Below are 57671 nucleotides of genomic sequence, written 5' to 3'. Positions count from 1 at the left end.
CAGGCGTCAGGATGGGGATCATGATGGGTCCTATGATACCCGGACTGAATGATCATGAAATGCAGAGGATTATGAAGGCTGCATCAGATGCGGGAGCGGTATTTACCGCTTACACCTTTATCCGGCTGAATGGTGCCATAAAACTATTGTTTCATGATTGGCTGTATAAAAACTTCCCGGACAGAGCAGATAAGGTATGGCACGCCATCGAGGATGGTCACGACGGAAAAGTAAATGATACGAGATGGGGCCTGCGTATGCGGGGATCCGGACCGGTAGCGCAGTTGGTTGCTCAGCAGTATGAGAAATATGGGAAATTGTATCATATGAATATGGAAAAAGTTCCGCTTCGCACGGATCTTTTCCGACGGCCAACGGAGCAGGGGAAACTATTTTAATAGCTCCGTAAAAAGACCAAGGCAGACAGGCTTTTCTCTGTTTAAATGAATATCAATTTTGGCAGCGGACGACACATCTGGCAAAAAATTAAATATGAATTTGCAGGATCACTAACGTTGCAGGATATGCGCAAAAATGGAAGATGTGGACTACAGAAAACAAATATTTTTTTACAACATATATTTTTCCGGAAATTATCAGAACGAGCGGCGACAGACAAATTCAATCGGAAAATCGCTGCATTGTTTTATCAAAAACACTCAAACAATTTTATTGTGTAAAAAACGAGCAATTTATTTTTTTCAAATATGTGATTTCACCAGCCAAATGCGTTCATTATGAATCACTTTAAGATAATTTTGCGTTAAATTTACAGCCAACTAATTCATGCAGACATGAGAAAATTGCTATTATCACTAACAGCAGCATTATTGCTATTTTTCACATCCTTTGCACAAACCGTCACTGTTACCGGAAAGGTTACAGATGATAACGGAAATCCAATTCCATCCGCTTCAGTGACAGTTAAAGGTGCCACCAGTGGGGTGAGCACAGATGCTCAGGGAAATTTTTCTATTTCAGTTGCAAAAGGTGCAACACTCATCATTTCCGCAATCGGATACGACGATGCATCTGTTGTTGCCAACAGCACAACGGTAGAGGTTAAATTGTCCATTGGCACACGTAACCTTTCGGAAGTAGTTGTTACCGGTTATGGTGGTACACAGATTAAGAAAGATGTTACGGGGAATATTGCCCGTGTTAAGGGAAAAGACATTGAGTACATGCCAACTCCGACAGTTGACCAGGCACTCCAGGGTAAAGCCGCTGGTGTATTTGTAAACAGTATGAGTGGTAAGCTTGGCCAGGCAGTAACGGTCAGGGTCAGGGGTAACTCATCCATCAGCGCCAGCAGTCAGCCGCTGTTCGTTGTCGATGGAATTCCCATCACCAGTGGAGACCTCAGTTCCTACGGAGGTGCCACCAACACCCTTGCGGATATCAATCCAAATGATATCGAGTCTATCGAAATTCTGAAAGATGCATCTGCAGGTGCCATCTTCGGTTCACGCGCGGCAAACGGTGTCGTTCTTATCACGACCAAAAGGGGTAAAGCTGGTAAAACAAATGTTTCTGTAAACTTCCAGACGGGTTGGTCAGAAGCAACACGTCGTGTGGACATGCTGAACTCAGACCAGTATGCAGAAATGATTCTGGAAGGTGCCTTATATAACGATACACAGGATGGAATAGATCCGACAGATCCTGATAGCTGGACTACCTACGTAAAAGAATCTGTATTGGATTATTACAGCTATGGCCAATGGGCACAGAATCCAAGTAAAACTTATAACTGGCAGGATCAGTTCTTCCAGAAAGGGCCATATAACCAGGCCGATGTCCAGTTCCGCGGGGGTAATGATCGCACCAGATTTTACGGATCATTCCAGCACCTTGATCAGAAAGGAATTATAGTCGGAAACAGCCTCATTCGTACAACAGGTCGTCTGAACCTTGACCAGAAAATCAACAACTGGTTAGATCTCGGAATGTCAATGAGTTTATCGCGCACTTACAATCGCAGGCTGCCTGGGGATAATGCATTCTCCAGCCCAATGCAGTCCGCAGCATTGATGCCGATGTCACCTTTCATTGATCCGAACACCGGTCTCGATGCAGGAACTCCCCCCGGCGATCCTGGTCTTCCACTGTATTATAACCCGATGCTTTCTGTTAAGTACGCGAAATTCTCTCAGGAGATCTATCGTACACTTGGCAATGCGTATGCAAGAGCAAAAATAATGAAAGGCCTCACATTCAATAGTGAATTTGGCCTGGACTATCTGAGCCAGAATGAAGAAGGTTACTGGCAGTCACAGACTGTTCGTAACAATAGTTCTGCAACAAATGGTGATGGTCAGAATACCGGAACTTTTGTTACCAACTTCAACCTGAACAATTACCTGAACTATAATAAGGTATTTGGTAAACACAATATCGATGCGGTATTGGGTATGCAATACCAGGAGTCATCAAGCAAATACAATTCTGTAAGCGGTATGGAATATCCTTCCAACTCCTATCAGAAAATTGCAAGTGCTGCTGATGTGTATGCCGGTACATCTACTCAAACAGATTTCCGCTTCCTTTCTTATTTCCTTCGCGCAAACTACACTTTCAACGAAAGATACCTGTTGTCTGCCAGTGCGCGTATTGATCAGTCATCCCGCTTTGGTAAGAACTCAAGAACAGGTACTTTCCCAGCGGTGTCTGCGGGTTGGATCCTGACAAATGAGGATTTCCTCTCTGATACAAAATTCCTCAGTTTCCTGAAACTCAGGGCGAGCTATGGAATCGTCGGTAACGCAGAAATCGGAAACTTCCCGCAGATGGGCTTGTTCTCCGGTGATGCTGGTTATGCAGGTGTGAGCGGACAACGTCCATCTCAGCTCGCGAATCCCGATCTGCAATGGGAAACAACCAAGCAGATGGACTTTGGTATCGATTTCGGATTTTTCAATAACCGGTTGACAGGTGAAATCGACTATTATGAAAAGAAAACTGATGGTCTCTTGCTGAACGTAAATGTTCCTGCAACATCAGGTTTCCAGACAATCACAAAGAACGTTGGTAAGTTGAGCAATAAAGGATGGGAATTCGTATTGAACTCTCAGAATTTTGTTGGTCAGTTCAAATGGTCAACCAACCTCAACCTGGCATTCAATAAAGGACGTGTAGATAATATACTTGGCCAGGTAATCACAGGTGGCGTAAGCGGCATGAATCGTGTAATGGAAGGAGAAGCAGTGGGTGTTTTCTTCGCTCCGGAATATGCTGGCGTTGATCCACAAAATGGTGATGCATTGTTTTACAAAAACATCAAAGGCACCAATGGTGAGCTTGATCGTACTACCACAAATAATTACAACGAGGCACAGCGTGTGGTAATCGGCGATCCAAACCCGGATGCTATATGGGGCTTTACCAACAACTTCTCATACAAAGGATTTGATCTTTCTGTATTCTTCAATGGTGTTTGGGGAAATCAAATCAATATCTATGGTATGGGTCGTTACTCTTCAGCAAACATGTTGTATGAAGATAACAACACAGCTGACCAGCTGGCACGCTGGCAGAAACCTGGTGATATTACAAATGTTCCACAGGTCCGTCTGTATACCATCAATGGTTCACAGGCGAGCAGCCGTTACATGGTTAAAGGTGATTATGCACGTTTAAGAACATTGACACTCGGATACAATTTCACTCCGAAAATTGTCAAAACATTGAGAATGGAAAAACTGCGTGTATATGTTTCTGCATATAATCTGCTGACCATTACACAATATCCTTACTGGGATCCGGAAGTAAACGCGGATGACTTTGATTCGAACATTGCGAAAGGCAATGATTTCTATACTGCTCCGCAGCCGAGAACTTTCTTATTCGGTATTAACGTTACTTTCTAATTCTAAAAATTGAAAAAGAAAATGAAACTGTTCAATAAAATAAATTTCGGAATTACTACTATTTCGGCAGCAGTGATCCTGATGACTGGAAGTTGCAGCAAAAGGCTGGACATCTATCCTTACCAGAGCATTGGTTCAGATGTTGCATTGCTTACCGAGAGTGATGTAAACGCAACTCTTATCGGATGCTACGACGGTATTCAGAGCACCAGCGTTTATGGCGGCGATCTGCAATTATTCAATGCACTTACAGGCAACAAAGATGATATCAACTTCACGGGTACATTTGCTCCATTGAATGATGCCTATAACGCAGCAATGTCATCAAACAACACCTATGCTGCTTCTACCTGGGCGGGCGTTTATAATGCTATCAACCGTTGCAATTATGTTTTGTCTGCGCTGGACAAAGTCACATCTTCACCGGAAAACAGGGACCGTGTTGAAGGAGAAGCCACTTTCCTTCGTGCTTCTATGCTTTTCGACCTGGTAAAGTTGTACGCAAAGTTTTATGGAGATGGAGATTATGCGTCAAACCCTGGCGTTCCCATTATTACCACTCCAACAACAGAAATCACTGAGGCTAACTATGTAAGCCGTAACTCTGTCAAAGAAGTGTATGATTTTGTAATTGCAGAACTGACAAAAGCGCAAAACCTGCTGCCTGAAGACAATTCCCGCTATGCAACAAAATTCACTGCTGCAGCAATGCTATCACGTGTTTACATGGTACTCGGTAATTATACAGCAGCAAGAGAAGCCGCCAATTTTGTAATTGAAAACAGCGGAAAGTCTCTCGAAACAGATTTCGAAGACCTTTGGTTTACAGAAATCAATGGCGGAGGCACCACACCTGAGGAATATATTTTCTTCGTCAAGATTACTACCCAGGATGGTATAAATGACATGAACACCTTCTTTGGAAGAACAATCTCTGCTATCCCTGGTACTTCAGGTCGTAGTGATTGCAAAATCAAAGACGCTCACAGGGCTAAATACGAAGCCGGTGATGTCCGTGGTGCTTTCTTCCAGTTATCCGGAGGAAACTACTACACTAAAAAACATCTCGACACTTACGGTGATGTACTTGTCATCCGCCTTGCTGAAATGTACCTGACCCGCGCAGAAGCAAACGTCAGGCTTGGTGAATCAGTAGGTGCCACTCCTAAGGAAGATGTCAACCTCATCAGGGAAAGAGCAGGTCTTGATCCATTAGATGTTGTTGACCTCCCTGCTGTTTTAAAAGAACGCTACCTGGAGTTCGCTTTCGAAGGACAGGCATTGTCTGAATCAAAACGTTTGAAACAGCCTGTATCAGGCCTTGCATGGAATTCTCCAAAACTGATCTGGCCGATCCCGCAACGTGAAACAGATGTAAATAAAAACCTCGTGCAGAACGAAGGTTACTAAGACATATCTAACTTTTTATAAAAAACTGCTTCCATTGTGAAGCAGTTTTTTTTATCTCAGAGCAAATGGATTTGTGAAATTCAAACCGTGAGTAATACCAGGTATGTCGAAACTGTGAATGATAAAGATTCCTGATTCTGCAAAAAATTATTAAACCGATGAGCATTGAGTATGGTTTCTATCGGGTAACATAGTTGTAAATAGCAAGGGAGACATCTGCAATAAGGGCGGATGCTTTTTCTTCATTCGCAATTCCAGAGGTAAGGATCACTACAACATACTTTTTGCCATCGGGAAGAAATACGATCCCGGAATCGTGACATACTTTTGTAATCGACCCCGATTTTGTTGCCGTCTTTACATCCTTTGGAAGCTTACCGGGTATTCGATCCGTAAAATGTTGCTGCATTAATGTGACGATCATAGAATCGCACGTAGTTTTGTTAACAATAGTACCGTTAGCCAGGTGTGTGAAAATCGTCATCAGGTCCTTTGCATTGGTACGATTATTCAATCCCAGCTCAAATGCTTTGCTGTCCTCTACTCCCCTTCGCACCTGTATCTGATCAGCTCCGATGGAACGCATGGTCGAAATGATATTTTTCGGATCTGCTTCTTCGATTAAGATATTTGTAGCGAGATTACTGCTCATGGTAATCATACGAAAGATAAGATCCTTCACTTTCATTTTTTCACCAACATGCAGGTACAGATCATGTTCGCTGTCCTGCATGGAATCGAGGCGATACTCACTCCCATCAACTATACTTTTAAAATTGTTCTTTATTACTATCGTACTATCCATTGAATAATTTCCTTCAGCAGCTCGTTTGTACAGCTCAATCATCACCGGAGTTTTCATCGTGCTGGCTGCATGAAAACTATCTTCTGCATTGATCATCAATTCTTCTCCGTTCGAAAGATTTCGGAAGGCAACAGCGTATTTCGCTTCCGGGAAAGCTTTCATTTTTTCGCGAATCTGTTCTTCCAGTTGGGTAGTGCTGGTCGCCACTTTTTTATCTGAGTTACAGGAGGTGACTAAAAATAATGAAATGAAAACTGCTGCGAACCCGAAGCAAAAGCGCATACAAATAGAATTTTAATATTAAGAGAAGCGTCTGAATGGCAGCGGGATGAAAGTAAGGAAAATCTGGTTTGGATTGGAAGCCTTCGGCTTGGGTTTTAACAGCCGGGACGCCGAGGTCGCGGAGGAATACACGCTGAGTTACGCGGAGATAATATGACAGACAGGAATTGGTAGACTTAGAAAAATTTGAGTTAGAGCCCGTTCACTACTCGTCGCAACCCATCTTTAAGACGTAGAACATTGAAGTTAATAAGCAAGCCGAGTTTAAAGTTTCCAAATTTTAAATAGGAAAGTGTCTGCGCAACGTGTTTATCAATTAAGCAATCAACGGATTTGATCTCAAGAATTATTTTTCTATTAATGGGAAAATCCGCCCGGTATCCGCATTCAAGCTTTATTTCATCAAATACTATCGGAATAGGTATTTCCTTCTCAACATAAAGTCCCGCTTTTATTAATCTGTGCTTTAAACATTCCTTATAAGCGCTTTCCAGGAAACCCGGGCCCAACTTATTGTGTACGTAGATTGCTTCGCTGATAATAATTGGGATGAGATCATTTTCATGAAAATCATTCTTTGAACTTGCAATCACTTCTCCGTTATTCAATTCCCAAATTTCATGTAAGCTAAAGTTGAAAACAAGTGTACATCAACGGCAATGATGTAGAAAATCCTCAACCCCAGACGTGAAATTCACGGTTAAAAATAATAGCGATTTAAAGCGATGACGTTAGCAGGTCTTTCTAAAGTTTCAAAAGGGAAATAGTATTTATTAAGGTCCGGTTGTAAAGAAATTGCATTAAATTAATTCGTTTCTTCCTTCGAAAAAATCTGTTCTTTCGAAATTCAGAAAGCCGGACCCGACTCGATACAATTTCCTCCGCGCTACTCCGCGGGCAGTTTCTCCGCGACCCCTGCGTGCTGGCTGTTCCTCATAGCCGAAGGCCAGCTTGAAACAAAACCCACTTAGAAACTACTCACCAATTTCACCCTCACCCCCGTCTCAGAAGACTTCCTCGCCGCTTCAATTACTTCAAGTACATGTAATGCATGTTCCACCTGGATCTTCGGTGTCTGATTATTGATGATTGCCTCTCCCACTACTCTCGCTCCTTCCTGCCATTCATAACCCTTTGCATCAGTCTCGAAGAGCTTACCCGGTTCGCTCCAGGAAGTTTCAAGAAACACTCCTTTGGGTTCCCAATCATAACCAATGAGCCGCATGTTTCCTGCATCACCAAAAATCTGAATGGTATGTAGTGTTTGCCCTGCGGCATCATGACCATGAGGATCAAAATAGTTGAAGCCGCACATGACATGCGAAATAACATTGTTATCATGTTGCATAAGTATATGTGCATTGTCTTCCGCTTCAACTTTTATTTTCCCTTTATCATCAACCGTTCTTTCCGGGTTAACAATATTGGTCATTGCCATCACGGTTCTTGCGGGACCTAGTAAGCCCGTCAGCGTGGACATATTATACACACCGAGGTCTGGCATACTGCCACCACCTTTTTCATAAAAAAAAGCGCTCCAGGTAGGGCCTGTGTGACCGTATTGTCCGTGAGCTGATGCGAGTCTTCCAAGTTTACCATCTTTTATCGCCTGCTTCATGAATGCATACTGAGGACTGTTTACAACCGCAGGTGCTCCCCAGAGTTTAAGATTCTTACTTTTTGCGAGATCCAAAAGCGCTTTGCCTTCACCGTAAGTATTGGCGAGTGGCTTTTCACTCCAGACATGCCGTCCGGCATTCAAGGCCATCCTGTTCAGATCACCATGAACCTGCATATCAGTAAGGGTAACCATTAAATCAAACGGAATACCCTTGAGCAGATCCTGGATATTCGGATAAATATTTCTAACCTGGAATTCTTTTGCCTGTTTTTCTGCTCTGTCAAATTTGATATCGCATAGCGAAACTACTTCGATTAGCTTTGAGCTCTTCAACTGCGGAAGATACCGGTTACTTACACTGCCACATCCGATCACGGCTACACGAAGTTTTTGCTGTGGCATCTGCATTGCCAATGATTCCAGTGAAGCGGTCATTAAAGCAGCTGCGGCAAGAGTGGATTGCTGGAGAAATTGCAAGCGTGTTGACATGAGTGGAAGTTGAAAGTTAAAAGTTAGTTCACAGTAGTTGTCGGTTGTCACGAACAGCTAGTTGTTCGTTGTTCGTTGTTCGTTGATCGTTGTTCGTTGTTCGTTGTTCGTTGTTCGTTGTTCGTAGTTCGTAGTTCGTAGTTCGTAGTTCGTAGTTCGTAGTTCGTAGTTCGTAGTTCGTAGTTCGTAGTTCGTAGTTCGTAGTTCGTAGTTCGTAGAGACGCGATGCATCGCGTCTCTACGAACTACGAACGTCCGGTATACGGTTTTCCATTTTCAGGCCTGGCGGCAGGCAGGTTTCATCCCTCCGCAATTCTGTATTCCGTATTCTCAGATATTGGTATCTACCTATTGATCGTAAATCCCAGCTTCTTCAGTCCGGCCTGTATTTCCGCGCAGCTCATAAACAAATCCCACAATAGGCCGCTGCGATAATTTTCCATCATGACAACAATGGGGCCCTGATCAATTGCAAGATATCGCTGAGGATACCAGTTTTCGGCCTGGCTGAAGGCATCATAAAAACCATAAGCACCCCACACCTTATCCTTCATGTCTCTGTACCAGTTCATCATGGCAGCCTGGGATTGTTCGGGTGTATAGGGCATGGACGACAATGCAGCCGTTGGTGATATCACACAATAGTCGCTGCGATCACTGGGTTCATGTGCAGCATATCCTTTCACAGAATAACTCGCTGTAAGACCCCAATTGTTTGGTCCGTATCCTGCACATTTTTTTGGATTTTTTACACACCATTCATAATTAATCAACGATTGATTCCTGTTTTCCTTCCAGTAGTCGGCATACTTATCTTTTAACGCACGTGGATCGAGTCCGAGCCATGAATAATGCGCCCAGAACAGTGGTCCGCCATTTGGAGCGGGCCCCTGGTGCAACAACTGCAACTCGTGACCCATCACCTCTCTTTTGTGCATAATCCTGCCATTATCGGCCCATCCCTGATGATAGACTTCTGCCGGAACACCATGCGTAGGCGAAGAAGCGGCCAGCACATACATGATCAGGCATTCGTTATACCCACGCACTGCAAAATTTTTCTTCCATTCGTATTTCGGACTCCAGTGCCAGTACAACACATTCTGTCCGCCGCGACGATACCAATTAAAATCAACTTCCCGCCACAGTTTATCCATCCGGGCAGCGAGTGCTTTTTCAGCAGCATTGCCATCAGCAAAATATTGTCTCACACAAAGAAGAGATGTTATCAGGAAAGAACTTTCAACCAGGTCACCTCCATCATCATCATAACCAAAAGGTTTCACTTTACCTGTTTCCCCATGCAGCCAATGCGGCCAGGCACCATGAAACCGATCTGCTTTTTCGAGGTAGTCAGCAATATGTTTAAGGCGTTTGAAGCCCTCTTCCCTTGTAATATAACCACGATGGATACCCGAAAGTATAGCCATTATGCCAAATCCGCTTCCTCCAATCGTCACCACCGACTGATCTTTTTCAGGATAATCCCCATCCATGTGTACACGTTCGCGCGCCAGACCACTCACCGGTTCTGCGCCTTCCCAGAAATAGCGGAAAGTCTGCCGCTGAACAGAGTCAAAAACAGCTTCAACGTCAGCAGGCAGTTTTACGTCTGTTTTCTTTTTTGCTGAAGATTTCTTTTGTGCCAGCATGCTTAACGGCAGAACACAAAACAAAAAAAGAATAAGTCTCATATGGGAATTGTTGATTTGTCGGTTTACAAATTCGGACTGGTGAATCCCAGTTTTACAAGTCCTGTTTTAATTTCCGGTGCACTCATCATCAGATTCCAGATCAATCCGCTTCGATAGTTTTCAATCATTATAACTATTGGTCCCTGATCGATCGCAAGATGCGAATCTGCAAACCATGGTTTGTCAAGACTGAATGCATCCACGAAACCATAATCCTTCCAGAGTTTGTCGCCCAGTTTATAATAGAAAAACTGAAGCGCGGCCATTGATTGTTGTGGTGTATATGGAAAAGATGATAACGCAGCTGTAGGAGCAATTACACCAATATCATTCGTTGGTGAATGAGCGGAGTATCCATTGAAATTATCGCTTGCTGTAAGTCCCCAGCAGGAATCACTGTATCCATAAAACTGCCTGGGATTTTCGGCACAGTAGTCATGATTAATTAAGGTATGTGCCTGAACCTGTTCATCATATTCTGCATAACCATCTTTTAACTGATTTGGATTGATGGCAAGGAAAGAATAATGCGCAAGAAACAGAGGCCCACCGTAAGCAGGTCCAAGCGGAAGCGTTCTTCCATAAAACGAATTTCCGTTTTTCATCGCGCCATTCCTGGCCCAGCCTTCCGTATATACAGTTGCAGGAATGGTGTGAGTATTCGAAGCAGCAGCGAGTACATAAGTGATAAGACATTCGTTCCATCCCTGGATTTTCATGTTCATCGCCCAGCCTTTATCCGGGCTCCAGTGCCAGTACAACACCTGCTGACCTTCACGACGGAACCAATCCCAGTCCACTCCATTCCATATTGCATTGATATCCGCACGCAGTTTATTTTCAGTTGTATTATTCTGATTGAAATATTGCCTGGCGGTTAATAGTCCTGCAACCAAATAAGATGTTTCAACAAGATCAGCACCGTTATCATCAGCACTGAAAGGAATTGTTTTGCCCGTATTTCCGTTCAGCCAGTGAGGATATGCGCCATGAAATCTCTCTGCTTTCGTTGATAGAAATTCTGTTATTTTCTGAATGCGAACCAATCCTTCATCTCTTGAAATAAAATTGCGATGAATACCTACAATGATCGCCATGATTCCCATGCCCGATCCGCCACTGGTAACAAGATCACCAGAGCTGTTGCGTTCCCGCGCAAGCCCGCTCGCAGGATGACCAAAATCATAGAAATATTTGAAGTTATTTTTTTGAACAAGATCCAGAAGTGCATCGTCCGAAATTCTTGGAAATTTATCGGACGAGTCGATAGCTGTTTTTAAAATAACGGAAACGGCTGTACGAAGAGAACCGTTTTTTGCAGATTTCAGTGTGGTCGAAGCAGTGACCGTGTACTGAGATAGCGGATTCAGATCAGTTGAAGGTATAATCTGAACAGTGCTATCATTGTTTAAAAACTGAATCGAATAGTTTACGATCGGTCCTGCAGCAGATTTAATCGTGATGGATGAAGCGGTACTTGTTTTTTCCAGGGGCACATCAAAACTCAACCTGACGATTGGCCTTTTATTGATTCCCTTGTATTCAAATCCATTAAAACTTCCATTCACCCGAAGCGCCGTAAAATTAAATGACGCAGGTGGATCCGGTGGAGGGTTCGGATCAGAACCCGATTTTCCACAACCCGAAAAAAATACCATCAATAAAAAAGCGGTTAAGCATCTCAGGGAGGCCACCAAAATCAATTTAGAATTAGTATAGCTTTTTGTCAATTCCATCAGGTCTCGTCAATACAGGTAACGCAGTAAAATTAACCCATAGTTGTGCGTCCCTGGTTGTTGTGAATTGTTAATAATGAAAAGGGGCTACCCTTTCGGATAACCCCTGTAACCAACTGCATAACCTACTTTCCTCGGCCTTCCAGTTTCACCAATGCTGAAACATCTGATGCTGAAAGAGCGGTATTATAAATTCTAACTTCGTCAAGTGCGCCGGTAAGATAACTCGCCCAGGGCTGTTTGCCTGTTGCGCTGGTCAATGAAGGAGTAGTTTGAAACTGTACTGTACCAAAAACCATCGGGCCAATTTCTTTGAAAGAAATATCTCCGAAACCGGCTGCAGTACTGGATGCTGAGGGTGATCCGTTCACATAAAAATTGAACGTTGAACTTCCTGCATCATAAGTCAGAGCCAGGTTGGTCCAGTTGTCGAATACTGCTGGAATTCCATCTTTTGCAACCCATGTATCTGTAGTACCATTTCTTACATGAGCCCGGAACTTTGCAGCATCCTGGGTACTTCCGTTTTCAAAGAACATATCAATATTTCCCCAGAATTCCGTTTTGTGAGAAATATTTACAAGCCCTACGATACCCGCGGTATTCACAGGGCTATTCACCCAATACGTAATCGTAAAACTTTTCATATCCGCGATGGCTGCAGTGGGGTTGAATGTAACGTATGCATCAAGTGCACCCTGCATTGCCTGTCCTTTGAACCCGTTGGTAAATGAAGTACCAACGTTTGTTCCTGCGGTGTTGGAAACTTTGTCTGCATAATCTCCATCGAATGGAAACCATCCAACGAGATTATTCGGTGCAATTTCATCCGAGCTGGTATATCCCCCAATACTGAGTGGCGGCTGATAACTCTTCGGATCAAACTCTTTATAACAACCGGTAACCATCAGGCTAACGACCAGGGCTACCGCAAGTATTCTGTTTATCTTTTTCATGAGCTGATTCGTTTATTTTGATTAGTAACCTGGGTTTTGCGTAAGTGTACCGGCACTCAGATCAATTTCATTCTGCGGGATTGGCCAATGTTCATTTTTACCCTCTTTGAAACCTTTAGGACCAAAGATGGCTAGACCACGTCCCTGGCGGATCACATCGAAGAAACGATCAAATTCCATTGCCAGTTCCACTTGTCTTTCGTGCCAGATCGCAGTACGCAATTGAGCCTGGTCGGTGGTTGTAACATCAGGAAGAACTCCTGCGTTTCCACCACGTGCACGAGAGCGAACTTTATTTAATGAAGTAAGCGCCTGCTGAGTCTGACCGAGTTCATTTGCTGCTTCAGCATTCATCAGCAACACTTCAGCAAAACGAATTACACGTATATTCTGTGCAGCACCTTCTGAACATTCGCCTGGATACTGCGAGAATGGTACATATGACTTCTGGTTATACATGGGGTTATCACCAGTTGCAGGAATCACATCACCATCAGGCGTGGTTTCTCCGCGGAAAATAATAGTAGCGTTCATACGCGGGTCACCGGCTTCATATGCATCAACTAATGTCTGCGTAGGAACATTGAACCCCCAGCCACCACCAACAGAAGCGCGTACGCCCTGTACCTGTGAATATTGTGAATTGGAGAAATCACAATCACCAGGTTTGTATGCAGCCTGTATTTCGAAAACAGATTCGATATTGTTTTCGTTGGCGATGCGGAACTGTGTGTAGTAGTTCGGAAACAGGTCATATCCCAAACCTATTACCTGGTTCGTCAATGAAAGTACCTGGTCCCATTTTTTGAGATACATTGAAACCTTAGCATGCAGCGCAAGCGCCGCACCTTTTGTAGCATGACCAACTTCTGATGCACCATAGGTTGTTGGCAACACGGCTGCAGCATCCGTCAGATCCTGCTCAATTGCTGCCCACACTTCAGCTTCAGGTGTACGTGGCAGGTTAAACTCCGTTGCATCTTTTGGCACATGCAAACGAAGGGGCACATCACCAAACGCGCGTACAAGGCGGAAGTATCCATAGGCACGGATGAATTTAGCTTCTGCCAGGTAGCGATCTTTCAAAGTTGAATTCATATCGATCGCAGGAACATTATCCAGCACCTGGTTAGCAAGATTGATGAGCGCATACTGTCCGTTCCAGAAATCCTGGATCTGCCCCTCAGTAGAAGAAGCTGTGAAATTGTCGAAATTATTCAGGAAGCTTGCGTCACCGGGACTACTTCCTTTTTCTGTTTCATCACTACCGAGACTTTCGACAGCAATCGGAGCAAATGCTACCTGCTGCCATGCGCGAAGATATCCATACATGGATACAACCGCTTTTGTTGCATCTTCTTCATTCTGCCAGAACTGTTCACCTTTCTCCTGGCCCTGCGGCGGAACTTCGAGAAAACTTTTTGAGCAACCAGCTGCAACAAACATGATCAATGCAGCAGCGGCAGTAACTGTTTTTATCTTAATAAACTGATCAGTTTTCATATCTGATAATGTTTACTGTTTTAGAATGTGAGGTTTACACCAAAATTATAAGTTGCATACAGCGGGTATACGTTTGTATCGATTCCCCGGTCAAGTGCTCCACCGCCGATCTCCGGAGAGAAGCCACGGTATTTGAAGAAAGTGACAGCGTTCTGCGCATTAACATACACACGCAATTGCGTTATACCAGCTTTCTGCAAACCACCAAAAGTGTATCCCAATTGAATATTACGGATGCGGAAATAGCTTCCATCTTCAACATAGAATGAACTCGGTTTGTAGTTATCACCACCACCGATATTTGCTGAAGGATAGGTGTTGGAAGTACCGGCTCCATGCCAGCGGTTATCGTAGAAATCTTTTGAAAAGTTTTCTGTACCATAACGAATACCGAGTAAAGCGTTATAAAGATCAACACCAGCAACACCCTGGAAATCGACAGCCAGGTCGAAGTTTCCATATTGCCAGAAGGTATTGATACCATAGCTGTATTTAGCATTCGGGTTACCGAGGATGATGCGGTCTTTGGCATCAATAATATTATCCTTGTTCTGATCAACAAATCTGAAGTCACCAGGTTTAGCATTTGGCTGTGCAGAGGCTGAAACTTCAGCTGCATCCTGGAACACACTTGCCACCTGGAGTCCATAGAACTGACCGATAGGCTGTCCAACGATTGTTCTTGTAGCCAGCTGACCGCCGGTGGCTGCACCACCACCACCATATACGGGATTTTCTCCTGTAAGGGTTTTGGTTACTTTGTTGTTGTTGATCCCAAGGTTACCACTGATCGTGTATGAGAATTTTTCATTCACTTTATCTCTCCAGCTTAATACCATTTCGAAACCACTGTTCTGTATGGTTGCCTGGTTACCCACAATTCCTGCTCCTGTTGTTCCGACAGAACCGAGAATAGGGATAGCGAAAATCGCGTCGATCGTTTTACGATTATAATAATCGAATTCGAAATTCAATCGCCTGTTCAGTATAGCACCTTCGATACCAATATCAATACCTTCTGCTTTTTCCCAGTTGGTAACCGGTGGAACCAGCGTCGTGATGTTAGCACCAGTCTGAATGGTTGGTCCGAACTGAACAGCGTAGTTAGGACTATTGTTTACCGTCTGAATAGCAAGGTTGGAAGGCACTTTTGCATTACCTACAATACCCCAGCTGGCGCGCAACTTCAAGGTATTGAAGAAATCCTGGTTACGCATGAAGTCTTCATCAGATATGATCCAGCCCACACCTACTGATGGGAAATAACCCCAGAGTTTGTCTGACGAGAATTTGCTCGCACCATCAGCGCGGATAGATGCATTCAAAAGATATTTTCCTTTGTATGCATAATTCACCCTTGCGAAATAAGAAGCAAAATGTTCAAGGTCACCTTCATCAGTAGCAACGCTGGTACCGGAATTACCGAGTCGCAGGAATAAATCGGCTTCAGTATCATAAGGAACGCCTTTAGCACTTCCGGTGAACCTGTAGAACTTCACCTGCTGTGCACTCTGACCGACTAAAGCAGTTATATTATGATCACCAAATGTATTCTTGTAGGTCAAAGTATTTTCCAGAATCCAGTTGCGTGTTTCTGTACGACCCAAAGTAAGAGAACTGATAGTATTGCGTTGCTTCAAAGTAGCAACGTATTCAGGTGTATAGTCACGATACTCAGCCTGTCCGAAATCACCACCCACGCTTGACTTAAATACAAAGTGTTTTGCAAAATTCACTTCTGCAAACAAGCTACCGGTGATGCGATAGTTTTTGGATCTCTTATTGTAGAAATCCATCGTGGCCTGTGGATTGTAGTTGGCACCATCACCCAGGTCGAAGTCTGAAGGGTCACCATAGCTTCCATCTTCATAATATACAGGAACAATCGGTGCAGCTGTGTACAGTTCGCGGAAGATACTGCCAGGGATATCTTTTGATTTGCTCGCTACTCCCGTAATGGTATAACCGATTTTCAATGGATTGAAAATCTGAAAATCATTCTGCAGGCGGGCAGTGAAACGATCATAGTTATTTTCTTTTACAATACCATCCTGGTAAAAATATCCGAGAGAGAGATTGTAGGTTGAACGTTCTGAACCACCACTGACAGATACCTGGTGGTTGGTGATCAATGCATCGCGAAGGATCTGGCCGTACCAGTCAGTACCTGTACCAAACTGAGAAGGATTGAGTGCAGTATTTCCGCGAAGTTCATTGATCAATGTTGCATATTCTGCGCCATTAGACATTTTAACCTGGTTGGTAGGATGCTGGTATCCCACCATTCCATTATAGCTCACAGTTGCTTTTCCGCGACGCCCTTTTTTTGTGGTAATCAACACAACACCATTGGCAGCACGCACACCATAAATTGATTCACTTGATGCATCCTTCAGAATGTTGATGTTCTCAATGTCGCCGGGGTTCAGGAAGCTGATATCATCATACCAAACTCCATCAACCACGTACAAAGGTGTTTGCGAACCGTAAAGCGTACCTACACCACGGATACGTATATCCGGAGATGCACCAGGAGCACCGGAGTTGGTGATCTGGACACCAGCAACTTTACCCTGCAGGGAACTGATTGGGTTTGGTGCCGGTTGCTTTGCAATTTCATCTCCCTTCACCTGCGCAACGGAGCCGGTAACATCAATTTTGCGTTGAGTACCATAACCAACAACAACTACCTGTTGCAGTTCACCTGCAGCGGTGCGAAGACCAACATTAATCGTAGTTCTGTTATTAACAGGTATTTCCTGCGTTTCAAAACCTACATTGGAGATAACCAGGGTTGCATTTTCAGGAGCAGTTATTCTGAAATCGCCGGTTGCATTGGTTTGTGTTGCTGTTGCAGTTCCTTTGATCGTAACTGTCGCACCTGCAACAGGTTCACCGTTGGGATTGGTCACTTTCCCGGTTACTTCAATATCTGCAAGTTCATTCCCGTCAGTTTTAAGAACAACCAGATTGTTTGCCATCAATTGATAGGAAAGGCCTGTATTGGTAAGCATACGACGGATGATGGAAAGCACTTCTTCCTCATTGGCTTCCAAAGAAATCCGTGGTGCTTCGCTTACCAACTGTTCATTATACAAAAACCGGAAGTTGCTTTTCTTTTCAATACTGCTCAAAGCCTTTTTCAATGTAACAGATTCCAGTTTGATACTGATTCTGTTTTGCCCCAAAACTTCAGCCGAAACATGCAGACAGCTGAACAATAATAGGGCGATTGTTAGTTTCATAACCAGGAAGAATTGAAATAAATGAGGGGGTCTTTGTATGACAAGCAGATTTCGTCTTTTTTTCATACTTTGTCTGTTAGAGGTTATAAATAAGGTATACCCGCATTCCGATGCGGGTTTGTACATGCCTGTTTGACCCGGCGGGGGATGTTGCCGCATTCTCCGCCTTCGTTTAATATCTTTCTAGCTGCTGTCTGTCATATTCATATCTAGTCGTTTTAGGTTATTGGGTCTATTTAGTAATCTTTACGGTATTGTTTTTTATTGAATAGCGAAATCCACCAGCCATTACACTCAATGCTTCCAGCGCCTGTTCAAGAGTTTCCGTTTCAAAAATGCCACGGATGCGGATATGTCCCAGCTCTCTTTCTTTGAACTCGATATTCACACCGTACCATCTTTCCATTCTCTGTGTGAGCATTTCAAAGCTTTCATTCTCGAATGCCAGTTTATTATCGACCCAGGCAGTTTCCATTTTTACGCTGCTGTCCCTGCTGCTTGATTTCAGGTGATCGAAAGCGATCATCGGCAGATCCGCTTGTATTGAATTCGTCGCATTCCCCTTCCATTGAAAGGTGTCGGCAGTTTCCTTATTTTCACGCACAGTGATCTTTTCATTGGGAAGAAGGAAGTATTTTTTCTCAGGCTCGTTATTCGGGCGTACCTCTACTTTACCGCGTACAAGACTTGTCTCTGTTTCTCTTTCTTCCGGGTATGATTTCACATTGAACATGGTACCGAGTACCCGGATCTCTACCTGTTTGGTATGAATGATAAATGGAAGATTTTCATTGTGTACGACATCAAAAAAACCCTCACCGATAAGTTCTACATCACGATTGCTGTTGCCAAAGTCCTTGCTGTAACCAAGTGTACTTCCCGAGTTGAGAGTAACATGTGTACCATCCGGAAGAGTCACTATCGAACGTGAACCATTTTTTGTACTGACTTCATTTTTCTCAGCCAGCGGATTTGATGTTAAAGGAGTTCCTGCTGGTGCTTCTTTTTGGTTAAACTGAAGAAAGATTACAGTTGACACAATCAAAACAAATGCTAGGGCAAAACTTATCCAGAACACCCGGTTACTTTTCGAAACCGGGCGTCTATATTCAAATCCGTCACCTACATCTTCAGTATTGCTGAAGGAGATGCCGGCTTTTTCCATTCGTTCAAGATGCCTTGCAAATGCTTCGGCTTCAAGACCAGTCTTTTTTGCAGGGAGATGCCAGAGATCGTTTAGGTTCTGCAATGCATAATGCAGGTCAGGGTTCTGACGAAGCAATGATTCAAGCTCCTTTATTTCTGCGGGGCTTGCTTCTCCGGCCAGTTTTTTCGACGCAAGTTGCCAGATCCTGTTTTCACTCATAAGTACAAGCAATTACCGTATCATGGACACAGGAATCTCACTTTACCCCTATAAAATCTCAAAAAAAAATTCAACGTGCGGAGGAAATGGTGGAATGAATATCGAAACGGATGGCTTCACCGATCCGTGCGAGTGCTGTTGACATTTGATTTTCAACCGTTTTGATGGAGATCTGGAGCAGTTCAGCAACTTCTTTATATCGAAGTCCATCTTCTTTAACCAGTTTAAAAATCAGCTGACACCTTGGAGGCAGTTGTTTAATAGCAAGTTGAATGCGTTTCAGCATCTCTTCCGTGATCAGCAATTGTTCAGGATCGAAATAGACGCTCTGCAACTGAACACGGTAGAAATCAGCCTGGAACTCGGGTTTTTGGGTCTGCCGCAGATAGTTTAGCGCTGTATTTTTTGTACTGACGAACAAATAGAGTCGAAGATTTTTAATTCGCAGCAGTGCAGCTCTTTTTTTCCAGATTTTTATAAAGACGTCAGACACAGCCTCTTCGGACTGAGGTCCCGACTTTAAATATGTAAGCGCGAAATGGTAGAGTGAGGAAAAATAATGTTCGTACAACTCCCGGTAAGCCTGTTGGTCGTTGTGCAAAGCAATGCGCGTGATTAAATGAGACGATTCTGTGCTGTTGTACATGACGTGCAATCGTTCGAAACTACAATTTTACGATAGTTCAGAGTATAATAGACAATTATATTTATCTGTTTGATGCTTTGGCGGTCAAATAGATATTCAAAGCGCAGCGAAGCCGCGGGACGTAGCTGAACACCTCGCAGGTGTAAGACCTGCGAGGTGTTAAACCTGGCAGGTCTTATAAACCTGGGAGGTCTTAGACCTCCCAGGTTCACTTTATCTTGGCAGCCTCTCGAACTTCGGAACCGCTCTGTCCGGTTAATCCATCACCTAGAGCTACGCGATACTTTTGCGCAATACTGTCCAGTTGGCGGACTACATCGGGGAAATGCGCTTTCAGGTCGCGGTCTTCGCCGGGATCAGTGTATAAATTATAAAGAGCAAGGTAGACTGTATCAGAACCGTATTGACCTGGATAACCGTCTTTACCGATCGTCGCAGGCGGTCCGTATGTCTGAGAACGACAGGGAAAATTCAACTTCCAGCCATCTTTACGGATAGCCTTAAGATTGTTTCTCTCATAATAATAAACAAACTCACTTCGTGGACCTTTGCCTGGTTTGCCTTCCATCAGACCGCGGAAACTTAATCCGTCGATTTTTTGCGAAGGTAGTCCCGCTTCACAGATATCCGCAATTGTCGGAAGGATATCCATATTTGTCATCAGGCTGCTCTCGACGGTATTCGATTTTATCTTCCCGGGCCAGGATATAATGAATGGAACTTTCAGCCCCCCATCCCATGCGGTCCCTTTGCCTTCACGCAACCCGCCTGAATTGCCTGCATGATTTCCATAAATCAACCAGGGCCCATTATCACTGGTAAAAATGACAAGGGTGTTTTCTGTCAGTTTGTATTTTTCAAGTGTCTTCATTATTTCGCCTACCGACCAATCGACTTCTTCCATAACATCGCCAAAAAGTCCTGCGCCACTTTTGCCGCGGAATTTTTCCGAAGCGGCAATAGGTACATGAACCATCGAGTGTGCGAAATAAAGAAAAAATGGCCCTGATTTTTTTCTACCAATAAAATCGACAGCTTTCTCTGTATATCTTTTTGTCAAATGTCCCTGATCATCGAGTGTACGAACTATCCCGATGGTTTTATTGCCTGAGATCAACGGTAATGGTGGATAATATGCTTTTCGGTTACTGGTTCCGGTTACATCAGTTCCATCATAATCAACAGGCCACATATCATTCGAGTAAGGTAATCCGAAGAATTCCTGAAAACCATTCTGCAATGGCAGATAGGGCTCTTTGTGGCCCAGATGCCATTTGCCTACCATTCCTGTTGCATAACCTTTTTTCTGAAGTAACTCTGCAATCGTTTCCTCATCAGGATTCAATGCATACTTCGACATATGATCCCATGCCCCGGAAATTCCGAGTCTTGTCGGGTAACAACCAGTCATCAAAGCAGAACGCGAGGCTGTACAAACGGCCTGTGCTGCATAGAAGTTTGTAAAGCGCTTACCCCTTGCCGCAAGTGCATCGATATTCGGGGTTTTATAGGGCCCACCCCCGTAACAGACGGGATCCCCATAACCCATATCGTCCATATTGATGATGATGATATTCGGGGTTGGTTGAACGTAAAACGTTGAACGTTGAACGTAAGACCATGAGGACAAAAAGCATACGCCGAATAGCAAAGCCAACAGACTGTTTCTCATCTTCTGAATTTGAACTTGAATATTGTGACTATTTACGTTCTACGTTTTACGTTTAACGTTTAACGTTTAACGTTACTCCGTAACTTTTACTACCCAAACATAATTGGTTGCTTTCTTTCCTGCTGCTGGAAATTCAATTTCGAAGCCTTCTGCAAGTGATTTCCACTTTAGTTTTGCATTTGATCCAAGTAGCTGCATTTTTGCATTATCGGGCAAATTCATTTTCGTAACCCTAACTTTTGATGTGGGATACCCGAAAAAATAAATGTATTTGTTTTTGCCATCTTTCGATTGGGTGAAACGGATGTCTTTACCTTCTCCGAATACAGAATACATTCGTGTACCATAAATCGCGGAGCTGTTCACCTGCATCCATTTACCAATGTCATTGAGACGCGCATAAGCCGTATCATCCCAGGTGCCATCTGGTGCAGGGCCTACATTCAGCAAAAAATTTCCGCCTTTACTTACGATATCAACCAGCTTCTCTATAAGTTCATTGGATGACTTATAATTATCATTCGGTTTATAACTCCAGCTGGTGGCCATAGTCATACACGTTTCCCAGGGATAAGGCAACCCTTCTTCTGGTATATGTTGTTCAGGTGTAAGATAATTCTGATGCACACCAGGTACTGCCCTGTCCACGACAATAAGACCAGGCTGTTTGGCACGTGCATTTTTCACAAGCAAGGGCATATTGATATCCTGGCTCTCCGGGTTTCTCGCAAAACGGACGCCTTCATATACTTCCAGCAATTGCTCTTTTATTTCTTCTTCCGTTTTCGGACGTACCCAGCCACCATCAAGCCACAAAATGTCGAGCTTGCCGTAATTGGTGGTAAGCTCATCAATCTGTTGATGTGTAAATTCAACAAACTTTTTCCATTGCTCCGGATGTTTTGAAATCGAATAGTTGGGATTGCGATCGGCCGGTGGAAAGCGTTTCCACCAATAATAATCGGTGTTCCAATCCGGTTTAGAAAAATAGGCACCGATCCAGAAACCATTCCGACGGAAAACAGAAAACACTTCATTGGTTATATTGCTTCGGGGTTGTGAAGCATAGGGAAATTCCTTGTTGGTAATTTTATAATCCGTTGTAGCAGTTTCAAACATGCAAAATCCATCGTGGTGTTTTGTGGTGAACACCATGTATTTCATGCCCGCATTTTTTGCAGCAGCGGCCCATTTTTCAGGGCTGAATTTTGTTGGATTAAACGTCGTTGGCAAAGCTTCATACGCTTTCAGATAGGATGCGTAATCAGTTGCTTTCTGTTCCATCCTTGCGCCATCGGCCCAACCAACATCTTCAGGGCAGATACTCCAACTCTCCACAACACCCCATTGACTATACGGCCCCCAATGCATCAGCAAACCAAATTTCAGATCTTTCCATTCTTCCAGTTTTTGCTGAATGGCAGGGTCAGGATCCGGAAAATATTCCTGGTGCTGTGCAGTTGTATTTAACGAAATAAAAAAAATCAGGATAAACAAGCCTTGACGGATTTTCATTGGGAAAATTTTTATGAAGATAATCCGAGTGGAAATTGATCCGCAGCTTTTTTTTGCCAGACTATTGGTTGATATTCCTTAGTAAGAACGCAGGATATCCGTAGGAGTCCTCCTGCAACAGGGAAAATTTTTTCAGTATCCCGGCCATAAAGGTATCCTGCAATCCCGGCGACCCTTCTCCCAACACTTCAGCCGCAAAACTGTAAAATATTTTACCGCGGAAATCCAGCCGTGTATATTCCATCAGGCAACCAAACTCCGGCACATCATTGGCGTTTTTAATTTGAGTCAGCCTTCCATCTTCGTCTGCTTTAACCTGGATGCGTTTTTTCCCGAGCGGAACCCACTGTCGCGAATCATTATAAAGAATGCTTTTGGACTCCGTATCCGTTGAACCAATATTGAAACTCCACTTCTCCCATTCTTCAATATATCCAGCAACATTTTCTGTAACATTGACTGCAGCGGACCTGGACCTGCGCTGCTTTAACTCAATATTTCCTTCACGTAACTTAATGCCGAGATCTTCTTTAAGATTAGTGACAAGATAATAATCTGTTCGTGGTTCTACAGCATCAATGTCAAATCCATGAATAGCAAACCAGTCAACAATTTTCAAATCACAAAAAGTGGCAAACCAACGCATTTCAGAAGAGACATCCATTCCATAAATATCAATAAAAAAAGCCAGCTATTGGTGCTGTTTTCATTTCAGTATATTAATGCAACACTCCTGATTTTACCTGGTATATATTGCGTTCAACATCTTGCAAAACATAGAAATTCTCTTAGGATGCAAATCGCACGCGAACGTCACACATCTGTTTTTGTTTTAAAATCACAAAACAGACTTATCACCCAACAAAACCAATGGGGAAAATAATTTGTGCAATGCAGAATAAAATCAAATATCGGCCCATGCTGCAAGAAGTCCGCCGTTCTTACCATTCAGCGGATCACGTGAAGGCACAGGTACAGCAGCGATATTGTTGTCGGCTCTCGGTCGCTCTTCGGGTTTACCATAATTCATGTCCCAGGTGAGTCCATCAGGATAAGCACCTACAACGCCCAACTCTACACTTCCAAGATTTTTATGTCCCACACCGGCGGGAATGACAATTATATCTCCTGCTGCAATATTTACACGTTGCCCTTTTTCCCCGCCCAGGTGCACCATCGCTTCTCCTGAATAAATTCCCAGTACTTCGTGACTGATACTATGGTAATGATGAAAATCAAAAATGCCGTTTCGCCATGAATTACCCCAATTGTTTTCCTCGAACTTTTTCTGCAACCAGTCTGCACCCTGATCGCCCCTTTCTTTAAACGCTTTTCTATACAGCAACAAAGGGTATCTGCTATTGGGGATCAGGCCATCATCCTTGAAAAACATTTTTTCGGGCATCATCGATCCTTCGGCTGGTTTATGAAATACTAATCCCAAACCGATTAAGGAAAGAAAAGTTTTCCTTTCCATAAAAAAGATTTTTACAAAGATGGGTATTTCAATCACGCAACTGAATTTAATGTTGATACACTACCGCCATAGTCTTTGAACGACCTGGAAAGATCATTCAGATGAACAACCATCCAGCTTCACCTTTCAGTTCACGCAAAGAAAAGTTTGCATCTGCAGGTATAACGATACGTGGTTTAATAAAGAACTCCGCTGCTGTTACCCTGCTGTTAGCGACTCCTGCACCGTAAGCCGTGCCTCGGGGAATGATGAGGGGCTGGCAGAAATAAATTGAACGGTGCCCTTTGAAAACAGGTAAAACCGGACTCCAGGGATCTGCCGCTGCCATTGCAACCCGTACCTTGCAATGCTACCGGAAAAAGGATCAGGAACCTTCCGATCAATGTCACCCTAAGATCAAAATCATGACCATTGCTGATAGAGGTCATTTCAATCCGTCGACAGCAATTGTACTTCTGCAGAAACAATTGCGCAATGAAAAGCATACTCATCTATAGCAGCAAGTATGGCGCAACACGCCAGTATGCCGACTGGATCGGGAAAGCACTTGAAATTCCGATTGTCGATGCTGAAGACGCCATCACCCATGAAATAATCCAGAACGACACATTCATTATCGGATCAAGCGTATATATTGGTCGGTTGAGAATCAGGAAATGGCTAAAGAAAAACCTCGACCTGCTGAAAAATAAACGCATCATCCTCTTTTTAGTTTGCGGAACTCCGGTGGAAGAAAAGGAAAAATGGTCGGAATATATCCGTCAATCTGTTCCTGAAGCCTTAATGCCGAAATGTTCAGTACATGTGCTACCGGGAAGAATGTGGTTTGAGAGAGTAAATGCCTGGGATAGATTTCTGCTCAGGTTAAATGCCAGCGCAACGTCAAATAAAGAAACAAAACGGATGATGTTGAAAGGCTATGATCAGGTTGAAAGAAAAAATATAATGCCGGTACTTGAAGATTTTCACCGTCTCATCATCGCCCCGGAGGAATCAGCCATGAGAAACTATCAGCAATCCAACGGATAAATTAAATCAGTAACTCAGCTTTTTTAGTTTTTCGACGTCATTGATCCTGATTTTTCCATCGACAATTTCAACCAGTTTCTCGTTACGAAAATCACTGAGCGTTCTGATCAGCGACTCAGTTGCTGTACCGACATATTGCGCAATCTCTTCCCTTGAAATATCAATTACAGTATGTGTAATTCCAGAGGATTGGTTTTTCTGATGAAGATCAGCCAGTGCACGCGCAACTCTTTTCCGAAGTGAACTATATGCAAGATTTACAAGTCTGTCCTCCTTCTCTTTCATTCTTCCGCTGATGATCTGGATAAACCGGCCTGCCACCTGGATATCACTGTACACCAGTTTGCGAAAGTCATCCGCGGGGATCTGCAATAATTCAGCTTCTTCCAGCACCGCCGCATTTTCTTCATATTGAGTTTCTGAGATTACTGCATTCATTCCGGCAAATTCACCTGCACCTAATATTTCAGTGATATATTCCTTACCCACCTCATGCGTTTTATAAATCTTCAATTTGCCCTGAAGGATCAGGTACACATATCTTGGTCGTTTCCCTTCTGCATATACCAGCTGCTTCTTCGAATATGTTTCAGCACTGTATTGCTCTGACAAATTTTTTATGAACCCATTATCCTGTGCATCCTTCAGGAAACTGTTGAAACCAGCGGCATCAGTACTGTATGGCCTTTTTAGTACTTCCGATTTTTTTAAACGCATCTCTATCGCATTCAGCAATTCAATATCCTCGAATGGCTTGGTGATATAGTCGTCAGCCCCCATCTCCATTCCTTTCCTGAAATCGCCACGTTCCACTTTTGCTGTAAGGAAAATAAAAGGTGTGTACTGTGTAGATTCATTTTTACGAAGCAAATGAAGAACACCATAGCCATCCAGTCCAGGCATCATGATGTCACAAACGATCAGATCTGGGTTTTCCTTCAGTGCAACTTCTACACCCAATTTCCCGTTTTCGGCTACCAGTGCACGATAACCGCCGAGTTCCAGGATCTCTGCAATATTTTCGCGTATGTCCTGATTGTCTTCAATCACCAGGATTGTTTTCATCTGTTTTATTTTGAAGGGATAAAAAGACTTACAGTCGTTCCTCTATTTAATTCGCTTTTCAAATCCACATCCGCGCCAATCAGGTCTGCATATCTTTTTACAATATGTAGACCGAGGCCGGTTCCCTGTATATTCAATGCATTTGCTCCTCTGAAAAAACTGGAAAACAAATGTTCCTGGTCTTCGGCTCCTATGCCTATGCCATTGTCTTCTACACTGATTTTTGTTATACCTGGTTTTTTCTCACAACCAATCCTGATCAACCCATCTTCATTGGAGAATTTTATGGCATTCGTAACCAAATTGATAATGATGTTTTTCAATAGCTTGGTATCACTCAGAATATTTTCATCTGCGTTGAACTCAAGTTCCAGTTTCTGGCCGGGCTTCAGCAATAATTTCATTTCCTCCATCACTTCTTCCAGCAACTGTTTCAGATTGAAAGGGGTGAGAGTCGAACTGACTTTTCCTTCATCCAGTTTCCCCAGTGAAAGAAAATCTTCGAGTATATCATTCAGGTGGTGTACTGAATTTTTTATTTTAGTGATATGCCTGTTCCTTTTGTCCTGATCCCCTTCCGCGGTATATTTTGACAACAATGCTGCTGAAGATAAAACCGCGCTCAGCGGAGTACGAAACTCATGAGAAGCCATTGAAACAAAACGGCTCTTGATTTCACTAAGTTGTTTTTCCTTTCGCAAGGCTTCATTCAACTCCACCTGCGATTGCTCCAGCTTCTGCAAAGCTTCCCGCAGTATCATGGTTCGTTCTTCCACTTTATTTTCCAGCTCCGCGTTCAGTTTCCTGATCTCCTGGCTCACACGCTCCAATTCAGCCTGCTGACGACGCATGCTGTTTTCGATTTCTTTCCGGGCAGTAATGTCAACAATGAAAGCGATAACAAATATCTCGTCATTTTTTTTATAATGACTAAGACTAACCTCAACCGGAATATTTGATCCATCTTTTTTACGACCATGAAGATCCCTGTTATGCCCCATTGATCTGTTGGATGGATGAATATAGAACCCCTCTCTTAGTTCCCGATGTTTTGTACGTGTCTTATCGGGTATAAGAATTTCTATAGGCTCACCAGTAATCTCATCGGCCTGGTAGCCAAACATCCGTTCTGCTGAAGGATTCACCAGAACAATTTTCCCGGATCTGTCTGTGAGAATAATGCCTTCGGTGGCATTCTCAAATAGTGAATTCAGATGTTCCTGCTCATAAAAATCCGCCATGCTTTCAGTCTGATATTTCAGATAAATATACTATAGCCTTGGGTAGCTTCCGACTGATTTTTTGGACAGCAGGCAGTGGGCAGCAGATATATTAAATGCTCATGCACGACTTTTACAAGTCTTCTATTATTAAATAACTGTCCAATCATTCCCGCAAATAGGTGAATAAATAATAGTGTAATGATGATAATCAGTTCAGTGCCGGATTGGACCTTGAGTTTTGCACAGTTTTCTTTCGGGAATTCAAACCCAATAATGCAAACAGGACTGTGGATATAAGAATCGCTGCGATGACCAATAATATCCATCTTGCTATCCCGTCAATAATTCCGATTAAAAACACGGCAATCAGTACAGCGGCAACTTATCTGGCGGATCCGGATTCTTTATCATTACGCAGGTTTTCAAGTATTATCAATGTCCCAGCAAAGATTTTTCTCTGCTGAGTACTCTTGGAATCAAAATTTCATTTTCCAGGTATATATGCTGACTAAGGTCATTGTCGATAGCATTTATAAGTTGCATGGAAAGCCGGTGGCTCAGGCACGCTCCTGCTACCGGTAAATAATCCGTTGTCAGCTCACGTAATCTTAGGATCGTTTCATTGATCAGCTGGTGATGCTGCAGACTCATTTGTTCCAATGGCTTGCGAAGCGTTTTAACCAGCAGTCTTCCATAATCCCCGTTATTTTCGAATGCATGTTCCACCTGGCACATGTAGGGGAATAACACATCTTCCTCATACGATAGCCTCGGAATGATTTCCTCGTGAAGGTTTTTCAACAACTGTGTAACCTCCTGCATGTGCGGAAATTTTTTTTCGTGGTGTTCTGCAAATTGTCCGACCACCGATACAGCTTCGGGTAATGCTTCCCGGATGAAATGATGATGAACGTTAACGATGTACGCGGTCAGAAAATCGACATGCCAGGTTTCAAATGGAAGGTTGGTCAGTTCCGGGTGTTTACGACTTGCCAGGTCAAGCTCATTTTTTACCTGGTCAATGTTTACGCCGGCAATAAAACAGGCAGCTTCCAGGCTTTTCTTTCCGGCACAACAATACTCAATGCCATATTTCCGGAAAACAGCCGCTGTACGATAATCTCTTTCTACAATATCCGACACAGGTTGTGCGAGTTCTATATTTGCCGATCTGAAAATCATTTGCGCCAATTTTCTTTTGCTGTAAAAGTTCAATTTTCAAACTCGCTTTAAGATGATCATTATCATCGGCTGAAATGAACTTCGTCATACCACCCCGGGCCGGTGCCGGGTAATTTAGCTCCATGCAAGAAAAACTGGCGGGGAAACCTGCGGAAGCACAACAACAATATTGTTTTCATTGTGGCGGGAAATGCCGTGGAACAAGCTTAAAATCAGGTGAAAATGTATTTTGCTGTGAGGGGTGCAGAATGGTATATCGAATTCTTAATGACCATCAACTCTGTGACTATTATGAGCTCAATAACCGGCCCGGACAAACGCAGGTACATGAATTCAGATCAGATAAGTTTGCCTTTCTTGACAACGAGGCAATCAGTTCGGGATTGATCAGTTTCAGGGATGAAAACCATACGCATTTAACTTTTTATATTCCGCAGATCCACTGTAGTTCCTGCCTTTATCTTCTGGAAAAATTATACCGGCTCGATTCATCGGTTATTTCCAGTATCGTGAATTTTGAACGAAGAGAAGTCAGTCTTATATTCAACAGTGAGACCGGTACCGTACGTAAAATGGCAGAACTGCTGAACTCTATCGGGTACGAACCTTATATCAGTCTCAATGACCTCAACGAAAAAAAGCCGGCAGTCAATCGCCAGTTGATTTACCAGCTGGGCGTTGCCGGTTTTTGCTTTGGAAATATCATGCTGATGAGCTTCCCTGAATATTTTGGAATTGAAGCAGGAGAAGAAGGTCTTCAAAACATATTCCGCTGGTTGAATTTTGCACTTGCTTTACCTGTATTGCTGTATTCATCTCAACCTTTTTTTGCATCAACAATAAAAAGTCTGAAGCATAGGTACCTGCATATTGACACGCCGATTGCGCTTGCGATTTTGATTACTTTTATCCGCAGCAGTTATGAGCTTTTTTCAGGTGCTGGCGCCGGATATTTTGATTCGATGACGGGTATCGTCTTTTTCATGCTCGCAGGCCGGATACTTCAGGATAAAACTTACAGGCAGCTGAGTTTTGACAGAGACTATACATCGTATTTTCCGATAGCTGTAACGGTAAAAAAAGCAAAAGGAGAATACGGAATACAGAATACGGAATACAGGAAAACGGAAAATGAAACTGAAAACGAAAAACCGGAAGAGGAATTAGCAGTGCCTTTGCCCGACATAAAAGTTGGAGACACGATCATTATACATAATGAAGAATTGATTCCGGTAGATGGATTACTCACCCGTGGTACGGCGGTGATTGATTACAGTTTTGTTACCGGGGAAAGCATTCCACAGACAAAAAATATTGGCGAACTGGTATATGCCGGGGGCCGGCAAACCGGTGGCAGAATGGAGATTCTGGTCATGAAAGAAGTTGCGCAAAGTTACCTGACCGGGCTGTGGAGCAAAAGTGGCAAAGGTGGATCTGAAATCAAAAGATCTTTTATACATCGCATCAGCAAGTGGTTTACATGGGTGGTATTTGTAATTGCAGCTGCGACCGCAATTTACTGGCAGCTGAATGATCCGTTAAAAACCTGGCCTGCTGTTACTGCTATATTTATTATCGCCTGCCCCTGTGCGTTATTGCTGGCCAATAGTTTCACCAATGGAAATATCCTTCGGATACTTTCAAGAAATGGATTTTTTCTGCGTAATGCACAAACAATAGAAAATATCGCGTCGATCGATCATATTGTTTTTGACAAGACCGGTACTTTAACAGCGACGGGCGGGACCGGGATTACATACGAAGGCATTGCACCTTCTCATCTCAGTATACAAATGATTCGATCGGCAGTCATCAATTCTGTTCACCCGTTGAGTAAAGCCTTGTTTTCTTATTTAGACACAACCCACCCGATTCTCACCCCGGTTTTCTTCCAAGAAACTGCAGGCCATGGCATTGAAGCTGTATTTGGAAACAGCCGGATACTGCTTGGTTCAGCATATTTTGTGTGCGGGAATGGAAATAAAAATGAAAATCAAACGGCGGTTTATTTCAGCCTCAATGGAATTCAGCAGGGTCGCTTTGTTTTCTCCAATCAATACCGGGCAGACCTGGGAAAGCTGATCAGAAACCTTAAATCCAGATACCGCCTTTCCATAGTATCCGGAGATCATAATGCAGAACAATCTGCATTAAAAAGAATTTTTGGAGAAGAAACCAGCATCTATTTTAACCAGCGTCCCACAGACAAGCTTCATTATACTGAAAGACTTCAGAAGCAGGGCGCACGCGTTATGATGATCGGCGATGGCCTGAATGATGCAGGAGCTTTGATGCAAAGCGATTGCGGAATTGCGGTTTCTGAAAGCACCAGCTACTTTACTCCTGCGAGTGATGCTATCCTCAAAGCATCAGCATTTCAAAAACTCGCAACATTTATTCGCATGTGCAGAGCAAACCGCACGATCGTCAGTATCAGCTTTATGGTATCGATTGCATATAATATAGCAGGACTTTTCTTTGCTGTACAGGGAAACCTGTCGCCCCTGATTGCAGCAATACTGATGCCGAGTAGTTCCTTTACTATATTGCTCATCACTTTTGGAAGTACCAATTATTTAGCCGCGCGCCTGCGATTGTAACACCTGATCAGAATCATGTTTCAGGATGATACAGGTTAATCAATCCAAAACCGCCTCCCGATACTTTTATAACAGAATTGCAAACAACACATGAGTGTAATCATAATCCTGTTAATCATCAGTATCTCTATCGCTGCAGTATTCCTCGCAGCATTTCTGTGGAGTGTGAAGACAGGACAATTCGAAGATGATTTTTCACCAGCATCAAGAATATTATTCGATGACAAAACAAAACCAACCAACTGACTACGGACATCCTGTACAGCTCCGTACAGAGCATTTTTACTATGACAACAGTATCGTCCGCGCCTTCGGTATGGCCACTGTTATATTCGGTATAGTTGGTATGCTCGCCGGTTTATGGGCAGCCATTCAGATCTATTATCCGCAGGCCAGTCTTGGTCTGGCACCAACTACTTTCGGAAGAATGAGACCATTACACACCAACGCGATCATCTTCGCATTTGTTGGAAATGCTTCATTCGCCGGAATTTACTATTCACTGCAAAGACTTTGTAAATCAAGATTATTCAGTGATAAACTAAGCTGGATCCATTTCTGGGGCTGGCAGGCCATCATTGCTGCCGCCGCTATTACGCTACTAATGGGTAAAACTACCGGTAAGGAGTATGCGGAACTGGAATGGCCGATCGACATCGCGATCACTTTGGTATGGGTGATATTCGGAATCAATATGTTTGGAACCATTTTTAAGCGCAGGGAAAAACACCTCTACGTTGCCATCTGGTTTTATATCGCTACCTGGGTAACCGTTGCCATGTTGCACATTGTGAACTCTTTTGAAATACCGGTTTCTTTCATGAAAAGCTACAGCTGGTATGCGGGTGTTCAGGATGCACTGGTTCAATGGTGGTATGGTCATAATGCTGTTGCTTTCTTCCTTACAACGCCGGTACTCGGTTTGATGTATTATTATCTGCCTAAAGCTGCAAACCGACCTGTTTACTCCTATCGTTTATCCATAATACATTTCTGGGCGCTGATCTTTATCTATATCTGGGCGGGCCCGCACCATCTGCTCTATACTGCTCTTCCCGATTGGGCACAGTCACTTGGTGTTGTGTTTTCGGTAATGCTGATTGCCCCCAGCTGGGGAGGTATGTTGAACGGATTGTTTACACTTCGCGGCGCATGGGATAAAGTGCGTGAAGATCCGGTTTTGAAATTCATGGTGGTGGCGATCACCTGCTACGGTATGGCCACTTTTGAAGGCCCGTTGCTAAGCCTGAAAAGCGTAAACGCCATCTCGCATTTCAGCGACTGGACGATTGCACATGTACATATCGGTGGATTGGGATGGAACGGATTTATGGCCTTTGCGATTTTGTACTATATGGTTCCCAAAATGTGGGGAACATCACTATACTCAAAAAAGCTTGCGACAAATCACTTCTGGCTGGGTACAATCGGTATTGTCATCTATGCGGTGCCGTTATACTGGGCAGGCTTTGAACAGAGCATCATGTGGAAGTCATTTACCCCGGAAGGGCAATTGAAATTCCAGTTTCTAGATACAGTCAACAGCATCAAACCATTTTATATTCTCAGGAGCATTGGCGGCAGCTTATATCTCGTAGGCGCATTTTTCATGGTGTACAATTTATACAAGACCATGAAGGCAGGAAGTTTTGTTCCAAATGAACCTGCAGAAGCGATGCCTCTCATCAAAATAAAATCTGAGCAAAAAGAGTACTGGCACAGAATCATCGAACGCAAACCAGCTACCCTGCTTGTGCTGAGTCTGATCGTTGTTGCCATTGGCGGATTTATCGAACTGGTACCAACATTCCTGATCAAATCAAACGTACCGACGATCACGAGCGTAAAACCATATACGCCACTTGAACTGCAGGGTCGCGATATCTATATCCGAGAAGGTTGTTATACCTGTCACTCGCAGATGGTCCGACCTTTCCGCGATGAAGTTGCGCGCTATGGCGAGTACTCCAAAGCCGGAGAATTTGTTTATGATCATCCTTTTCAGTGGGGAAGTAAACGCACCGGTCCCGACCTCGCAAGAGAAGGTGGAAAATATCCCGACAGCTGGCATTACAACCATATGTATGATCCGGGAACGATGTCGCCAGGTTCCATCATGCCTGCATATGCCTGGTTGCTCGAAAACAGACTCGATACTGCTTCAACTCCTGCAAAGATCCGCGCTATGCAAAAGCTTGGCGTACCTTACGCAGATGGATATGCGCAGAATGCAAACAGCGACCTGATGCAACAGGCAGATAGCATCACTGCCGGTCTCAAAAAAGACAAGATTAATACTGCCTCAGACAAAGAGATTGTAGCATTGATTGCCTATCTGCAAAGAATAGGACGTGATATCAAAGGCGAACAAAATTCTACTGCGGCTCAGTTGAACAAATAATAGCCAAAATAATAAACCCGTAACGGAAATGAAATTCATTCACTATCTCGAAAAAATAAGCGGCATTGATGTCTATGGAATGATCTCACTGTCCATATTCGTTCTCTTTTTTGTTACCATGCTCACCTGGGTTTTTCGCACGAAGAAGTCCATCTTCAACGAAATCAGTCGCATACCCCTGGATTAGTTCAATCGAAATAACTGACTATGCTTTTAAAAAATATATTTTCAAGAATTTCTGCCAGAATACCGATCAGCGTCATCGCAATGATTATTGTGTTGCCGGCAGTCGCCCAGGAAAAAGCCACCAACCAGGTATTAAAAAATCCTGTGACGATCAGCCTGATTGCAATCATGATTACATTATTGCTGGTGATAGTCTTCCTCGCCAATATCCTGCTCACGTTAGCAAAAGCGAAACTGGCACGTGAAAAGAAAAACAGGAAAGTCAGATCATTGGTGATTCTGAGCATAATGCTGTTATCGTCCGCCGTGGTTTTTGGCCAGGATGAAACCGCAGTGACTGCATCGCCATACATCTACGAAAGGCTCAGCAAAACAGATTTCTTCATCATGATCTCCACCATCTTACTGGAATTGATCATTGCATTGGGAATGGTGTTTAATATCAGGAGAATAGCGAAGGAAGAAAGAGATGCAGAGACAGAAAAAGAAACAAAAACAGCTGACCTGGCGTATGCCGCAACTGCTATCGTTAAAAAAGAATCAGACAATGTTCGTTGGTGGAACCGGATCAACAGGTTTAAACCTATCGAGCAGGAAGCCGATATTGATTTAGGTCATGAGTATGATGGCATTCGTGAACTTGACAACAGGTTACCGCCATGGTGGCTGTATGGCTTCTATCTTACCATTTTTGTGGCCGTGATTTATTTATGGAGATACCATGTGTCCCATTCAGCGCCATCGAGCGAAGAAGAATATCAGATGGCAGTAAAGAAAGCTGATGAGGAAGTAAAACTCTATCTCGCCAAAAAAGGTGAAGATGTAAATGAAAACAATGTAGTGGCGCTGACATCTGCAGATGATCTGTCCGCAGGAAAAGCAATCTATCTGAAATCATGCGCTGTTTGTCATAAAGACAATGGCGGTGGTGAGGTCGGACCGAATCTAACAGACGATTACTGGCTGCATGGCAGTGAAATCAGTAAAATGTTTAAGACCATTCGTTATGGTATAAACGCCATGCCGCAGTGGCAATCGACTTACTCGAACAAACAAATTGCCCAGGTGGCCAGCTATATACAAACATTGCACGGAACGAATCCTCCCGGGGGCAAGGCTCCGCAGGGAGAAATTGACAATGCAATTGCATCTGACAGCACAGCAACTGTTGAAAAATTAAGTGTGAAATGATCTCTTCATCGACACAACATGATGTAAACAAGAGTATACCCAATGTTTCCTTCCGTGACCGGCTCGCTACGGTGGATGCACAGGGAAAACGGAAATGGATTTTCGCGCAGAGGCCGAAGGGGAAATTATATAATATACGTACATGGGTAAGCATAGGATTTTTCATTCTTTTCTTTGCTGTTCCATTTATCCGGATCAATGGAAGGCCGGCACTGCAACTCAATATTCCGGAAGCCAAATTCATCATACTCGGTAAAATTTTCTGGCCGCAGGATTTTTTCATTTTCGGAGTAGCGATGATCACATTTATCGTCTTCATCGTATTGTTTACTTCAGCATTCGGAAGATTGTTTTGCGGCTGGGTTTGTCCGCAAACCATCTTCATGGAGATGCTGTTCCGGAAAATTGAATACTGGATTGAAGGTGATGCTGCAAAACAAAAATTGCTGAAAGCTGCTCCATGGACTTCAGAAAAAATCAGGAAAAAACTGGCCAAACATATTGTTTTCTTTGTGATGGCATTTATCATCGCCAATTTTTTTCTCAGTTACATTATTGGCACTGTCGAATTATGGAAAATAATTACTGAGCCCGTTTCCAGACACCTCGGTGGTTTTAGTTCATTAATAATTTTCTCCGGAATTTTCTATGGTGTGTATGCCTATTTCCGCGAGCAGATCTGTACTGTTATTTGTCCTTACGGTCGTTTACAGAGCGTATTGATGGATCGTAACAGTATGATTGTTGCGTACGACTATAAACGCGGAGAAAAGAGAGCGAAATTCAGAAAACTGCAAAATGATCCTGCTGCCGGAGATTGCATCGATTGTTTTCAATGTGTGAAGGTTTGCCCGACCGGAATTGATATCCGTAATGGCACACAGATGGAGTGTGTAGGCTGTACCGCATGTATCGATGCATGTAATAAAATGATGGAAGCCGTGGGTCGTCCGCTTGACCTTATTCGTTACGCATCTGAAAACGGAATCGCTGAAGGGAAAAAATTACGGTTTACCGGCAGGATGAAATTTTACAGTGTCGTGCTGGTGGCGCTCGCAACCTTGTTGTCAGCATTGTTAGTGACCAGGAAAAATATCGATGGAACAATTGTACGCGCACCGGGAATGTTGTACCAGGAAAAAGGGAAAGACAGTTTATCCAACGTATATATCCTGAATATGGTCAACAAAACCGATCAGGATGTTCCCGTAACTCTTCAACTCGAAGATCTTAACGGAACAATTCTCACCACAGAAGGAGAAAAAATTTCAGTAAACAAAGAGAACCAGGGTCGCAGTACTTTTTTTGTGGTACTTCCCAATGACGAGGTCAGAAAAAGAAAAACACCGATACGGATTGGAGTGTATCACAATAATGAAAAGCTGACTGAAATGAAAACAGTTTTCATGGGTCCTTTCAACAACAACTAAAATTCTAACAATGAACTGGGGATATAAAGTAATGATCGGTTTTATGTTATTCGCTGGCATGATGAGCTTTCTGGTGTATCGTGCATACAAAACCGATTTTCAGCTGGTGGAGAAAGAATATTATAAGAGTGAATTGAAATACCAGCAAATTATAGACGGCAAAAATCGTGTGTACCGGCTTTCTTCATTGCCTCAGATAGTGCAAACAGATGGAACAGTCAATTTACAGTTGCCAGAGGAATTCAAAGGCAATGTTGTCAACGGCACGATCTGGTTTTATTGTCCATATGCTGCAGAAAATGACCAGCGATTGACATTCAAAACGGATGAGCAGGGGAAACAGAATATAAAAGAACAATTCCGGCCCGGTAGTTATATGGTCAAGATATACTGGGAAATCGGCGGCCAGTCATATTATTTCGAAAAACAAATGGATTTATCCTGATGAACGGTGCAGTACTAATAGGTGGTTTTCTGATGGGTATTGCGAGCAGTCTGCATTGCATCGGCATGTGCGGACCGCTGACCTTATTGATACCGGTAACGGGCATGGACGAACGGCGAAAAAAACCTGCATTGTATATTTATCATGCTGGCCGTTTAACTATGTATATGGTATTGGGAATGATTACAGGCATGGCGGGCAGGTTTTTATATCTCGCCGGAATGCAACAATCGCTTTCCATTGCTGCCGGAACTATCCTCGTTATCGTAGCTCTTATCCAGATTTATCCGCGTTTATTTAATCAACAGGTCAATAGTCCTCCTCTTTTCAACAGGGTGCGAAATGTCATTTTTGTATTGCTCAAAAAGCGGGCGACCTTATTCAATCGTTTTTTACTCGGCGCCGCCAATGGTCTTCTGCCCTGCGGAATGGTTTATATCGCGCTCGGCACTACACTGAGTTTTTCGCACATAATATCCTCCGTCAGCTATATGGCAATGTTTGGTGGCGGCACATTACCTGCATTACTATTGTTCAGCTTGGGACCACAGGTTTTGAACCCTCACTGGCGTTATCGCTTACGCCGTGCGCTACCCTTTTTTGTTGTACTCACCGGGCTATTGCTGATTGTGCGCGGCCTGAATCTGGATTACTCTTATCTCAGCCCAGGACTCCCTGCGGGTCTTCGTGACATCATCAGCTGCCGTTAACTGATCACATAAATAAATACCAGCTGATAAAATTATTATGAGCTTTAATCGCGGGGCGGAAGCCGGAAAGAGGATAAATAAAAATGAATGTCCGGATTGGATACTAATTGTTGACAGCGGCAAATACTCCCGGATTTACAAAATATTCATCCTGTTCTAAAAACGCCTGAGATAAAAACTGGTCGGCCCAATACTCTACATTGAAATATTTAACCTGCTGGTATAATCTTTCCATTCGCATTTTTCGTTCATCAGCCCGCATGGTCAGTGCCTGAACCAGTACTTCTTCCAGAGAATGCTGATCATATGGATTGGTAAGCAAGGCGTAAGGGAGTTCAACCGCCGCTCCAGCAAATTCAGATAAAATCAATACTCCTTTTTCAATTGCTGCAACATGCTGAACAGCGACATATTCCTTGGCTACCAGATTCAATCCATCCCGTAAAGGAGTGATCCAGGCAACGTCAGCCGCCCCATAATAAACCAGTATTTCTTCGAAGGGTACTGACCTGAAGAAAACCCGCACAGGCGTCCAGTCCATTTTTGAAAAACGTCCGTTTATCCGCCCGACAGCTGATTCGATTTCCAGCTTTATGGAATCATAAATCTTCATTCCCTCTGCCGGTGGCGTACAGATATTGACCAATTCAACCTTACCATGAAATTCAGGATGATGTTCCAGTAATTGTTCGAAGGCAAGCATTTTTTCAAGAGGACCTTTCACATAATCCAGTCTCTCTGCACTCAGGATCATTTTTTTCCCTGCCAGCATTTTCTTCGTCGCGATGATCTTATCAAAAACGGACTTTTTCTGCATGATCCTGTTTATCTGCCTTGTGTCAATCCCGACGGGTATCGCCCCGAGTTTTACACTGTTCTCACCCACCACAAGCGAATGAGCCATCTCACTGACACCAATAGCCGAACTAAACGTCAGAAAACGGGGAGCGCAACTTTCCCTGACCAGTTTTTTTATCGGGAAAAGACTTCTTACAACATCAACAAAATTCTCAACATATCGTGGTATATGAAAACCAATAAAATCACATTGCAGCAGACTACCGATTATTTCCCTGCGCCAGGGCAGAATATTAAATGTATTCGCGGCCGGAAATGCAGTGTGATGAAAGAAAGCAATTTTGAGATCAGGTCTTTGTTCTTTAAGCATCCCCGGGACCAGCCAAAGATTATAATCGTGAATCCATACCCAGGCATTGGGCTTTGCTTCGCTCGCTGCTTTATCCGCAAAACGCTGGTTGATATCTACGAAATGTTTCCAATGTTCATGATTGAAATGTGCTTTATCTGCAAATCCAAAAATAACAGGCCAGAATGCCTCTTTTGCAAAAACCTTGTAATAAACTGAAATTTCTTCCTGTGTAAGCCCGACCCGTGACGCGATCAGGTTGGGATATTTCTCGCTATCAATATGTATATTCTCAAGTATGTTCTCATTGTCACTTACCTCTTCCCATGCTATCCATAGCCCTCTCCTTCCTGACGAGAAAAAACTTTTAAGTGTAGGTATGATTCCATTCGGACTTACCTGGGGTGTTCTTACCATTTCACCATTCACTTCCTTCATTTCATAAGGGAAGCGATGATACATCATGATCAGCTCTTCTGATATACCTGAATTAGAGATGGAAAAATCAGGACTGACTTTTTTTTTTGCGAACTTGAAGTGTTGAAGTGATTGTTGTATGCCCCCCGCTCCATTGGCACCCGCATAAAAGATATCTTTGATGGACCTCGTACTCCGCACTAAGTCAGCTTCGGCATTTCCGACTACGACGCCTTTAAACCCATGTTTATACAAAGACAAATCATTCATCGTATCACCGGCAACCAACACCTGATCAGAGGTATAACTGAGGAGCTTTGTGAGATTTAATAAGGTAGCTCCTTTATTCACGCCCTTACTTACAAAATCAAGAAACCTGCCAGCCGAATATATGACATCACACCCTAAACTATCAGCTATTTCATTGATTTCAGGGAGTACAGAAGTATCTGACAAAAGAAATGAACAGCGCCGTTGCTGAGGCACTGTTTGAAATTCAAGTCCCTTTATATTTTTTACAGCTTCAAATATTTTAGTTTGTCCCGGCCATTTATCTTCGATTTCTTTCTGCAAAGGTTCTATAGATTCCAACGTATGTCCATTGACAATTGTAGCCCCCACATCAGCGATAATGAAAGCAGGTTTTGGAATGAAAGAATCATTCAGCAACGGAATTACAGATTCGACTCCCCGCCCGGTAACAAAAACCAATCTGATATGATCACTCTCTTTAATTACATTATAAAGGTCATGCCTGTCCGAGTGACTCCCACCTAAAAATGTCCCATCAAGATCTGTAGCTAATAACATTGCAATTTCTTTATTATGAAAAAATAGTACTGTTAAAAATCAGGAACAGTATCCGGGATTTTATACAGGCCTTACAGCCAGTACCTGGATACCCGATTGAGATGAAACCTCATCCGAAATATGCGTTCCTGTCCAGGTCAGTTTTGTTTCAGAAAAAGGACTCACGATCAGCAAATCTGCTTTTATTGTTTGCACATGATCAAGCAATGCCCGGGCCTTATTTGAAGCGATAAATAACTCGCTATTAATTTTCCCGTTGAACCTCACTTTGTAACGACTGACCACTTCGTGCAGCACTTTTTTGGCCTCTGCCACTAAATTCTTTCTTTCAACAATTGAAATGATATTCAGTTCAAAGTTAAATCTATCTCTTAATGCATCGAGCATTTCAATTTTTCTATCGGGAAATACCCGGCCTACAGCAACTACAACAGATCTGATTGGATTACCAGCAGCACCGCTCCTCACAGTGAAAACTGGGATTCCGGTTCCCGATGCTATTCTTGAAGGAACCACCGTGTTTAAAAATGGAAAGATGATATGATTTTTCCTCTTACCAATAATAACAAGATCGATATTGTGCCTGGTCGAAAACTCGACAATTCCATCCTCCACCTTCGTGGTAACGACTACAGCCGTTTCGATACACATGTTTTCAGTAAGCGGAATATGATCGAGAATTTCTTTGAACTTTTGTGAAAGAATTCCTTCAAGAACTTTCTGACGTCGCAGATTCAGACCCGGATAAAAATAATATGCACCAATATCGCCTACGGGTACCTGCAGATGAAAATGTACAAGAAACAAATGCACAGGTTCATTTGCACAAAAATCCAACGCCCTTGTAATTGCTGTATTCGAATTTGTAGTAAAATCGACGGGGATTAATATTTTTCGAAAATTGACTCCCACAATGCAAACCTATACACACCATTTTTCAGATGACCCCGAATTCAATTAGAATGACATTAAAATATTTTTGCAGATCATCAAGAAGTGTTGATACCCGCTAATAACGTTAGAAGCCATTCGCTTCATTCATTCAACTTTAACTTTTCTAATCAGATTATAATTAAGTTCAACCACATCAATTTCAATATCATAAATGCCTTCTTCAACACGAATATTTTTACCATCTCTCTCCAATCTCCCCTCCTGTGCTCCCATTCCTACATTGACTGTCCAGTCTTTATTGAACCTGAATTTCAGTTCACCCTTATTCAGTTTTACACTTTTGATCAGCCATATATTTTTCGCGGAAGGGTCTTCAATCATCTGAATATCTTTATCGCTAAACCAGTCAACCGATGCGGCATCACCAACGATACCCCAATAAGCATCTATTCTCCTTCCTGAATACTTTCTTTCTCTCTGCACAACCTGTATCTTATTGTAACCCCCGCTACTGTCCTTCAGAAATTCAATAGTAGCATCCGCTTCCTCAGCAAAAAATTTATCTGGCGCTTCTGCAAAAACGGCAAGCGGAGGATTTCCCGATACCTGTACCTGTAATCTCTCCTCAGCAACCCCTACATAAAAAATCAATTCAGGTTCGGATGTTTTGTAGGTACCGGTTAATCGCTGCAATTGTGTTTTCGGCAAAATAATTTCCTGAGGCATCCGGATATTTTTTCCATGTACCAGGTCAAGGATACGCATGGTAATCAAATCTGTGTTAGAAGTCTCCGAATTAGCGAGCAAAGTCACAAATATTTTCTCTTCGGGTATCATCAGGAAATTGGTTCTGAATCCAGCTCCTCCTCCACTGTGTGAAACCATTTTTTTTCCATCGTATTGTTGAACGATCCATCCCAGTCCGTAGCCCTGCAATACACTGGTCTGCGCAAGTTCCAGACTTTTGGCACTGATTATTTTTCCTTTGCTTAACGCCTCTGAAAATCGGAACAGATCACCAACTGTAGAATGTATTGCACCGGCAGCATAAGGACCAGGTGGTTCATACACTTCCGAAGGTTGATTTGAATCTGACGTCAGCCTCGCATAGCCGGTAGCTCGATTTGCATCTTTCAGCCATTTGAAATCAAGACCACTGTGTTTCATCCCCGCTGGTTTAAAAATATATTTCTCCAGCGCCTTACCGTAACTAAGACCAGATGTCTTTTCTATTATGAATCCAAGCAACCAGTAACCGCTATTGCTATAGCTCATTTTTGTGCCTGGTGAGAATTCAAGTCTTTTAGTTTTAAGGAAACGAACCATTTCCTCCGCCGATTGGGTTTTCATATCATTTCCATGCGTATAATCATATACACCGGCAGTATGTGAAAGCAACTGATAAATACTGATGCTGGCACCCGAGGGAAAATCCGGATAATACTTACTTAGCTTGTCCTGTATTGATAATTTATTTTCTTCTGCAAGTTTTAAGATCAGAACGCTGGTGAAAATTTTTGTAATGGAATATATTCTGAAAATAGTATTACTGTCATTGAACTGGCGCCGTTCCGCATTCTTCTGACCATATCCTTTCTCCAGCAATACTTTTCCATTTTGAGCTACCAGTACTGAACCATTGAATTTGTCCTGCCTTACATATGCATTCAGCAAACTATCGATTTTGGATACGGCATTTGAGTTTTGGCAAAAGCCTGTACCTGCCAGTCCGAAGACCAGCATACCAATAAACAGTTTTTTCATCTTAAATTATTTTAGAAGATTCTCCAGATCATCGACATAGGCCGCGCCTACAGGAATTTCTGCCTGCCCGATCCAGATTGATTTTTTTGTTAGCTTCCGAATAAACTTTTTTGAAATGATATATGATCTATGAATCCTGACAAAAGCATTTTCCGGGAGTAATGCTTCAGCTTCGTTCATCGTTAACCGTGAGGTTACTTTTTTATTTTCGAGAACAAAATCAATATAATTACCATTTCCTTCCGCATACCGGATTTCATTCAAATCAACACGTACCTGTTCGTAACCGTCTTTTATAAAGATGTAGTCCTCTGGTATCGGAACACCCGACGGATGCTGCTTCAGCTTGAAGTGATCATATGCTTTATTACATGCTTTCAGGAACCTCGACATGGAATATGGCTTCAACAGATAATCAATTGCATTTAACTCAAAGCTTTCGACGGCGTGTTCGCTGTATGCGGTTGTGAAAATGACCATCGGAGACTTCGGCAATGAACGTATCATTTCGATTCCGGTCAGGTCGGGCATGTGGATATCAAGAAAAATAAGATCGATATCATGGATTCGAAGAAAATCCAATGCTTCAAAACCGTTGGTGAAGTAACCTTTTACATCAACAAATACAACTTTTTCAGTAAAAGCGCGAACCACTTCCAGCGCCATCGGTTCATCATCCACTACAATCGCTTTAAGCATAAGATTTTAATATAAATTCAATTTAACGACATATTCATTATCGGTTTTGCTGATATGCAGATTATGTTTACCCGGATACAACAGTTTTAATCTTTCGGTCACATTCTTCAAACCGATTCCTGATATATCTCTTTCGGGATCATTTTCAGATATCTTATGAATGCTGTTGGCAACTTCAAATTCAATTTCGTTACCTGAGCATTGAAGTTGTATACGAATCCAGGATTCAGTCTGCAGACTAATGCCATGCTTAAATGCATTTTCCACAAACGGGATCAGCAACATCGGGGCTATACCTGCCTTGCACTTTACTTCATCCAGGTTGTCATCGATCCGTACAAAAGGCGAGACTGCGGTCCTTAATTTTTGGAGTGCGAGATAATTGCGCAGGTAGTCCAGTTCCTTTTCCATCGAAATAAAATCCCTGGTGTTTTCATGAAGCATGAATCGCATCATATCTCCTAGTCGCTGAATACCCTCTGCCGTCTTATCCGCTTTCTCCATCAGTGATGTTCCATACAATGTGTTCAACGCATTGAAAAGAAAATGCGGATTGATCTGCGCGCGTAAATGTTGCAGGTCTGCGGACGAGCGAGCCAGGGCTGTTTGCATTCCACGCAACTGCATGATCTGATCGCCCCGCTGACGGAACAGAAATAAGGTGAGAGGAACAACAAGGAAGACTATAATCAGCCAATAGATTATTTTCTGAAAAGCATTATTCGATTCTCCGAGAAAAACAAAAGACGGGATGATACAAATGATGCTGGCGATAAAAATCCTGAGCCAGACTTTCCGATCCGAGAATGAAAAATCAGGCGCCTTTGGAAACAGCCCGAATGTCAGGTAAATATAAATTGCAAGAATGGGCGTCACATAGGCAATATAAATCCTGAAACTGTAATTCGACGGATTTATCAACACGAGAACGACGAAATACAAAAGCATCAGAGCAGTGATATTGTTTACAACCATTATCCTGAACTCTCTCCCATTTTCTTTCCGGATGATCAGCCAGGAGATAAACTCACGGATACAGATTATCAATGAAACTATCGAAACAAAAACAAGCGCCCGGCCCGTGCCTGTAAAAATATTGGCTAATGGTTCATCATTATATCCAAATAAAGCCAGTATCCCAAAACCGGCATAATTGTATTTCCATGGCTGAGCGTAGAATCCCAAAGTGTTAATACCAAGTGCAAGTAGAAATGAAAGAGTACAAATGGATGCGATCAGTTTAACGGTGGCGCGGGAAAAAACTGTCGCAATATCCGTAAAACGTATGCGCCTTATCAATGGCATAATCAGAAAAACAATGGCGAGATACGTTCCATACAAAAGTAACACTGAGCCCATCTGTGGCATCAGGATATTTCTCAGGACATTTCCGCCTAATCGACTTTCCGGATACGCAAAATTAGAAAACTTCGGAGCATATAATGCAGTAAGATCTGCAATAACCTGCGCAATTGCAAGGACAGTTATAAAGAATAGTTCATGATCTTTCCAGCGTAGTTTCATTTTCTCGATTGCTTCAGCAAGATTAAAGCAATGAATTGTGGCAGTGGAATAAATGTGATTAAACTGCGGGAAAATGGGATGAAAAAAGGTAGAAGGCAGCAGGCAGAAGGAACAGCGGGCTGATAATGATTGTGAAATTTCTGTTCGAAAATCGTTCTGTTAAATCGTAGAGACGCGATGCAAGGCTTCTCTACGATTAAACTAACATGGCTTCGTTGTATAAGATATTTCTTAAAGCGGGCTATTTACTATCGCCTATTGACTTAACAATAGTCACTGCTCACTGTTTTCGGATTTCATCTTTCAACGGTTGTATCCTGTATTCCCTCTCCTCTATTCTAAAATAAAAAGGCCGGCAACAACTGCTGCCGGCCAGATAATTTCATTTCTTAATTATTATTTCACTGCAAAAATTGCAGGATCAACTGCACTATTAAATTCAGCCTTTTTAGTAACATAAGCCAGCTGGAATTGTCCGCCCAGGTCGATATCAGTTTTGTAAGGGATTACAACACCATAATCAGTCTTTTTAAAATCGCTGTAGGTAGTGCTTACTTCTACTGACTGCCCCATCATCTCGCCTGTTTTAACAGTTTTTACGAGGTAATAACTTGTTGGATCAAAAAGATAGCTGGTTACAATACCATCTTTACTGGTGTATTTGATTTTAAAAGCATCTTTATCACCCACTTTTTCTGTTCCTGCGAGTTCAACTTTTGCTCCCTGCGCAGCATAATCGAGAAATGGAGTAAAATAGATCTGCTCTTTTGCATTTTTATACTGATCGTCAGGGATCGGCTGCAAATCAGAACTGCCGGCCATCGGATTCATTGCCCAACCACCTTTGTCTGTAATGATCTGAACGATCTTCTGTCCCTGAAACTCGGCTTCGCTTTTAAAACCCTTGCCTACCAGGATAACAGTTGAACTTGGCGCGTCATTTCCCATGACCTGCATCGTAATATCTGTTTTGACAGAAGTAACTCCTGCTACTTTTGCCTTGCCTCCGATTGCTTCAATATGCTTGTTGAGTACTTCATCGGCAGTCTGTGCCTTCAGCAAAGAAACAGAGCAAATAAGAACGGCTGTTAAGAAAATTCGTTGAACATTTTTCATTGTTATAGTTGTTAATTTCCGGGGTTATGAAAAGTCTGTAATTCAGACTGGAAAGTACAGACAAATCCCGTACCTATTCCGCAGGCAAATTAAAATTATGAGGCAAGTCCGGAGAAAATTTGAGACGTAAGGCAATTTTTAGTCGACCAACGGCCCTGGAAAATACACTTTCATCAGTAGAAATCAATAAACTTCAATCTTTAACCCAATGCGCCGGAATCATCCGAATATTTACAGCGCCATTGATATCCGCAGTAAGCGGACAGGATGTCATAAATCTTTTTTGAAAAACGACGGCGTTCTTCACCATTGGCAGCATTACTGGCGTAGATATACCCGGTTCCGGCACGTTCTTTAAGTACCGTATTTGTTGCTACCAAAGGTGTGGTGTTATTGGAAAGGATCTCTTTTTCCAGGTCTTTAACAATGCTGGCATTAACCGGGCAGGTATTTAAACCGTCAGTGGTTAAAAAAAAGGTAATTAGCAATGGTTGGGGCTGCAGGAAATCCTGCCTGTCGGGCATTACCGAACCAGTTCACCTGTTTCGAATTCAAGGCAAAAAGAAACCAGTTTTCAAACCAGGATTATCATACCATATTTTCAGTTTGAGCTATACTGCATAAAGGAACTTTTCTTCAAAATTCAGCGTCGGATTTCGCCTGTAATATTTATCAAATCCGATCCTCCGACTCTTTTTTGCATCTTTCGATTTAAAGAAGGTTTAACGATCTCGGGCAATGAAACAATTTCTGCGATAATGGAGATGAATGGTCTTTACTGATGCGCAATAGACTTTGATTAGAAATCAATTAGAATGCGTTAAAAATCACCTGTAGAGCCAGTCTGAACTGGCCTTTACGGCATTAGGAGGTACCTTTGCACAAAAGTTTGAATATGAAAATTCTGTTGGTTGAGGATGAAGTAAGGATTGCCGATACATTGAAATTCGGATTGGGCGAATTCGGATATAAAGTGATCACAGCACACGACGGAAATGCTGGTCTCGAACTCTTTCATTCGGAAGTTTTTGACCTGGTGATCCTTGACATCAATCTTCCCGGAATCAACGGAATTGACCTTTGCAAACTGATCCGCGAAAAAGATGCACATACTCCCGTTATCATGCTGACAGCGATGAGTACAATCGAGGACAAGGTGCTTGGCTACGACGCAGGGGCCGACGATTATATCATCAAACCTTTTGAGTTTAAGGAACTGGTCCTGAAAATCAGGGCTATTTTCAGAAGGGGTCTTCAGGCGGCAGTAACTGTGAATAAACTTTATGCAGGCGATCTTACAATGGATCTCGATACCAAAGAAGTCTCCCGTGCCGGAGATAATATTAACCTGACGGTCAAAGAATTTCAATTACTTGAATACCTTGTGAGGAATAAGAACAAAGTGTTGAGCAGGGCTGAAATTGCAATTAATGTCTGGGAGATTGATTTTGATACCAACACAAATATCATCGATGTTTACATCAACTATATCAGAAATAAAGTTGACAAGCCCTATCCGAATAAACTGATACAAACTCATATCGGTATAGGTTACATTTTAAAAGAGAACTAAATGCCGGTTCGTTTAAGGATCATCTTCCTGTTCACGCTGCTGGTTTTTTCCATATTGGGAATCGTGTGTGCAAGTATTTACTATTTCTCAAGACAGGCCAGGCAGGAAAATATTACCCGCAGGTTAACCAATCGTGCGATCACCACAGCGCGGCTGCTGAGTAAATCAGAAATTTTTGATCGGCAGCTGGTTGAGCATATTGATTCGCTGACTACGATTTCACTGAAAGACAAATCTGTGCAGGCATTTAATTATCTCAATCAGACGATTTACAGTTATAGCGATGATCCGGGCGATACACTTCACGTCACTCCGGAAATTCTGAATGAGGCGAGAGTAAACCAGCGGGTGTTTTTTACTGAAGGAACCAAAGAAGCAGTTGCATATCACTACTCGGCCGCAAATGCAAGAATTACGGTTGTTTGTGCAGCGGAAGATGAAGAAGGCAAAAAAAGCCTGGCATCGCTGGGGAATATCCTGATGTTGAGTTTTATCAGCGGGATCGCTTTCACAATCCTTGTCGGGTATTTTTTCTCCGGAAGGTTATTGCGTCCCATTACCAGGATTTCAGACGAAGTAGAAGAAATTACTGCACAAAACCTGACCAAACGTATCCCCACCGGCGCTTCTGAAGATGAATGGCATAAGCTCTCATCAACGTTGAATGATTTGCTGGACCGTTTACAGGAAAGTTTCGAACTGCAGAGAAGATTTATTTCGAATGCATCACACGAACTTTCTACGCCACTCACATCCATTTCAAGTCAACTCGAAATTGCGCTGCAACGTGAACGCGCAAACGAACATTACCGCTCAGTAATGTCGTCTGTACTGGAAGATGTGAGGCATATGAATAAACTAACCCAAACGTTACTGGAATTTGCAAAAGCATCAGGAGACAAAGGCGGACTTCATATCCACCAGTTCAGGATCGATGAACTGGTCATGCATCTTCCTGCGTCTGTAAGGAAACTTCAGCCTGAGTTTGATGTGAGTCTTCGTTTCAATGATTTTCCTGAAACCGAATCAGAACTTTTATTTCATGGAAATGAAGAGTTGCTTTTCACAGCGTTGAAAAACATAGTGGTTAATGCATGCAAATATTCAACAAATCATCACGCCGATATCCAGTTGAGTGTTTCGAATAACTCATTCAGGATCGACATAGGTAACATAGGTCCAGGTATTCCTGATGCTGATCTCCAGCATATATTTCAGCCGTTCTACCGCGGCAGCCATGAGCAGGATACTTCTAACGGGTTCGGCCTTGGTCTTCCACTGGCCTGGCGCATAGTGCGACTTCATAAAGGAAATATAGAAGTGAAATCTGTGCCTGGAGAACAAACCACTTTCACTGTCGTTCTGCCCGCATTGTAACAATTTCATTCTAATACCATTCTAACGCTTTTGGTTATTTATTCCGCGATTTAGACTTGACCTTTACAGCCCATGCAAGCGATTAATATTACGAGAGTGTCATTAAAAACGATAGCGACGGGTGGCTTAATTACTTTGCTGGCTATGGGGATGGTTTTTGTATTCAGGGAGAAACAATTTTACCGACAGAAAATGCGGGAGTTAATTATCCAGAATGATTCAATCATGTCCATAAACATTGAACTGAAAACGAAACTGGAACAACAGCTGGCGAACGGTAATTTAAAAAACTGAATTATGAAGGAAATGATGCGGATTCTGGTGCCGATTGATTTCAGTGAAGGCTCTTTAAATGCGCTAAAAACTGCAACATGTATTGCGAAAATCCAGAAAGCGGCAATTACGGTGCTTCATGTTCGTGATAATATGCTGAGTTTTGCGGGTATCCCCATGTTGTCCTCGAATAATATTGAAAAGAATGCGGCCAGTATCCTTGTTGCAATTGAAAGTGAGGTGGAACAGGCAACAGGATTGCCACCTGAAATTCTTGAAAGTGATGGAATTCCCATCAGGGAAATTCTGAAAACTGCGGTTGAGAAAAGAATTAGCCTGATTGTGATGGGCACACATGGTGCTTCGGGTAGCCGGCAAGGTTATCTTGGGAGTACTGCAGCAGGCGTAATCAAATATGCACCTGCACCGGTGTTGCTGATTCCGGAAGAAAAAACAGTGACAAGCTTCAGCAATATTCTTTATCTCGTAAGAATGATCCCAACGGCTGTACGTCACTACCCTGTTCTCCGTCAGGTGTTCAAAGAAGGAAACATTGAATTACTGAATCTTCGCTTACCCGGAGATCGTGACGACCCTGCTGCGCTGGAAGCCCTGGAAACAGAAATCAAAAGACAGGAACCGAAGAACTCGCCGATAAAAGTAAGCTCTTCTACCACCCCGTTTGTTCTGCCACAAATAATGGCGTATGCAGGAAAAAAGAAAACAGACCTGATCCTGATTTCGCCTTTTATTGATGTTAGTTCCAAACAATTTTATACCGGCCCCAACCTGCACTATCTAATCAATCATTGCCATGTTCCGATGCTGATCATCAACAAAGTTCACCTGAACAATTTTGTTGAAGCAGCAGAACTGGCCCGGGAAAATAATTGAGATGAATCCTCTGTAAGCATACCGTTCACTGTTGAACGTTTTACGTTCAACAGTATCCCTGCATCATCACTTGTACAGATCGTAAGTATACCTCCAGGGTGCCACCAGTTATCATTTCCGGGAATGATCCATCCTCAGGCATAATTCTGATTGACTGTAAAAGGCGTTATCATCAACTCTGTTGCTGGTGCAGAAAGTATAGTACTTGATGATGAAAGGTCATCAATATAAACCAGGAATTTGGTCAGATCCTGTGCTGACGCGATCCATCCGAAGAATGTTTCAAAAAAGGCTCGATATGCTAATATACAGCTGCTATCAACCGCGGGAAAGCGGAGCCATCGGCAATTTTCTGGCTGTACAGATTGATTTTCTATTGACAAAATCTTACTATTTTTATTAATACATATTGAATAAACCAGGGAAGCCATGAAAAGTAAATACCTGTTTTTGCTGCTGCTGGTAACTGCTTTAACTGCTGCGTTTTCCTGCAAAAAAGACGATAATCAGTGCGTGTCCTGCAAAGCAGTATGCAACGGAAATGAAGTCGACGAGCTGGAATATTGTGGTGAAAACGCCGATAGTGAAGAAGCGACTTTCCGAAGCCAATATCCGAATTGCAATGTAACCTGTAGTCGTCGTTAATGCGATCCAGGGATTATTACTGGTTCAATTTTCCATTCCTGCAATTGACCAAACTCAGCGAAGTTCTTGATTAACCTCAACGCTTATCTGTAAATATTGGGTTATTTTACAGAAAAGTTTAATCATGTTCGGACGAATGACAGACTTCGAAGTAAACGAATTTCTAAGTAAACAAATCATCGGACGAATCGGCTGTCATGCAGATGGCATAACATATATCGTTCCCGTGAGTTATGTCTTTGAAGGAGATTTTTTCTATGGTCATACTGCCGAAGGTATGAAGATGGATATGTTAAGAAAGAACCCTATGGTTTGTTTTGAAGTTGACGACATTACCATGCTCGATAACTGGAAGAGTGTTATCTGCCAGGGCAAATTCGAGGAAATCCTTGATGAAGATGAATGTCTCGAAGCAATGAAAAAACTTAACAACCGGACTTTTCCAAGTTCTACCAGCAGCATTATGAAATTTTCTGCACTCTGGCCCTTTAGTGAATCAAACACCCGCGATCTCGAAGGGATATTTTTCAGAATAAAAATTCTTGAAAAAACCGGCCGCTTTGAAACCAGTGTTTCAGAAATAATTATGGCCGGATAACAGCATATTCTTGCATCCGAGGAACTCAAACCGACCAATCAACAAAACTATTTTCGCGGTCCGTTCTGCTTCTTCAACAATCGATGACCGAAACATATTATATTAGGAGCCGGAAAATCCGGTTGCTGGTATAACATCATTTCTGAAAAATAATGAAGCACTTACTGTACTGTTTCTTCTTTTCGTTGATATATTCGTCCGGCCGCACACAGCATATGAATATCCCCAACTATACGTTACCGGATGTATTGGCATCAAATAACGGGACAGCAATAAAAACTTCTGCTGACTGGGAAAATAAGCGTCGACAGGAAATCCTGGAATTGTTTGCGCAGCATGTGCAGGGAAAAACCCCGCAGAAAAAAATAGAGTCGCGGATAGTACTAAGGGACAAAAACACAAACGCACTAAATGGCAGGGCTACACGAAAACAGGTCAGGATATATTTTGGCGGAGACGATAAACACCACTTTGATTTACTTATTTATCTTCCCAATCAATCAAAAAAAAAGGTACCTGTATTTCTCGGATTGAATTTTAGCGGTAATCAGACTGTTCACTCCGACCCGGGAATTTTTATCAGTGACCGTTGGGTTCGTTATGGAAAGGAGCCTGAATATGTAAACAATGTCGCAACGAATGCATCACGTGGTATTGAGACTGATCAGTGGTCGGTTGAAAAAATCCTCTCCGCCGGGTATGGATTGGTCACCATGTATTATGGCGATCTTCAGCCTGATTCTTCGAATAGTGCCGGCGCAGGCATCGCGCCTTTATTTTACAAGCCTGGTCAAATGACTCCGGAATCCAACGAATGGGGCGCTATCGGGGTTTGGGCATGGGCATTGAGCAGGGCGATGGATTTCCTGGAAAAGGAAAAGGCGGTGGATGCGAAAAAAGTAGCGGTTATTGGTCATTCAAGATTGGGCAAAACAGCACTATGGGCCGGTGCGCAGGATAAACGTTTCGCAATGGTGATTTCAAACAACTCAGGCGAAGGTGGTGCTGCCATTACGAGAAGAAAATATGGCGAGACCAGTGCTGTGATGAATAAAAGTTTTCCTCATTGGTTCTCTGCCAACTACAAAAAGTTTGATGATAAGGAAGATGAGTTGCCCGTGGATTATCATGAATTAATTGCATTGATAGCGCCAAGACCTGTTTATATTGCCAGTGCTTCCGAAGATCAATGGGCCGATCCTACAGGGGAATACCTTGGCGGATATCATGCTGGAAAAGTATATGCACTCTATAGCCTGAAAGGTCTGGAAACAGAAAATCCTCCCCCGGCCAATCAGCCGGTCGGTGATGGCCATATCGGCTATCATATGCGCCAGGGAATACATGATATCACACCCTACGACTGGGATCAGTACATTCGTTTTGCAGATCGCTTCTTTAAATAAGAATAACGAATTTTACGGGAGAATATCTAACCCACCGGTATCAAGCCAGGAATAGTTTTTGGAATTTATTGAATATGCTACAATGAAATCAGTTTTATTTTCTATAGCCCTCGTCATTTTCACCATGTATGGTTGTAAAGAGAATGCAGCAGAAGATGTAAATGCATTTATTGGTTACGGGCAGATGCCCAATATTGCAAAAGATAAAAAAGGAAATCTTCATATCGTATACGGAAGCGGAGATAGTATATGGTATGCAGCATCAACTGATGATGGAGAACATTTTTCCCCGCCGGATCTGGTAGCAACACTTGCTGAACTTGCGGCTTCGCATACACGCGGACCACAGATTGCAGCCACGACCGACGGCCTTCTGATCACAGCATGTTCAAATAAGGGAGATATCTTTTCATATATAAAGAGTGGTGAAGGCGATTGGAAACAGTCAGCCCGTGTAAACGATGTGGATACCGCCGCAAAAGAAAACCTGATGTCGCTGGCTTCATTTGAAAACAGAGCCTTTTCTGTTTGGCTGGATCTCCGTGATGGCAATAATAAAATTTTCGGAGCATCATCCACGGATGGCGGAAAAACTTGGTCAAGAAATATTTTATTGTATGCGTCACCGGACACAACAGTTTGCGAGTGTTGCAAACCTTCGGTAGTAATGAATGAAAACAAAGTCTATGTAATGTTCAGAAACTGGTTGAAGGGAAACCGCGATCTGTATATGATCACATCCGAAGATAGCGGAGCGGTTTTTGGAGAGGCACAAAAATTAGGTAACGGAAGCTGGGCATTAAAAGGCTGCCCGATGGATGGCGGCGCCCTTGTTATCAACGACGAGGGCAACGCGGAAACAGTATGGACAAGAAAAGGGATTATCTATTCCTGCAAACCGGGAAAGGAAGAAGCGGAAATCGGCATGGGCAAAAGCTGTACAATGGAAACAGTCAACGGAAATAATGTTTACGCCTGGGTAGAAAACGGAGACATCATTGTACTCACCCATCACGGCATGAAAAAGAATCTTGGCAAAGGACATTTGCCAGTTCTCAAATCACTTCATAACGATAATGTTCTCTGCGTTTGGGAGAATGATAAGAAGATACATAAGCTGGTACTCGAACTTTAACGTTAAATGTTACACGTAGAACGTTAAACGTAGAACGTTAAACGTAGAATCCTGCGGGTACAAAACTTATCATTGACGCAAAAAGATTCTTTGTTTGTATCAATTTAATCTCAACAATATTTTTGATTTAATTTCTACATCGAATATTATCACCTTCCCGTATGTCACGATAAATATCAGCTGAAGAATGATAAACCAGCGGCGACCTGATATTTTACCATTTAGTAAACGACATCCAACCGCAAGAGCAAACGTTTTACGTTAAACTTTATACGTTCGACTACTTAAGCACCTCCCCCAAAAACACAAGCGTATGTTCCCAGGCCCTTTTGGCCATGATTTCATTATAGTCCTGTGACTTTGGATCAGTGAAAGTGTGTTTGGAGTAGGCATAAGTGATGATCTGCCAGTCGGCTTTTCCTTCGTTCATTTCTTTGATCAATGCGTTCATGGCTTCGGGCGTTACGCTTCTGTCCTCCGCGGGATTTTCAATGAGGATTTTTGTGCTCAATGGTCCGTTTGTGCGACTGCTGTCTTTTGCAAGCCCGCCGTGAATAGACACCACTCCTTTCACCGGAAAATTAGCGCGTGCTGTTTCAAGTGCACCGGTTCCACCAAAACAATAACCTATCACTGCAATTTTTTCAACGTCAGCCCCGGATTTCTTCAGCTGTTCCAGTGCCAGTTCAATTCTTTTCTGATATCTCGCATAGTCATTCCGGTAAGATCCAGCAATTTTTGCCGCAGCCGCATTGTCGGCCGGAATATTTCCTTCGCCATAGATATCTGCAATAAACGCGATATAACCCTTTTTTTCCAGCGCAGCTGCGGCAGTCCTGGCTTCGTCATCCACTCCTTTCCAGGCAGGCAGTATCAGAACGCCCGGAAGTTTCTTCCCGGCGTTGGAAGTTACCAGGCCATTGAGTTTCTGATCACCATCTTTATATGCTACCGGTTTTAAATTCTGCGCACTTACTGAAGCGGCAATACCTGCTATCGCAGTGATTAAAATAAACTTTTTCATGGCTGATATTTTATGGGAGATTGTTATTCAATAAATTAAAGTTAACACTCCCATGGTTTTAATTTGATTTTTAGATGCTGATGTCAGCTTATTCTTTTGCTGTATGTAAAAAATTTATCCTGGACTTTGTTGTCGAAAGCACATATCATAAAATAAAAAACTTCTTACAAACGGCAATGCCTATCCAAAACAACCTGTGCCCATAACCGCAATTGCATATTTATTTGATTGCCAACGAGGAGAATTTTATTCAGAAACCAGGTAAATTTTTTTAAAAAATTGACTTTTGATAAATATAATATCTGAATATATTGATACTTAATGCAAGAAATATTTCTCACCTCCGTTATATCTGCAGTTATTTATTTATCCGCACCTTACACGAAACATTTCTGACCAGGAAACCAGGGCAGTTCATCTGCATGCGTATCCGAACCTTGTGATTTCACCAATAAAATTCAACCTATTGTTAACTATTGGGGCAACTCTATACATGAATTGTGCATGAGAAACCAACCTCACGCAAACAAGTACCTGCTTTTTTGCATCACATTACTACTAGTTTCAGCTATCGGTCGCGCGCAAGCTCCAACTATCACTTCGTTTTCACCGAACAATGCGACGTCAGGTGAAACAGTCACCATCATCGGAACAAATTTCAGTACCGCATTTGCTGTTCAATTTGGCGGAACGAATGCGCTTTCTTTTACCGTTGTTTCTAATACAAAGATTACAGCAGTGGTAGGTACCGGTAGCTCAGGAGTCGTTCGCATCAATTCAACAAATGGGAACGTAACGAAAAGTGGTTTTACATTCTCACCGATCCCAACAGTAACAGAAATAATTACTGATTTTGGCGGATTCTGGCAAACAACAACAACAAATAATAGCTCTGTTTATCCGAATGATTCTCATAATCTCCTGGCTTTTACCTACGACAATGCTACTTATGCGACCGGTGTAAATAACACAGCATTATCCAGCAATGGTATTGCCTACCAGCCAACAAATTTCAGGGCGTTGCCCGTGGTTATGACTGGCAACACCAGTGGAGGATCGTTGTTTCTTGTTGCTGCTTCTAAAATTGATGGAAATACGGCGTCCGGACTATATACCCATCCTGCAATAAAGGACCTCACTTTTCAATCGGTGTTGACCGATGGGCTGAATGGTTTAGACCTCGGCACCGGCTATACAAATTTGCCGGTTGGGGCTACATCGAATTTTGATATCAACAGTATCCAGGCTTCCAAAATTGCGGATGCCGAACCTGATTTTGTAATCACCCAGATTGCAGATCCTTCCACTTCTGCATTCGATACCTACCGTTTTCTCGACGCTTCAAATAATGTTGTCGGCGCACCTTTACAAATAGACCTCAGTAAACTTTCACCATTGGGTACATACTACCTTGATCTTTTTCCGGTGGCCAATGGCGTACCGCTTGCAAGTGCGAAGCCTACAGGTGTAAATAGTGTAAACACAACGAGACAGATCAGGTTTATGGCTTTCAGGTTATCTGATTTCAATATCACCACTTCCAATTATACCCAGATTAAAAAACTGCAGATCATTCCCTCCGGAGTGACAGATATGGCATTTGTCGCCTATAATACGGCCACTTTGAATCTGCCCCCGAATATTGTGCAAAATCTTCCCGCTTCCAGCACCGCTATCTGTAATCCCGGTGGAGGAAGCGCGCATCTGGTAGTTAATGCTTCTGCTGCTGGCGGCGGCACTCTTTCATATGTTTGGGAAGTTTCCACAAATGGTGGCAATACCTGGTCCACGGTAAGTAACAACGCGAACTATACCGGGGCAACAACGTCTGAACTATATATATCTTCAGCTACAATCAATTACCAGTACAGGGCAACGGTAACGGAGTCCGGATCAAACTACTCCTCTACCAGTACACCATTTACAATTACGGCAATTGCGAACACGCCGCTAAGCGGAACACTTAACCCGACGGGCTTTAACAATTGTCTGAACGCAGCATCAGGAACAACTTCATTAAGTGTTGCTCCATCCGGAGGTACAGGAAGCTATAGCTATCAATGGTCATCCTCAACAAGTTCAGGTGGCACCTATACGAACATTCCAGGCGCTACTTCAAATACGTACAGTCCATCGATGGCTACTACCGGAACTACTTTCTATAAAGTTCTTATCACCAGTGGTTGTGTTAGTAATCTTTCGTCAGCTGCGCAGGTGGTAATTTCCGGAGCAGCTATCAGTTCAGTTACTAACGGTTCATCCTGCGTTCCAGGTTCAGTTACATTATCAGCGACAGCGACAGGCGGTACAATTCATTGGTACAGCGTAGTAGGTGGTGGCAGTTCTCTTGGATCTGGATCCACATTTGTTACTCCCTCTATATCATCAACGACCACCTACTATGTGGGTACAATCGTTGGGGGCTGTGGATCGATCAGGGAACCTGTGGTCGCTACGATAATTAATACCGTGAATCTGACATCAGCCAATTTCAACGTTACCAACGCAACGGATGTATGTCCTGGTTCTGGATCGAATGTCACCATCGTAAGCAGTGGCCTGATAGACGGCACTTACCAGATCACGTATAATATCAGTGGAGCAAATACAGTTACGAATGCATCTGC

The 57671-nt window shown here is 42.9% G+C and carries 47 protein-coding genes (2 of these 47 only partly in view); 22 read left to right on the top strand and 25 right to left on the bottom strand.

Annotated elements, in window-relative coordinates:
* The 3 genes from P2W82_RS14695 to P2W82_RS14685 form a co-directional block, all read left to right on the top strand.
* Positions 1 to 398: the end of a PA0069 family radical SAM protein gene (locus tag P2W82_RS14695; RefSeq protein WP_336516659.1), read on the top strand. It extends 712 nt beyond the left edge of the window; 398 of the gene's 1110 nt are visible here — the last part of the coding sequence; its start codon lies off the left edge, out of view; its stop codon occupies positions 396 to 398.
* A 396-nt stretch (positions 399 to 794) separates the two neighbouring features.
* A complete protein-coding gene (locus P2W82_RS14690) occupies positions 795 to 3869 on the top strand; it encodes a SusC/RagA family TonB-linked outer membrane protein (protein WP_336516658.1) in 3075 nt (1024 codons plus the stop codon).
* A gap of 21 nt (positions 3870 to 3890) precedes the next feature.
* Positions 3891 to 5279, top strand: coding sequence for a RagB/SusD family nutrient uptake outer membrane protein (locus tag P2W82_RS14685; protein ID WP_336516657.1), 1389 nt, complete (start codon positions 3891 to 3893; stop codon positions 5277 to 5279).
* Positions 5280 to 5457: 178 nt separating this feature from the next.
* Here the strand turns inward: P2W82_RS14685 and P2W82_RS14680 are convergent, their stop codons facing one another.
* The 14 genes from P2W82_RS14680 to P2W82_RS14615 form a co-directional block, all read right to left on the bottom strand.
* The gene (locus tag P2W82_RS14680; protein ID WP_336516656.1) at positions 5458 to 6366 is read right to left on the bottom strand and encodes a serine hydrolase; all 909 of its coding nucleotides are present in this window, start codon (positions 6364 to 6366) and stop codon (positions 5458 to 5460) included.
* Positions 6367 to 6557: 191 nt separating this feature from the next.
* Positions 6558 to 6974 (bottom strand): GxxExxY protein, encoded by a 417-nt coding sequence (locus P2W82_RS14675; RefSeq protein ID WP_336516655.1) that lies wholly within the window; start codon positions 6972 to 6974, stop codon positions 6558 to 6560.
* A 359-nt stretch (positions 6975 to 7333) separates the two neighbouring features.
* Positions 7334 to 8476 carry a Gfo/Idh/MocA family protein gene (locus tag P2W82_RS14670; RefSeq protein WP_336516654.1) on the bottom strand — a complete coding sequence of 381 codons (1143 nt, stop codon included), beginning with the start codon at positions 8474 to 8476 and terminating at the stop codon, positions 7334 to 7336.
* A 344-nt stretch (positions 8477 to 8820) separates the two neighbouring features.
* The gene (locus tag P2W82_RS14665) at positions 8821 to 10170 is read right to left on the bottom strand and encodes a glucoamylase family protein (RefSeq protein ID WP_336516653.1); all 1350 of its coding nucleotides are present in this window, start codon (positions 10168 to 10170) and stop codon (positions 8821 to 8823) included.
* A gap of 23 nt (positions 10171 to 10193) precedes the next feature.
* Positions 10194 to 11828 (bottom strand): glucoamylase family protein, encoded by a 1635-nt coding sequence (locus tag P2W82_RS14660; RefSeq protein WP_336516652.1) that lies wholly within the window; start codon positions 11826 to 11828, stop codon positions 10194 to 10196.
* Between the two features lie 203 nt (positions 11829 to 12031).
* Positions 12032 to 12862 carry a LamG domain-containing protein gene (locus P2W82_RS14655; RefSeq protein WP_336516651.1) on the bottom strand — a complete coding sequence of 277 codons (831 nt, stop codon included), beginning with the start codon at positions 12860 to 12862 and terminating at the stop codon, positions 12032 to 12034.
* Between the two features lie 21 nt (positions 12863 to 12883).
* Positions 12884 to 14365 carry a RagB/SusD family nutrient uptake outer membrane protein gene (locus P2W82_RS14650; protein ID WP_336516650.1) on the bottom strand — a complete coding sequence of 494 codons (1482 nt, stop codon included), beginning with the start codon at positions 14363 to 14365 and terminating at the stop codon, positions 12884 to 12886.
* 20 nt (positions 14366 to 14385) lie between these two features.
* Positions 14386 to 17610 carry a TonB-dependent receptor gene (locus tag P2W82_RS14645; protein WP_336516649.1) on the bottom strand — a complete coding sequence of 1075 codons (3225 nt, stop codon included), beginning with the start codon at positions 17608 to 17610 and terminating at the stop codon, positions 14386 to 14388.
* A gap of 232 nt (positions 17611 to 17842) precedes the next feature.
* Entirely contained in the window at positions 17843 to 18976 is a 1134-nt protein-coding gene (locus tag P2W82_RS14640) for a FecR family protein (protein ID WP_336516648.1), read from the bottom strand.
* Between the two features lie 70 nt (positions 18977 to 19046).
* Positions 19047 to 19622, bottom strand: a complete 576-nt coding sequence (locus P2W82_RS14635) for an RNA polymerase sigma factor (protein ID WP_336516647.1) — start codon at positions 19620 to 19622, stop codon at positions 19047 to 19049.
* Between the two features lie 208 nt (positions 19623 to 19830).
* Entirely contained in the window at positions 19831 to 21294 is a 1464-nt protein-coding gene (locus P2W82_RS14630) for a sulfatase family protein (RefSeq protein ID WP_336516646.1), read from the bottom strand.
* A gap of 72 nt (positions 21295 to 21366) precedes the next feature.
* Positions 21367 to 22809 carry an alpha-L-fucosidase gene (locus P2W82_RS14625; protein ID WP_336516645.1) on the bottom strand — a complete coding sequence of 481 codons (1443 nt, stop codon included), beginning with the start codon at positions 22807 to 22809 and terminating at the stop codon, positions 21367 to 21369.
* Between the two features lie 61 nt (positions 22810 to 22870).
* Entirely contained in the window at positions 22871 to 23473 is a 603-nt protein-coding gene (locus P2W82_RS14620; protein WP_336516644.1) for a hypothetical protein, read from the bottom strand.
* Between the two features lie 240 nt (positions 23474 to 23713).
* Complete coding sequence (locus tag P2W82_RS14615; RefSeq protein ID WP_336516643.1) at positions 23714 to 24286, bottom strand: cupin; 573 nt, start codon at positions 24284 to 24286, stop codon at positions 23714 to 23716.
* A gap of 101 nt (positions 24287 to 24387) precedes the next feature.
* On the opposite strand from P2W82_RS14615, the gene P2W82_RS14610 reads away from it, so the two are divergent.
* Positions 24388 to 24516, top strand: a complete 129-nt coding sequence (locus P2W82_RS14610; RefSeq protein ID WP_336516642.1) for a hypothetical protein — start codon at positions 24388 to 24390, stop codon at positions 24514 to 24516.
* Between the two features lie 244 nt (positions 24517 to 24760).
* Positions 24761 to 25315 (top strand): flavodoxin domain-containing protein, encoded by a 555-nt coding sequence (locus P2W82_RS14605; protein WP_336516641.1) that lies wholly within the window; start codon positions 24761 to 24763, stop codon positions 25313 to 25315.
* Positions 25316 to 25321: 6 nt separating this feature from the next.
* On the opposite strand, the gene P2W82_RS14600 is transcribed toward P2W82_RS14605, so the two are convergent.
* From P2W82_RS14600 to P2W82_RS14590, 3 genes are all read right to left on the bottom strand, one after another.
* Positions 25322 to 26380 carry a response regulator gene (locus P2W82_RS14600; protein WP_336516640.1) on the bottom strand — a complete coding sequence of 353 codons (1059 nt, stop codon included), beginning with the start codon at positions 26378 to 26380 and terminating at the stop codon, positions 25322 to 25324.
* Between the two features lie 5 nt (positions 26381 to 26385).
* Positions 26386 to 27621 (bottom strand): PAS domain-containing sensor histidine kinase, encoded by a 1236-nt coding sequence (locus P2W82_RS14595; protein ID WP_336516639.1) that lies wholly within the window; start codon positions 27619 to 27621, stop codon positions 26386 to 26388.
* A 414-nt stretch (positions 27622 to 28035) separates the two neighbouring features.
* Positions 28036 to 28785 carry a DUF542 domain-containing protein gene (locus P2W82_RS14590; RefSeq protein WP_336516638.1) on the bottom strand — a complete coding sequence of 250 codons (750 nt, stop codon included), beginning with the start codon at positions 28783 to 28785 and terminating at the stop codon, positions 28036 to 28038.
* A gap of 122 nt (positions 28786 to 28907) precedes the next feature.
* On the opposite strand from P2W82_RS14590, the gene P2W82_RS14585 reads away from it, so the two are divergent.
* From P2W82_RS14585 to P2W82_RS14550, 8 genes are all read left to right on the top strand, one after another.
* A complete protein-coding gene (locus P2W82_RS14585) occupies positions 28908 to 31385 on the top strand; it encodes a heavy metal translocating P-type ATPase (RefSeq protein ID WP_336516637.1) in 2478 nt (825 codons plus the stop codon).
* Between the two features lie 90 nt (positions 31386 to 31475).
* A complete protein-coding gene (gene ccoS, locus P2W82_RS14580) occupies positions 31476 to 31631 on the top strand; it encodes a cbb3-type cytochrome oxidase assembly protein CcoS (RefSeq protein WP_336516636.1) in 156 nt (51 codons plus the stop codon).
* The gene (gene ccoN, locus P2W82_RS14575; RefSeq protein WP_336516635.1) at positions 31606 to 33786 is read left to right on the top strand and encodes a cytochrome-c oxidase, cbb3-type subunit I; all 2181 of its coding nucleotides are present in this window, start codon (positions 31606 to 31608) and stop codon (positions 33784 to 33786) included. The genes ccoS and ccoN overlap by 26 nt, the downstream gene beginning before the upstream one ends.
* Before the next feature lie 28 nt (positions 33787 to 33814).
* Complete coding sequence (locus P2W82_RS14570) at positions 33815 to 33973, top strand: CcoQ/FixQ family Cbb3-type cytochrome c oxidase assembly chaperone (RefSeq protein ID WP_336516634.1); 159 nt, start codon at positions 33815 to 33817, stop codon at positions 33971 to 33973.
* Between the two features lie 20 nt (positions 33974 to 33993).
* Entirely contained in the window at positions 33994 to 35163 is a 1170-nt protein-coding gene (locus P2W82_RS14565) for a cbb3-type cytochrome c oxidase N-terminal domain-containing protein (protein WP_336516633.1), read from the top strand.
* Positions 35160 to 36593: a cytochrome c oxidase accessory protein CcoG gene (gene ccoG, locus P2W82_RS14560; protein ID WP_336516632.1), complete on the top strand. Its 1434-nt coding sequence runs from the start codon at positions 35160 to 35162 to the stop codon at positions 36591 to 36593. The genes P2W82_RS14565 and ccoG overlap by 4 nt, the downstream gene beginning before the upstream one ends.
* 10 nt (positions 36594 to 36603) lie before the next feature.
* Positions 36604 to 37038: a FixH family protein gene (locus P2W82_RS14555; RefSeq protein ID WP_336516631.1), complete on the top strand. Its 435-nt coding sequence runs from the start codon at positions 36604 to 36606 to the stop codon at positions 37036 to 37038.
* Positions 37038 to 37748: a sulfite exporter TauE/SafE family protein gene (locus tag P2W82_RS14550; protein ID WP_336516630.1), complete on the top strand. Its 711-nt coding sequence runs from the start codon at positions 37038 to 37040 to the stop codon at positions 37746 to 37748. The genes P2W82_RS14555 and P2W82_RS14550 overlap by 1 nt, the downstream gene beginning before the upstream one ends.
* 103 nt (positions 37749 to 37851) lie before the next feature.
* On the opposite strand, the gene ggpS is transcribed toward P2W82_RS14550, so the two are convergent.
* From ggpS to P2W82_RS14515, 7 genes are all read right to left on the bottom strand, one after another.
* The gene (gene ggpS, locus P2W82_RS14545; protein ID WP_336516629.1) at positions 37852 to 40122 is read right to left on the bottom strand and encodes a glucosylglycerol-phosphate synthase; all 2271 of its coding nucleotides are present in this window, start codon (positions 40120 to 40122) and stop codon (positions 37852 to 37854) included.
* 60 nt (positions 40123 to 40182) lie between these two features.
* Complete coding sequence (locus tag P2W82_RS14540) at positions 40183 to 41034, bottom strand: universal stress protein (RefSeq protein ID WP_336516628.1); 852 nt, start codon at positions 41032 to 41034, stop codon at positions 40183 to 40185.
* A gap of 126 nt (positions 41035 to 41160) precedes the next feature.
* The gene (locus P2W82_RS14535) at positions 41161 to 42780 is read right to left on the bottom strand and encodes a serine hydrolase (protein ID WP_336516627.1); all 1620 of its coding nucleotides are present in this window, start codon (positions 42778 to 42780) and stop codon (positions 41161 to 41163) included.
* 6 nt (positions 42781 to 42786) lie between these two features.
* Positions 42787 to 43479, bottom strand: coding sequence for a LytR/AlgR family response regulator transcription factor (locus P2W82_RS14530; protein ID WP_336516626.1), 693 nt, complete (start codon positions 43477 to 43479; stop codon positions 42787 to 42789).
* Positions 43480 to 43485: 6 nt separating this feature from the next.
* A complete protein-coding gene (locus P2W82_RS14525) occupies positions 43486 to 45003 on the bottom strand; it encodes a sensor histidine kinase (RefSeq protein WP_336516625.1) in 1518 nt (505 codons plus the stop codon).
* Positions 45004 to 45399: 396 nt separating this feature from the next.
* The gene (locus P2W82_RS14520) at positions 45400 to 46119 is read right to left on the bottom strand and encodes a hypothetical protein (protein WP_336516624.1); all 720 of its coding nucleotides are present in this window, start codon (positions 46117 to 46119) and stop codon (positions 45400 to 45402) included.
* A gap of 200 nt (positions 46120 to 46319) precedes the next feature.
* Positions 46320 to 46643 (bottom strand): hypothetical protein, encoded by a 324-nt coding sequence (locus P2W82_RS14515; protein WP_336516623.1) that lies wholly within the window; start codon positions 46641 to 46643, stop codon positions 46320 to 46322.
* 371 nt (positions 46644 to 47014) lie between these two features.
* Here P2W82_RS14515 and P2W82_RS14510 point away from each other — a divergent pair, with 371 nt between their 5' ends.
* From P2W82_RS14510 to P2W82_RS14475, 8 genes are all read left to right on the top strand, one after another.
* On the top strand, positions 47015 to 47692 hold the full coding sequence (locus P2W82_RS14510) for a response regulator transcription factor (protein ID WP_336516622.1): 678 nt from the start codon (positions 47015 to 47017) through the stop codon (positions 47690 to 47692).
* Entirely contained in the window at positions 47693 to 49069 is a 1377-nt protein-coding gene (locus tag P2W82_RS14505; RefSeq protein ID WP_336516621.1) for a HAMP domain-containing sensor histidine kinase, read from the top strand. It abuts the gene before it with no gap.
* Between the two features lie 72 nt (positions 49070 to 49141).
* Positions 49142 to 49363, top strand: coding sequence for a hypothetical protein (locus P2W82_RS14500; protein WP_336516620.1), 222 nt, complete (start codon positions 49142 to 49144; stop codon positions 49361 to 49363).
* Between the two features lie 3 nt (positions 49364 to 49366).
* Positions 49367 to 50236: a universal stress protein gene (locus P2W82_RS14495; RefSeq protein WP_336516619.1), complete on the top strand. Its 870-nt coding sequence runs from the start codon at positions 49367 to 49369 to the stop codon at positions 50234 to 50236.
* A gap of 429 nt (positions 50237 to 50665) precedes the next feature.
* Entirely contained in the window at positions 50666 to 50881 is a 216-nt protein-coding gene (locus tag P2W82_RS14490; RefSeq protein WP_336516618.1) for a hypothetical protein, read from the top strand.
* Positions 50882 to 51017: 136 nt separating this feature from the next.
* The gene (locus P2W82_RS14485; RefSeq protein WP_336516617.1) at positions 51018 to 51479 is read left to right on the top strand and encodes a pyridoxamine 5'-phosphate oxidase family protein; all 462 of its coding nucleotides are present in this window, start codon (positions 51018 to 51020) and stop codon (positions 51477 to 51479) included.
* A gap of 152 nt (positions 51480 to 51631) precedes the next feature.
* The gene (locus P2W82_RS14480; RefSeq protein WP_336516616.1) at positions 51632 to 52885 is read left to right on the top strand and encodes a glucuronyl esterase domain-containing protein; all 1254 of its coding nucleotides are present in this window, start codon (positions 51632 to 51634) and stop codon (positions 52883 to 52885) included.
* A gap of 82 nt (positions 52886 to 52967) precedes the next feature.
* Complete coding sequence (locus tag P2W82_RS14475) at positions 52968 to 54020, top strand: sialidase family protein (RefSeq protein ID WP_336516615.1); 1053 nt, start codon at positions 52968 to 52970, stop codon at positions 54018 to 54020.
* 280 nt (positions 54021 to 54300) lie between these two features.
* On the opposite strand, the gene P2W82_RS14470 is transcribed toward P2W82_RS14475, so the two are convergent.
* Positions 54301 to 55044, bottom strand: a complete 744-nt coding sequence (locus P2W82_RS14470) for a dienelactone hydrolase family protein (protein ID WP_336516614.1) — start codon at positions 55042 to 55044, stop codon at positions 54301 to 54303.
* Positions 55045 to 55548: 504 nt separating this feature from the next.
* Here P2W82_RS14470 and P2W82_RS14465 point away from each other — a divergent pair.
* Positions 55549 to 57671, top strand: the 5' portion of a protein-coding gene (locus tag P2W82_RS14465) for an Ig-like domain-containing protein (RefSeq protein WP_336516613.1). 1564 nt of this gene lie beyond the right edge of the window; 2123 of the gene's 3687 nt are visible here — the first part of the coding sequence; the start codon lies at positions 55549 to 55551; its stop codon lies beyond the right edge, outside the window.

The sequence above is a fragment of the Pollutibacter soli genome (assembly GCA_029269725.1).
In the GTDB taxonomy this organism is placed as follows: domain Bacteria; phylum Bacteroidota; class Bacteroidia; order Chitinophagales; family Chitinophagaceae; genus Pollutibacter; species Pollutibacter soli.
This window is presented reverse-complemented; position numbering and strand designations above follow the sequence as displayed.

Excerpts from the sequence above, each read along its gene's own strand:
- P2W82_RS14625 (WP_336516645.1), bottom strand. The coding sequence starts at position 22,809 with ATGAAAATCCGTCAAGGCTTGTTTATCCTGATTTTTTTTATTTCGTTA.
- P2W82_RS14640 (WP_336516648.1), bottom strand. The coding sequence starts at position 18,976 with ATGAGTGAAAACAGGATCTGGCAACTTGCGTCGAAAAAACTGGCCGGA.
- P2W82_RS14480 (WP_336516616.1), top strand. The coding sequence starts at position 51,632 with ATGAAGCACTTACTGTACTGTTTCTTCTTTTCGTTGATATATTCGTCC.
- P2W82_RS14500 (WP_336516620.1), top strand. The coding sequence starts at position 49,142 with ATGCAAGCGATTAATATTACGAGAGTGTCATTAAAAACGATAGCGACG.
- P2W82_RS14635 (WP_336516647.1), bottom strand. The coding sequence starts at position 19,622 with ATGTACAACAGCACAGAATCGTCTCATTTAATCACGCGCATTGCTTTG.
- P2W82_RS14555 (WP_336516631.1), top strand. The coding sequence starts at position 36,604 with ATGAACTGGGGATATAAAGTAATGATCGGTTTTATGTTATTCGCTGGC.
- P2W82_RS14475 (WP_336516615.1), top strand. The coding sequence starts at position 52,968 with ATGAAATCAGTTTTATTTTCTATAGCCCTCGTCATTTTCACCATGTAT.
- P2W82_RS14650 (WP_336516650.1), bottom strand. The coding sequence starts at position 14,365 with ATGAAAACTGATCAGTTTATTAAGATAAAAACAGTTACTGCCGCTGCT.
- P2W82_RS14550 (WP_336516630.1), top strand. The coding sequence starts at position 37,038 with ATGAACGGTGCAGTACTAATAGGTGGTTTTCTGATGGGTATTGCGAGC.
- P2W82_RS14615 (WP_336516643.1), bottom strand. The coding sequence starts at position 24,286 with ATGGAAAGGAAAACTTTTCTTTCCTTAATCGGTTTGGGATTAGTATTT.
- P2W82_RS14515 (WP_336516623.1), bottom strand. The coding sequence starts at position 46,643 with ATGCCCGACAGGCAGGATTTCCTGCAGCCCCAACCATTGCTAATTACC.
- ggpS (WP_336516629.1), bottom strand. The coding sequence starts at position 40,122 with ATGTTATTAGCTACAGATCTTGATGGGACATTTTTAGGTGGGAGTCAC.
- ccoS (WP_336516636.1), top strand. The coding sequence starts at position 31,476 with ATGAGTGTAATCATAATCCTGTTAATCATCAGTATCTCTATCGCTGCA.
- P2W82_RS14630 (WP_336516646.1), bottom strand. The coding sequence starts at position 21,294 with ATGAGAAACAGTCTGTTGGCTTTGCTATTCGGCGTATGCTTTTTGTCC.
- ccoG (WP_336516632.1), top strand. The coding sequence starts at position 35,160 with ATGATCTCTTCATCGACACAACATGATGTAAACAAGAGTATACCCAAT.
- P2W82_RS14595 (WP_336516639.1), bottom strand. The coding sequence starts at position 27,621 with ATGGCGGATTTTTATGAGCAGGAACATCTGAATTCACTATTTGAGAAT.
- P2W82_RS14485 (WP_336516617.1), top strand. The coding sequence starts at position 51,018 with ATGACAGACTTCGAAGTAAACGAATTTCTAAGTAAACAAATCATCGGA.
- P2W82_RS14570 (WP_336516634.1), top strand. The coding sequence starts at position 33,815 with ATGAAATTCATTCACTATCTCGAAAAAATAAGCGGCATTGATGTCTAT.
- P2W82_RS14505 (WP_336516621.1), top strand. The coding sequence starts at position 47,693 with ATGCCGGTTCGTTTAAGGATCATCTTCCTGTTCACGCTGCTGGTTTTT.
- P2W82_RS14685 (WP_336516657.1), top strand. The coding sequence starts at position 3,891 with ATGAAACTGTTCAATAAAATAAATTTCGGAATTACTACTATTTCGGCA.
- P2W82_RS14645 (WP_336516649.1), bottom strand. The coding sequence starts at position 17,610 with ATGAAACTAACAATCGCCCTATTATTGTTCAGCTGTCTGCATGTTTCG.
- P2W82_RS14520 (WP_336516624.1), bottom strand. The coding sequence starts at position 46,119 with ATGAAAAATGTTCAACGAATTTTCTTAACAGCCGTTCTTATTTGCTCT.
- P2W82_RS14655 (WP_336516651.1), bottom strand. The coding sequence starts at position 12,862 with ATGAAAAAGATAAACAGAATACTTGCGGTAGCCCTGGTCGTTAGCCTG.
- P2W82_RS14680 (WP_336516656.1), bottom strand. The coding sequence starts at position 6,366 with ATGCGCTTTTGCTTCGGGTTCGCAGCAGTTTTCATTTCATTATTTTTA.
- P2W82_RS14510 (WP_336516622.1), top strand. The coding sequence starts at position 47,015 with ATGAAAATTCTGTTGGTTGAGGATGAAGTAAGGATTGCCGATACATTG.
- P2W82_RS14495 (WP_336516619.1), top strand. The coding sequence starts at position 49,367 with ATGAAGGAAATGATGCGGATTCTGGTGCCGATTGATTTCAGTGAAGGC.
- P2W82_RS14610 (WP_336516642.1), top strand. The coding sequence starts at position 24,388 with ATGAACAACCATCCAGCTTCACCTTTCAGTTCACGCAAAGAAAAGTTT.
- P2W82_RS14660 (WP_336516652.1), bottom strand. The coding sequence starts at position 11,828 with ATGGTATTTTTTTCGGGTTGTGGAAAATCGGGTTCTGATCCGAACCCT.
- P2W82_RS14605 (WP_336516641.1), top strand. The coding sequence starts at position 24,761 with ATGAAAAGCATACTCATCTATAGCAGCAAGTATGGCGCAACACGCCAG.
- P2W82_RS14665 (WP_336516653.1), bottom strand. The coding sequence starts at position 10,170 with ATGAGACTTATTCTTTTTTTGTTTTGTGTTCTGCCGTTAAGCATGCTG.
- P2W82_RS14470 (WP_336516614.1), bottom strand. The coding sequence starts at position 55,044 with ATGAAAAAGTTTATTTTAATCACTGCGATAGCAGGTATTGCCGCTTCA.
- P2W82_RS14585 (WP_336516637.1), top strand. The coding sequence starts at position 28,908 with ATGCAAGAAAAACTGGCGGGGAAACCTGCGGAAGCACAACAACAATAT.
- P2W82_RS14530 (WP_336516626.1), bottom strand. The coding sequence starts at position 43,479 with ATGCTTAAAGCGATTGTAGTGGATGATGAACCGATGGCGCTGGAAGTG.
- P2W82_RS14620 (WP_336516644.1), bottom strand. The coding sequence starts at position 23,473 with ATGGATGTCTCTTCTGAAATGCGTTGGTTTGCCACTTTTTGTGATTTG.
- P2W82_RS14670 (WP_336516654.1), bottom strand. The coding sequence starts at position 8,476 with ATGTCAACACGCTTGCAATTTCTCCAGCAATCCACTCTTGCCGCAGCT.
- P2W82_RS14600 (WP_336516640.1), bottom strand. The coding sequence starts at position 26,380 with ATGAAAACAATCCTGGTGATTGAAGACAATCAGGACATACGCGAAAAT.
- P2W82_RS14690 (WP_336516658.1), top strand. The coding sequence starts at position 795 with ATGAGAAAATTGCTATTATCACTAACAGCAGCATTATTGCTATTTTTC.
- P2W82_RS14525 (WP_336516625.1), bottom strand. The coding sequence starts at position 45,003 with ATGAAACTACGCTGGAAAGATCATGAACTATTCTTTATAACTGTCCTT.
- ccoN (WP_336516635.1), top strand. The coding sequence starts at position 31,606 with ATGACAAAACAAAACCAACCAACTGACTACGGACATCCTGTACAGCTC.
- P2W82_RS14535 (WP_336516627.1), bottom strand. The coding sequence starts at position 42,780 with ATGAAAAAACTGTTTATTGGTATGCTGGTCTTCGGACTGGCAGGTACA.
- P2W82_RS14490 (WP_336516618.1), top strand. The coding sequence starts at position 50,666 with ATGAAAAGTAAATACCTGTTTTTGCTGCTGCTGGTAACTGCTTTAACT.
- P2W82_RS14565 (WP_336516633.1), top strand. The coding sequence starts at position 33,994 with ATGCTTTTAAAAAATATATTTTCAAGAATTTCTGCCAGAATACCGATC.
- P2W82_RS14590 (WP_336516638.1), bottom strand. The coding sequence starts at position 28,785 with ATGATTTTCAGATCGGCAAATATAGAACTCGCACAACCTGTGTCGGAT.